A 54,557-nucleotide genomic window follows, 5' to 3' on the forward strand; every position below is an offset into this window, starting at 1 on the left:
CATGGGTGTCGAGGTTGGGGAGGGCGAACTTTTCGCGGAAAACATAGTCCAGCCCCCAGCGCGGCTTCATCGCATAGCCCAGCAGGTTGCGGGGCGTGAACTTGGGCGGCGAGGTAAAGCCGCTGCGCGCACAGCGTTCGCGCTTGCCCGAAACGATGGTGTCGACCGTCAGCGCGATGGCGTCGAACTTGGCCGCCTGGCAGCGTTCGATCATCGAGCGGTTGAGGCCCTTGTCCTTGTGGACATAGAGCTGGAACATCTTGGGCGTGGAGATCAGCGCCCCGATTTCCTCGATGGAAACGGTCGCCAGGCTGGAAATCCCGCACCACACGCCGAACTTTTCCGCCGCGCGCGCCACCGCGCGTTCGCCCTGCCAGTGGAACACGCGTTGCAGCGCGGTGGGGGAGAGGATCAGCGGCAGCGCGCTCTTGCGGCCAAGGATCGTGCAGCTGGTGTCGATGGACTCCACGCCGGCCAGCACGTCTGGCACAAGATCGGCGCTGTTGAACGCGGCGGTGTTGCGCGCCTTGGTCACCTCGTCATCGGCCGCGCCGTCGATATAGTCGAACACCGGCCAGGGCAGGCGCTGCTTTGCGAGGCTGCGGAAATCGTCGATGTTGTGGCAGTCGCTCAAACGCATCATCGTGCTCACTTGAGGGCGCGCAGGCTCTGGCGAACGAGCTCGAAGATTTCCTCGATGTCGGCCGGAGTGCTGGTGAGGATTGGTGCGATCGCAATGGTATCGCCATTAGCGCGGATCGCGATGCCCTTCTCGTAGGCCTTGGTGAACAGCTCGTAGCCGCGCAGGCCCGGTCCATCCGGGTGCGGGGTCAGCGTCATGCCCCCAGCCAGGCCAAGGTTGCGGATATCGGTCACAAAGGGTTCGCCGCGCAGGCCATGCATCGCAGCCTCGAACAATGGTGCGAGCTGAGCGACGTTTTCGTAGAGGCGCTCATCACGGATCGCCTGCTGGGCGGCGAGGCCGGCAGCGACAGCGAGCGGGTGCGCCGAATAGGTATAGCCGTGGAAAAACTCGACTCCGGTCGGCGTGGCGTTGATGATCGTATCGTGAATCTGACGGCTCGCAATGACCGCGCCCATCGGTACGGCCGCGTTGTTGATGCCCTTGGCCATGGTGCACAGATCAGGAGTGACGCCGAAGAACGTTGCCCCGTTGGCCGCGCCCAGTCGCCCGAAGCCGGTGATGACCTCGTCGAAAATCAGCAGGATCCCATGCCGCGCGGTGATCTCGCGCAGCTTTGCGAGGTATCCGGCAGGTGGTACAAACACGCCGGCCGAACCAATCATCGGCTCGACGATCACCGCCGCGATCGAGGACGGATCGTGGAGCGCGACGATCGCTTCGAGTTCCTTGAGGTAGACCATCGGATCGCGGTCAGGCTGGCCGCGCGTGAACGCGTCGAGCGCGGGATCGTAAGGGAAGGGCATGTGGTCCACGCCAGGAAGGCCAAGGCCGAAGAACTTGCGGTTGTTGGGCATCCCGCCCACCGAAATGCCCCCGAAACCGACGCCGTGATAGCCGTTGACGCGGCCGATGAAGCGGGTGCGCGTGCCTTCCCCGCGCGAGCGGTGGTAGACCAGAGCCATCTTCAGCGCGGTATCGACCGCTTCGGAGCCGGAATTGGTGAAGAACACGTGTTCGAGTCCGTCAGGGAACTGATCGGCCACCTGGCTGGCAAGCTCGAACGCCCCGGGCGTCGCGAAGTTGAAGGCGGGCGAGTAGTCGAGGCATTGCGCTTGCCTGATGATTGCCTCGGTGATGCCCTTGTGGCCGTGTCCCAGGATCGAGCACCACATGCCCGAGAACGCATCGCGGATTCTGCGTCCGTCGGCGGTGAAGTAGAACTGTCCTTCTGCCCCCGTGATGAGGCGCGGAGCAGCCTTGAACGCCTTGTTGGCCGTAAAGGGCAGCCAATAGGCGGAAAGATCGTTTGGAACGGGGCTGGCCGGCATGGTGTTATTCCTGTGCGCTGTGATGGTCAGGTCTGGTCGATGGTCTGGTTATCCGACGACACCTGTCGGGTTGCCGGCAAGCTGGCCCCCGTCGCAGGTCAGAATCGCGCCGCTGATGTAGGTGGCCGCATCCGAACACAGGAATGCGGCTAGGTTCGCCACTTCCGCCTTGGTACCGAAGCGCTGCAGGGGAATGGCACTGGCGATCCTTTCCGCCATTTCCGGTGTCGAGGACAGCCGGCGCATTCCTTCAGTATCGCCGATCGGACCGGGCAGGATGGCATTGACGCGTACGCCACTCGGCCCCCACTCGACCGCCAGCGCCTTGGTCAGCATGTCGATCCCGGCCTTTGCCGAGCAGACGTGTGACTGCAGCGGGATCGCTTGACTGGACTGCACGGCCGATATGTTGAGCAGCGAGGCACCGGGGCGGCGCAGATGTTCGAAGCTGGCGCGCATGACATGGTAGGTCCCCAGAAGGTCGATTTCGATCACGGTCCTGAAGGCATTGGGTGACATGCCGATCGCCGGGGCGACGAAGTTGCCTGCCGCACCGGAGACGACGAAGTCGATACCGTTACCGACCTTGGCGAACTGGCCGATCGCGCTTGCGACCGCGTCATAGTCGCGCACGTCGCCGGTGTAACCCGCCGCATCGACGCCGTTTTGGTGGAGCATGGCGAGTGCGGCATCGACCTTGTCCGGAGACCGACTGAAGATCCCCACTTGCGCGCCGAGCGAACCCAGACGCGCCGCGATCGCGAGATTGATCCCGCTTGATCCACCGGCGACGAACGCCCGCTTGCCGCGGAAGATTCCGGCTTCAAATACGTCGGTCATGGGCATTTCCTCTCAAATTCGGTTGGTCAGATCGCCTCTGCGATCCGGGAAAAGCGGGCGCGGCAATCATCCGGGCCTTCCATCAGCAGCAGGGTCAGCAGCACCCGGGCCTTGAGTGGCGATAGACTGCCGCCGTGCAGAAGGCCGCGCCCCAGAAGGTCGATTTCCGCGCCCGGATAGCCGTAAGTCGCCGTGCAGACCGGCCCCGCCCCGGTGCGCGAGCACAGCACCACCGGAGCCGTGCGCGCCAGCCGCTCAAGGTCGGGGACCAGGGTTTCGGGGACATGCCCGGCCCCCATGGCCGCGATCACCCAGCCTTCGACCGCTTCGTGTCCAGGTGCGCGCAGGGCCCATGGCGAATGCTCGAGCGCAATCGTGACCAGCTCGACCGCTGGCGCTGTCCGCCCGGTATCCGCTGCGATCTTGGGTAAGCCAGTGCGCGCCGGATTGAACGCAACAAACCGACCTTCGTGAATCCGCCCGCGCAGCCCGCATTCCCCTGAGGTGAAGGCTGCCAGCGCAGTGGTATGACCCTTGACGGCAAGGCGTGCCGCGTGGACGCAATCGTCCATTACGATGACGACTTCGCCCTGTCCGGAGGAGGCCTCAAGGAAGCGCAGCGCGCCCAGCAGATTGGTCGCCCCATCCGCGCCGACAGCACTGCTGCCGCGCATTGCACCAGTCAGGACGATGTCAATCGGCGCAGTCACCAGCAGGTCCAGCGCGAAAGCTGTTTCCTCGAGGCTGTCGGTGCCCTGCGCCACCACGACCCCGTGATAGCCTTCGCCATGGAGTTGCTCGATCACAGCCGCCAGCCGGACCAGATCGGCGAAAGTGATGTTCGCGCTGGGAACCCCGAGGAAGTCGGTCCAGTCGACTTCGAGTAGGAGGCCTTCCGGGCCCGTCATGGCCGCAAGGTCGGCAGCGCCCAGCGCTGGCGTCAGCGCTCCTGAGCTCGCCGCCATCGCGATCGTGCCGCCCAGCGCGATTACCCGCACTTTCCGTTGTCCTGCGGCCATGCTCCGTCTCAGCCGCCCCACAGTTGAGGCGTGAAGCAGTGCAGGTGACCGCCCGAGTAGTGCATCGCATCCGCGCGATCGTCGAGCAGCAAGGCCGGGCCATCGAGGTCGACGAAGTCGCACCGCGTCCCGAGCACGTATGCCGGTGCCGCGCCCAGCGAGGTCGGACCGCTGCACCCAAGCATGACCTTCATGCCGCGAGTATGGGCTGCCGCTTCAAGTTCCAGTCCCGGGGTCAGCCCGCCTACCTTGTCCAGCTTGATGTTGATCGCCTGATAGAGCTGTGACAGGCGGTCCAGATCCTTGATCGAGCTGCAGCTTTCATCGGCGCAGAGCGGGATCCCGCCGGTATAGCCGGCCAGCGGAGCGTCCGCCTGGTGATGCAGCGGCTGCTCGATAAGTGCGACACCCAGCGCATCCAGCGGCCCGGCCAGCCGGTTGAGCGTCGCAATGTCCCAGGCCTCGTTGGCATCGACGATCAGGGTGGCGCCGGCGCAAGCCGCAGCAATTGCTTCGACGCGTTCGAGCACGTCTTCCTGATTGGCTTTGAGCTTGAGGATGCGAAAGCCCCGCGCGAAAGCCGCGAGCGCATCGTCTCGCATCTTCAAGGTCGGGTTGATCCCGATGGTCAGGTCAACTTCGATCGCTTCCTTGCGTTCAACGCCCGCGCGCTGCCATACGCTCTGGCCCGAGCGCTTGCATTCCAGATCCCATAGCGCGCAATCGAGAGCGTTGCGCGCTGAGCTGTTGGCGACTTTCGCGGCGATGTCTGCGCGAGTGGCGCCGCCCGCGAGCAGGTCAGCTGCCCCCTCGAGCGCGGCAGCCACGTCCTCGCGGGTCTGGCCGTACTGGGGAAGCAGGCCGCATTCGCCGCGCCCAACGAGATCGCCGTCCCGGATATAGACCGTAAACAGCTCAGAATTGGTTTTGGCGCTGCGGGAAATGCGGAAGGTTTCGGCGTAAGGCCATTCCTGGAATGCGAACAGCAGGTCCATGTCAGGCAACCTCGAACAGACCGGCCGCGCCTTGGCCACCGCCGACGCACATCGAGATCACCACGTACTTCTCGCCGCGGCGCCGTGCCTCGATCAGCGCGTGGCCGACCATCCGCGCGCCGCTCATGCCATAGGGGTGGCCGATCGATATCGCCCCGCCATCGACGTTGAGCCTGTCATCCGGAATGCCGAGGTAGTGGCGGCAATAAAGCACCTGGCAGGCGAAGGCTTCGTTGATTTCCCAGAGCCCGATGTCGTCCATTTTCAGGCCGCTGCGTTCAAGTAGGCGCGGGATCGCGAAGATCGGGCCAATGCCCATTTCATCAGGCTCGCAGCCAACAACGGTCATGCCCCGGAAATAGCCCAGCGCCGCGATGCCGCGCTGCGCGGCGAGATCGGCGTCCATCACCACGCACGCGGAAGACCCGTCGGACAACTGGCTGGCATTGCCGGGGGTGATCGTTCCACCTTCGCGCACCGGCTTCAGCGACGCTAGGCCGTCCAGCGTGGTATCGGCGCGCGCTCCCTCGTCGCGGGAGATCGTCACTCGCCGGTGGCTGCGCTCGCCGCTTGCCTTGTCGGTCACCAGCATGTCGCAGGTGACTGGGATGATTTCCTCGTCGAAGCGGCCGGCGGCAATTGCGGCGGCGGTGCGCTGCTGGCTCGACAGCGCGTAAAGGTCCTGCGCCTCGCGGCTGATGCCGTAGCGCTCCGCGACGATTTCTGCGGTCTGCAGCATCGGCATGTGGATCGCCGGGTGGCGCGCGATCAGGCGCGGGTCGGGCACGCGCGAGGTGTTCATTGCCGGGGTCTGGGCAAGGCTGATCGATTCCACGCCGCCCGCGACGATCACTTTCATCCCGTCACAGCCGACTTGCCGCGATGCAGTGGCGATCGCCATCAGACCGGACGAACACTGGCGGTCGATGCTCATTCCCGCGACAGTCACTGGCAGGCCGCTTGCAAGCGCGGCGAGGCGGCCAATGTTGAAGGTCTGCGTGCCCTGCTGAATGCTGGCGCCAATGATGCAATCCTCGACCTCGTCAGCTTCGATGCCCGCACGGCGCACTGCTTCGGAGATCGCATGACCTGCCAGGGTCGGCGCCTCCAGATCGTTGAAGGCGCCGCGGTAGGCTTTCCCGATTGGCGTGCGGGCAGTCGAAACGATGGCAGCAAGCTTCATGACAGTTCCTTGAAAAGTGGTGATGGGGTGGCAGGAGGCTCAGTTGCCCTTGAACTCGGGCGGGCGCTTGGTCAGGAATGCAGAAACGCCTTCGCGGAAGTCTTCCGAGCGCGAGGCCAGCAGATACTGGTCGCGGTCCATGAAACTTACGGCCGCGGCATTGGCGAAGGCGGCTGCGTTGACGGCCTCCTTGGTCATTCGCGCCGGAAGCGGCGGCAATGCGGCGACCCGCGCCGCCCAGCGCTGCGCTTCGGCCAGCGCTCCGCCCTTGGGGCAGGCCATGTCGGCAAGGCCCCAGGCGACGCAGCGAGCGGTATCGACCGGGTCGCCGAACAGCGCGACCTGCTTGGCTCGGGCAGGCCCGGCCAGCGCGGTGAGGCGCGGCAGGGTTCGCCAGCTCATGTTCATGCCCAGTGGCACTTCGGGCAGGCGGGCAAAGGCACCCTCGGCCATGATCCGGAAATCGCAGGCGAGGGCAAGCGCGAAGCCGCCGCCGACGCAGAATCCCTCGATCGCGACGATCGTGATCACCTCGATCTCCTCCCAAGCCTGGCACATGTCCGGACCGGCCGCGACCGCGGAGCGCAGTTCCAGTAGGCTCGCCGAGCTGGCGTTGCGGCTGGAGGACAGCTGGAGGTCGACCCCTGCGGAGAAATAGTCCGTCTGACCGGTCAGGATCACCGCCTGGAACGCGCTGCTGCGCCGAATTCGGCGGGCAATTTCGGTCAGGCTCTCCATCGTGGCGGCATTGAGTGCATTGCGCGCGCCGGGACGGTCGATCGCCACGGTCAGGACTGCGTCGTCCAGGCTGAGCCGGACCCCGGGCCAGTCTCCATCGAGAGGCTGCATTGCGCTGCTCATTGGGTCACCATGCGTTGCGATGGGCGGAATTGGCGAATTGACTCGCCGGTTCAATGTGTGCAGTGATTACATAACGCGAAAGACATTGCAAGGGGATGACGGACCATGGCTGAACAGCAGGAGACCTGCACGCTCGAAGCGCCCGCGCGTTGGCCGTTGACCGCCCGAGCGGCGATTAGCGACCTGCCCGCTTCGAAGATTCGCGAGATTGCCAATGCCGGTTTTGGGCGGACCGACCTGGTCCGGTTCTGGTTCGGGGAAAGCAACCGACCGACGCCCGACTACATCAAGCGCGCCGCGGTGGAGGCGATCGACAAGGACGCGGTGTTCTACACCCACAACAATGGCCGGGAGGATCTGCGCGAGGTGCTCGCCGGCTATCTTGGCGGACTGCATGGCCGCGGATTTTCGACCCAGCGGACTTCGGTCACGTCCTCGGGCGTCTCGGCGCTGATGATCGCATTGCAGACGCTGATCGCCCCCGGCGACCGGGTCGTGCTGGTTACGCCGATCTGGCCGAACATCGCGCAGATTCCCGAAGTGCTGGGTGCCCATGTCGAGCGCGTCGCGGTATCGCCCGGCCCGGCGGGCTGGGAGCTGGACCTTGACCGGTTGCTCGATGCGGTGACGCCAGCTACGCGGGTGCTGATCATCAATTCGCCCGGCAACCCGACCGGCTGGACCATCACGCGCGCACAGCAACAGGCGATTCTCGATCACTGCCGCCGGCTTGGCGTGTGGATCCTGTCCGATGACGTCTACGAGCGTCTGGTCCTAGGCGAGGGTGCGGCGAATGCACCATCGTTCTTCGCACTCGCCGACGCGCGCGACCGACTGATCGGCGCGAACAGCTTTTCCAAGGCCTGGCTGATGACCGGATGGCGGCTTGGCTGGCTGGTCGCGCCGGAGGAACTATTCGGCGAACTTGGAAAAGTGATCGAATTCAATACCTCCTGCGTGCCGGGCTTCATCCAGTCGGCAGGCATTGCCGCACTGGCCGAGGGTGAGCCGCACGTTCGTGCGTTGCAGCATGAGCTGACCGCCAATCGCAACAAGGTGCTGGCGCACCTCTCGGCCATGGAGGGCGTGGAGGCCCCCTGCCCTGAGGGCGGGATGTACGCCTTCTTCCGGATCAGAGGGCATGGCGATTCCGTGGCACTTGCCCGCCGCCTCGTGGCCGAGGCGGGACTGGGGCTGGCCCCGGGCGCGGCTTTCGGCCCCGAGGGCGAAGGCTGGCTACGCTGGTGCTTCGCGGCAGGCGGGACCGAGCTCGACGAAGGGCTTGCGCGGCTGGCGCGCTGGGTCTCGGACAATCGGCGCAAGGAGCAGGAATAATGCCCAAGGGTTACGTCATTGCCCGGGTCAGCGTCGGCGATCCCCATGCCTATGCGCAATATGCCGCGCTCGCCCGCGTCGCGATGGACCGGTTTGGCGCGACAATCCTCGCGCGCGGCGGGCGCTATACCGCACTTGAGGGCGAGGCGCGGCCGCGCAACGTGATCCTCGAGTTCGCAAGCTACGATCGAGCACTCGAATATTGGAACTCGCCCGAATATCAGGAGGCGCGCGGCCACCGCCTCGGTGCGGCCGAGATCGAGCTTTGCGTGGTGGAAGGGATCGACTGAGCGCGATCCCCGTCGTTCCTATGGGTCAGCCCGCGCTCGCTGCGGCTGCTCGTTCCTTGAGCTGGCGGCGTAGTTCCTTCTTGTCGATCTTCCCCAGCGTCACGCGCGGAAATTCCTCCACCAGGATCACCTCGTCCGGTACCTTGAACGAAGCAAGCCGTGCGCGGCAGGCCTCAAGCGCCTGCCCCGCAGCATTGGTGCAGTCCGGGTGAGGGATGACGAAGGCCACCGGCACCTCGTCGAGCATGGGATGGGGCTTGCCGACCACCGCCACCTCGATCGCCGCGCCGCTGGCGAGGACCACCCGCTCGATCTCGGATTCCGCCACGTTTTCCGCCCCGACCCGCAACATGTCGCGGTCACGCCCCTCGAACATCACAGTGCCATCGGCCTGAGGTGTAACCCGATCGCCGGTCTTGAACCAGCCTCGCTCGTCGAAGGCATCGGCAGTCGCTTCGGGATTGTTGAGGTATTCATGGAACAAGGAAATGCCGCGCACGCCCTTGATCCACATAATGCCGCTTTCCCCGATCGCCACATGGCTGCCATCTTCGCGCCGTACTTCGGTCTCGTAGCCCGGGGTTACCCGGCCCATCGAGCCGATTCGACCCGGCATGTTCCCATTGGAGATCAGCGTTAGCGAGACCGTTTCGGTCATCCCGAACCAGCCGAGCAGGGGGATCCCGAACTTCTGCATTACCGCCGGCGGATCGATCGCGCCCAGGCCCCAGCGCTGGATGCGGTGCTCGGGGACGGGCATGCCCATCAGCGCCTTCAGCATGAAGGGGATCTGGACGCCCCAGGTGCAGCCGTGCTCGGTCACGCAGGGCCAGTAACGGCTGGCCGAGAAGCGCTGCTGGAAAACCAGCGTCGCCCCGACCCACAGCGTGGCGAGGTGCGAATAGGACAGTGCGTTGGTGTGATAGAGCGGCAGGCAGGTATGGCCCACATCATCAGGCACGACTTGGCTGCACAGCGCCCCGATTCGCGCGCCCCACAGGGCATTGGCATGGGTCCAGACCACGCCTTTGGGTCTCGAGGTCGTGCCCGAGGTATACTGGACGCTGTTGGGCAGGAGCGGCTCGGGGTCACGCAGCGGGGCACGGCTTGGATCGCCGGCGGCCAGGTCTTCAAAGGCCAGAGCTTCGGCCCCGCGCGGGGTTTCGGGCGGGCTGCCGCAATCCTCTTGCGTCACACAGATCCATTGCAGCTGTGGCCCTGCCGCGCGGACCAGCCTCGCCATTGCCGGTTGCGTGATCGCGAAGCGCGCACCGCAGTGGTCAATGTAATAGGCCAGCTCCTCTTCCGACGAGCGCGTGTTGGTCGTCACCGCCACCGCGCCCAGGCGCGAGCAGGCGTGCCAGGCGAGCAGGAATTCGATGCAGTTATCCATGTGGATCACGACGAAATCACCTTTGACCACGCCGCGCTCCGTCAGTCCGCCCGCCAGCCTGGCCACGGCATCGCGAAAGTCGCGATACGTCCACATCCTGGCCGGCAGATCGGGCGGCGCGAAGATCAGGAACGGGTGCTCGGCGCGATCCTTCGCGCGCGCTTCCAGTAGGTGCGGCAGGTCTTGACCGGTGAACATGTGGAATGGGCCCGGTAGATTTTCCTGCCTCATCATCCAATCTCCTCAATGCGACTGACGAATACATTGACAAGGCCAGTCGAACAAGGCGTAATGTGATCATCGATCATATCGTAGATGATGAAAGGAGGCGTGCGATGCCTGCCCTCGGTGCCGCTTTGCAAGAATTCGCTCACGGCCTGCTGCCAGTCAATCCGGTGGAGGGCGAAGACGTCCGCTGGACCGTCGAGGAGCGACTTGAGTACTATAATTGCCCAGGCGTCGCGATCTGTGCCTTCCGCGACAACGCGATTGTTGAGGCAGCGGGCTTCGGCGTGACGAGCCCCGGTGGTCCGGCGATTGGCGGCGAAACGATCTTCGCAGGCGCCTCGATCAGCAAGCCGGTGACCGCCGTGCTGGCGCTGCAGTTGGTCGATCAAGGACGCGTCGATCTCGACCGGCCGATCAACGACTATCTCGAAAGCTGGAAGGTGCCGGAGAACGACTTCACCCGCCGCGTGCCTGTCACGTTGCGCCATCTGCTAAGCCACCGCGCTGGTACAACGGTCCACGGCTTTGGTGCCTATGCGCACGACCGCCCCGCACCCTCGCTGCTTGATGTCCTGAACGGGACTGAACCCTCGCCGACGCCCGCAGTGGAAGTCGACAAGCTGCCGGGGGAATCAGTGCGTTATTCAGGCGGGGGCACTTCAGTCGTCCAAATGTTGCTCGAAGAGATGAGTGGCACCGACTTTGCAAGCCTGGCGCGCGAGAAGATCTTCGAGCCCCTCGGAATGAGCCGCACCACTTTCAAGCAGCCGCTGCCCGAGGCATTGCGCCCGCTCGCGGCCAAAGGGCATCACGTCGACGGACGGGTTGTTGACGGTGCCTACACCTTCACTCCGCAACTCGCGGCCGGCGGCATCTACACCTCCGCGCCGGACTATGCCCGCTTCATGATCGAATGCCGTAACGCTTGGCTTGGGCGCGGCAACGTCCTGCTTGCGCAGGAGACCGCCCGGCAGATGATGGAGAATCAGGGCGGCGGCCAGTTCGGCCTGGGCTGGGAGATTTTCGGTTCGGGCGCGGATAAGCGCTTTGCCCACGGCGGATCCAACGAGGGCTATCAGTGTAACACCACCTGCAACCTCGAACAGGGCTGGGGCGGCGTGGTGCTGACCAACTGTCTGAGCGGGCTGATGCTCTACTATGAGGTGATGAACGGGATGGCTGCCGCCTTCGACTGGCAGGGCTACATGCGCGCGCCGCGTCGAATCGTCCCAATTGTTGGCGAAGACATGCAGCGCTATGTCGGGCGCTACCGGATCGTCTCCGGGATCGACGCCCCCTATGTCGACATCTGGGTCGAGGACGGCAAGCTGCACAGCCACGTTGCGGGCCTGATCCTGCCGCCGCGCCCGATCTACATGGACGAGACCGGCCGGTTCTTCACCCAGCAGGTGCCGAGCGAAACCGCCGTCGAATATGGTTCGGACGGCCGCGCCCAGACCCTGATCTCCTACGCCGCTGGTGACATCGAATTCCTGCGCGCCGAGCGCGTGCCGGAAGACGTCTGATGGACAAGGCGCTGACGCGGCTGGCGGATTACCGGCCCTATCCCTTCGCAGTGCCCAGCATATCGCTCGACGTCGCGCTCGATCCCGAACGCACGGTGGTCCGCGCGGTGCTCGAAATCGCGGCGACGGACGGCGGCGATGCCGCGCCCGCGCTAGTCCTGGACGGCAAGCGCCTCGAGCTGAACTGGGTGCGGATCGATGGACGGGAGCTGGCGAGCGAAGAGTACTGCGCCACCCCCGAGCAACTGGTGATCCACCACCCGCCGCGCCGTTTCCGGCTGGAAACCGAAGTCGTCATCAACCCTTCCCGCAATCCGTCCAAGAAGGGGCTGTTCTGGCATTCAGGCGTGCTGGCGACCCAGTGCGAGGCGGAAGGCTTCCGCCAGATTACCTATTTCCCGGACCGTCCGGACGTGCTGACGCTCTACACCGTCCGGCTCGAGGCGGAACGCGCGCAGTTTCCAACGCTGCTTTCCAACGGCGAACAATGCGGCTCCGGCAGGGCGGGAAGCCGTCACTGGACGCTCTGGAGAGATCCCTACGCCAAGCCCAGCTACATCTTCGCCATGATCGCTGGCCGGTTCGATGCGCTACGCGATCGCTACGTGACTACCAGCGGGCGCGCGATTGATCTCGCGATCCTCGCCGAACCGGGCGAGGCGGGGCGTTGCCGCTTCGCGATGGAGAGCCTGAAGGCCGCACTTGCCTGGGATGAGCGGGTGTTCGGCCTGGAGTATGACCTGCCGATATACAACGTCGTCGCTCTGCCGGCCTATGCCGGCGCGCAGGAGAACAAGGGACTCAACCTGTTCGGGGCGGATGGCATCATCGCCGATCCCGAGATCACCACGGACGAGGAATTTTCGCTGATCAAGCGGATCATCGGCCACGAATACTTCCACAATTGGACCGGCAACCGTGTGACCTGCCGCGACTGGTTTCAGCTCAGCCTGAAGGAAGGCCTCACCCGCCTGCGCGACCAGCTGTTCATGGAAGACGAACTCGAGGCCGGGACTTACCGGATCGAGCAGGTCAAGGCGCTGCGTCGCAACCAGTTCCCGGAGGACGATGGTCCCGCCGCTCACCCGGTGCAGCCGACCGAATTCGTCGAGATCGAGAACTTCTACACCACGACGATCTACGAAAAGGGCGCCGAAGTGCTCCGCATGCTGCGGACGATGGTTGGCCCCGAGGCCTTCGCCAGCGCGCTCCGCGCCTACCTTGCCCGGTTCGACGGGCAGGCCGCAACCATCGAGGATCTGTTCGATACGTTCGCCGCCGAAACGGGACTGGACCTGGCGCAGTTCCGCAGGTGGCTGCGGCAGGCGGGCCGCCCGACGGTTGTGGCGCAATGGCGCTATGACGCGGACCAGCGCCAGGCTGTCCTGACCCTGACCCAGCGCATGCCGGACAAGCCGGGGCCGGGCGGACCGATGCACATCCCGGTGCGCATCGCCCTGCTCGACATCGGCGGCGCAATGATCGGCGAGCCGCAGCTCGTTCACCTGACTGACTGGACGCAAAGCCTGCGGTTCGATGGGCTGGACGCGCGCCCCGTGCCTTCGATCTTGCGGCAATGCTCCGCACCGGTGACGCTGGAATGCGAGTTGCCCGACGAGGATCTGGTCCTGCTGGCGCTGCACGATGACGACGCCTTCGTCGCCTGGAACAGTGTCCAGCAGCTTTTCACCCGCACGGTCCGCGCCCTGGCTGTCCATTCGGCGCAGGACATGGCGCGGCGCGTGCCGGCGTCGATCGTCACGCTGGCGCGCCAACTGATCGCGGAGAAGGCGGATGGGGCGCCGGGGCTGGTTGCGCAGATGCTGGCAATGCCCGACGAGCCCGCGCTGAGCGAGGGCTTGGACCGGGTTCCTCTCGATGGGCACATCGCAGCGCGTCACGCGGTGAAGCGCGCCATTGCCGAGGCCCTCGGGCAGGAGATGACCGCGCTCTACCGCGAGCTTGGTGCGACCGACCCGGCAGACTTGTCGCCCTTCGCGATCTCGCGCCGCAGCCTGCGTTCCGCGCTGCTCGACCTGCTCCTGGCGAGCGGGGATGAGGAGGCCGTTCAGCTATGCCTGGCGCAGGTTCGCCATGGTCCCTCGATGACCGAGAAGTTCGAGGCTCTCTGCCTGATCAGCCATGTCGATCACCCGGAGCGCAAGGCCGCCTTCGACGCGTTCTACACTGCCTATGCCGACCAGCCGCTCGTGGTCGACAAGTGGTTCAAGGCCTATGCCCTGTCCCGCGCGCCGGGCGTCATCGACGAGATCATCGCGCTGGAGGGGCATCCCGCCTTCGACATCCAGAACACCGCGCGCGCTGCCGCCTATTACGGCAGCCTGTTTCGGCAGAACCGGGTGACTTTCCACGATCCGTCGGGAAAGGGCTATCGCTTCCTTGCGGACCGGCTGCTGATGATGGACCAGATGGGACGCGGGCGTCCGGCCTATTTCATGCCGCAGCTCGACCAATGGAGCCGCTTTGACGAGCCACGCCAAGGCCTGATGCGGGCCGAATTGCAGCGCGTGGCGGAAACGCCGGGGATTTCGGCGACGCTGAAGGAAGTCGTGGCGCGCTCGCTCGCGTGACGGGTTAAGGAGCATCACGATGAGCGACGCTTTTGCGGAAGAACTGCGACGGAGTCTGCCGGAGGACATGGAGCGGCTGAATGTGCCGGGCTGCGCGGTCGCGCTGATCCGGGACTTCGCGCCCACGCAGATCCTCTGCTTCGGTACGGCGGACCGGGCAACTGGTGAGGCCGTGACGGCAGAAACTCGCTTCAGCCTCCAATCGGTGTCCAAGTCGATTGCCGCTTGGGCGGTGATGACGTTGGTGGAACAGGGACGCCTCGATCTCGATCAGCCAATCAGCGACTATCACCGGCGTTGGACCCTGCCGCCATCGAAGGAATTCGACCTTGCGCTCGTCACCCCGCGCCGCCTGCTGAGCCACCACGCGGGGGTCACCGTGGCGGGCTTCCGCGGCGTTGAGCTCGATCAGACCAGCTATACGCTGCTCGATGCGATGCAGGGGCGCCTGCCGCCGCCCAATGCCGAACAGACCGCGCACTATGACTACTGGGACCTGCCGCGCGATGACGACATCATCACCGTCACCCACCCGCCGGGGCTGGGCTGGAATTACTCGAACGCTGGCTTTGGCTTGCTCGAACTGGCGGTGGAGGACATCACCGGCGAAAGCTTTGCGGATTATGTCGCGTGCGCGGTGTTCGCGCCGCTGGGCATGGATAGCGCCTGCTTCGCTCGCCGCGAAGGGCTGCCCTATGCACGTCCGCACAACCGGCAGGGCCAGCCGATCCAGGACTATCGCTGGCTATGCGGCGCGGCGGGCGGGGTTTATGCCTCGATTGCCGATCTCGCCCGGTTCGCCTGTGCCGGTATGGCGGGGGCGGACCGAAGCAAGGGCGGCGGAGCATTGAGCCCGGCTTCAGTCGAGACGATGCATTCCGACCACGGCTCCGCCTTCAACATCGCCGAGCGTCAATTCCGCGCCGGCCTTGGTCATGTGCTCCTTGATCTGGACGGGCTGCTTAATGTCCATCATTCGGGTGGCTCGATCGGCTGGCGCAGCATCTATTCAATCTTCCCTGAAACCGGGACGGGGATCTGCATGCTGATGAATGGAGAAGGTGCCAACGAGCTGTGGCAGCCGGTGGTGTTCCGCTGGAACCAGCAGCACAGCCAAGGGTGAGGTCCGGGGTCAGGCCTGGGCCGCCCCCGGACCGACGCGGTCAGTCGACCTCGACCAGTCGGTTGTACCGGCGCAGGATGTCCTGGACCTTGTCGATCGGCAGGGCGCGGACAGTAAAGCCGTTAATGCCGGTCATGGTCTGGTTGGCGAACATGGAGTTCATGATTGCTTCCTCGACTGCCTGGATGGTGGCTTCGTAGAACCGGCTCATCGCCGCTTCGCCGAGAAATTCAGTTGTCACCAGTCCTTCGTGCTGCAGCACGGCGGCTTCGTTGGCGGTGGAGAAGGCGAGGAACAGGTCGCCGGATTCGTTGGAGGCGATCCCGCCCGTCGCCGAAATGCCATAGGCCGCGCGGCGCGCGATCCGACGCAGTTGGTGCGGGGCCATCGGCGCGTCGGTTGCTACGACGCCAATGATCGAGCCATATTCGGGCGGCGAAAAATCGACGATCGGCAGCTCCAGTCCCACCGGCACCCCAGCGATCTTGAGCAGGTGGCGTTTGCCGAAGTTCGACTGGACGAAGGCTCCGACGGTGTAGTCGCACCCGTCATAATCGACCACGCGAGAGGCCGTGCCCGACCCCCCCTTGAACTCGAAGCAGCGCATCCCTGTACCGCCGCCGACGCTGCCTTCCTCGATCCAGCCGCTGCGGGCGTCGTCGAAGGAGGCGATTACGTCGTCCGGCTTCACGTGATGCCCGTTGATGTCGTTGAGCGGTCCGTCATGGGTCTCGGCGGACACCGGCAGGTAGAATGGCTGGTCGGTCTTGGCCGAATCCTGATGCTGCTCGAATAGCCAGCGCGCCGTGACATCGCGGGCCAGGCCGCAGGAATGGGTGTTTGTGATGGTGATCGGCCCGTCGAACCGCCCACGCTCTTCGATAAAGGCCGCGCCGCTCATCTCGCCGTTGCCGCTCATGCTGAAGTAGCCAGCATAGGCCCCGCCTTCGGGATTGCCGCGCCCGCGCGGGAAGATCGCCGTCACCCCGGTGCGCACCGGACCTTGCCCCACGACGAGCGGACCATCGCCGCGGATCAGGGTCTGGTAGCCTACCTGGACCCCGGCGACATCAGTGATCGCATTGTAGGGACCCGGCGTGCCGACGAAGGGTACGCCGGCGCCGCGGGCGCGGATCTTCCCGGAAGGTGTCTGGCGATATTCCTGCCTCATGCTGCCTGCTTCCCGATCAGCTTGAATGCCTCGTAGGCTTGGTTGACGACATGGTCGATGTCCGCCTCGGTCAGGGCAGTCGACAGCACGAAGAAGCCGGGCGCGCCCATCAGTACACCGTTGTTGAGCATGTGGTGGAAGAACAGTTCCGCGCGCTGGCCCATGTCCGGATTGGCCATGCGCACGCGGCCGAGTTCGCGATAGGTCTCGCCCATACCCTCGGCGTGGAACAGCCCGGTGATCGATGCAGTGCCCCGCACCTGTGCCTGTGCCCCGGTGGCGGCAATTACCTTGTTGAGACCGGCGCGCAGTCGGTCGCCAAGCGCGCTCAGCCGGTCAAAGGCTTCGCGATCAAACAGCCGCATGGCTACCGCACCTGCGGCCATGGTCAGCGGATTGGCGTTGTAAGTGCCGCCGTGGGTCATACGGGCCTTGCCCTTGCGGGAATCGAACACCGCGGTCATCACTTCAGCCGAACCGCCAACTGCGCCCACCGGCAGGCCACCGCCGATAATCTTGCCCATTGCGGTGATGTCGGCGCGGATTCCCAGAGTATCCTGTGCGCCGCCGTAGCCCAGGCGCAGGCTGTAGACCTCGTCGAAGATCAGCATGGCGTCCAGCGCGCGCGTCTCTTCGCGCAGCATGGTCAGGAATTCAATGCTGGCCGGCTGGTAGGCCAGGTTCTTGACCAGCGGATCGATCAGCACACCCGCCAGTTCCGCGCCGTGTTTGCGCAGCAGCATGCGCCCGCCTTCTACGTCGTTCATCTGCAGGGTGATGACGTCTGCCGCGGTGCCCGGGCCGGTGCCGGTTTCGGGAATGCCCTTGCCCTCGGCCGGATCGGCTAGCAGCTGCGGGGGCGGATAGGTGCTGACGGCAGCGGTGTCGTCGCTGCCGTGATAGGCGCCCTCGATCTTGGCGATGATCCGCCGGCCGGTATAGGCGCGGGCGGTCTTGATCGCCATCATTACGCCTTCAGTACCGGAATTGGCAAAGCGGATCTGCTCCACCGAGGGCATGCGCTCGCAGATAATCTCGGCGAGTTCGATCTCCGCCTCGGTGGGCAGCGAGATGGCGGTAAGCTTGCTCGCCTGGCTGGCGATCGCAGCGGTCACTTCCGGATGGCAGTGGCCGTGGATCAGCGAGGAATAGTTGTTGATGAAGTCAAGCCGGGTGACACCATCGACATCGGTCACCCGCGCACCTTCGGCCCGGGCAGCGTAGACCGGGTAGGGCGGGAAATAGACAGTGTGTCGCGAGTTTCCGCCCGGCATGACCTTGCACGCGCGTTCGAACAACTTGCTCGATTTGGAAGCCTGATCGGGAAACATCCTGTCCTCTCCTCTACCAGCACACGCCGGGACAATCACGTCGGATAATGTGATCACTGTACATATCGAGTCGGTCAGGTCAATCCCGCAAAGTCCCTGCCGCGCCGGCAGGCGCAGACAGGCGCGGCCGAGCGCGTTCAGACGGTCGGCGCAGGGGGGGCAGGTTGAGCTCGACGATTACCCGAAGGACGAGGCCACTCAGCGCGAGACCTTAAGATAGGCCCTTGAGGTAGGTGCGGGTCAGGTCCTCGACCAGTTCCAGCATGGCCTTGCGCGTACCGAACGGGTTGGAAATCATGTTGTTGGAGATCGAAACGGCCAAGCCATAGATAAACGCGAGGATGGCATAGGCCTTCTGGCAGTTCTCATGCGACCAGACGATATCATCCGGGCGATAGATGTCTTCGCCATAGACGATGTGCGTCAGGATCGCGAGCGATCGGTCTGCCTGCTGCTCGTAGTTTTCGTTCTGGTTGCGGTTCTTGATGTAGCCGTACATCAGGCGGAACAGTTGCGGGTGCTTGAGGCTGAGGTCGACTGTCCGGACCGCGCATTTCACGATCTTGTCCTCAAGTGGCAGATCGCTTTTCAGGATTTTCTTCATCACCCCGGCGCGCGTTGCGAAGCCCTTGGCTGCAATTTCGAGCAGCAGGTAATCGAGGCTGGGGTAGTGATTGTAGAAATTCGCGGATGTCACACCGACCTCGCGGCACAGGCGCCGGGCGGTAATATCTTCGACCGTTTCCGTCTCAAGGATGCGCTCAGCAGCCTGCATCAGTCGTTCGGGCACGTTGCCCTTGTGATAGGGCTCGTGCGGCGCGCTCGGCGTGCCCGCGTTCGCGGATTTGGCGGCCTTCATGATTTCGAGCTTACCTGCCGTGCTGCTAAAGACATGCCTCTTAGGGCATCCGACTCGCGCCGAACCGGAAAATCCCCTCCCTCATGCCTCAAGCATGCCAACCATGGCCGTGCAAGCCCGGATTAACCGCACGTGCGCACGCCTGCGCGCAGCGGACGTCCGCGCCTCGCCTGCTCCTTTGCCGACGGGCAGAATGCAGCCCGCCCGATGATGTCGCGACTGCAGGCTGAACTGGCTTATTCCAGTGCGGGTTCTGCCAGGGGTACGCGGCGCGATTGCAGCCGTCGGCTGATGATGCCGTGCCGCTTGCGCCCCAGCGGGAAGTTCCAAGCGAGCAACGCCATGGCCCCGTGGAACACCAGTGGAATGCCAATGAACACTGCAAGCAGTCCGTTGTTGGCGAAATCGGTGTTCGGGTGGCCGACCTTGTAACCTACCAATTGCAGCAGATTGAACGCGACCGCTCCGCCCAGCGCCATGGTCACCTTGATCAGCACCATCTGCACAGCGAACAGGTTGCCGGCCTTGTTGGTGCCGCTTTTCAACGTGTCATAGTCAATCACGTCGCCCAGCACCGCACCGGGCAGAAAGTTCGGCGGTGCCATCAGGAACGCCTGAACCACCACCAGCGGTAGCAAATAGGGCAGGGCGGCCTCGCCGCGTGGCAGCAGCAGCAGCAGCGGGGCAAGCATCGCGCTGCTGCCGATGCAAAAAGCCCAGACGCGGTGCCGGTCGAACCGAGGAAGGATCCGAGACCAGACCGGCAGGGCCAGGACCTGGATCAGGAACAGCAGACCCATGATCATGGCGAAGGATTTGCCAAGCCCCATGTAGCCGCTGTAGAAAATGAACGCGCAACCGACAAATGCGCCCTGGCCGACGCCCCACAGCGAGACGATGGCAAACAACCGCCGCGCGGGCAGGGATCGCAGGATTGTCTTGCCGACATCGCGCAGAGTGGTCTGCTTGTGATCCACCTTGCGTCCCTGCGGCACGATCTTCAGGCAGGCGAGGATGCCGATCGGCATGACTATGGCATAGATCCAGGCGATGAGGCGCAGCGTTTCGCCGGTGATTTCCGAGCTGCCGCCGAGCATCCCCATGGCAATCGGGACTAGATAGAAGGAGAGCGCGCCGGCGATGTTGAAGCCGCCGACGTACATGCCGATTTTCGCGCGTTCGTTGTAGTCTCGGCTGATCTCCGCGCCCCAGGCAGAGCGTGGTACCTCGAACATAGTGAAGCCGGTGTAGAGCACCTGCGACCAGATGAGGAAATAGACCCAGGTTGCAGTCTTGGGCGGCGAAAAAAGCTGAAACACGGCCGCCACGCAGAACAGGATCGCTGCAGCGATCCATGGCTTGCGGCTGCCGAAGCGGCTGCGCGTCCGGTCGGACAGGAAGCCCATCAGCGGGTCATTCAGCGCGTCGATGATTCGGCTGAGACCGGCAACCGTGCCGATCTGCGCGAGCGTAATCGCGGTGTTGGCGGCATAATGGGTCGGCAGCACGGTATAGACCGCCCCGGCGACCAGCGCGTGGCTCATCGCTGGGAAGCCGAAGGCGAGCAGTTCTGTTCCGGAAAGCGGCCGCTGGGTGCTATTGTCCGGACTGGTCAAGTTTCGCTCCCTGGGATCCGTCCGTCCATTGCTGCGCTGCCTCAAGCCGCGGCGACGACAAGCTGGCGCTGGGTGCCGAGGCCCTCGATCCCCAGTTCGATCCGATCGCCCACCTCGAGGAACACCGGCGGCTTCTGACCCAGGCCAACGCCCGGGGGGGTGCCGGTGGAAATCACGTCTCCGGGCAGTAGGGTCATGAACTGCGAGACATAGCTGATCAAGAAAGCCGGCTTGTAAACCATGGTTGCGGTCGAACCGTTCTGGAACCGCTTGCCGTTGACCTCCAGCCACATGTGGAGCTGGCACGGGTCGGCCACCTCGTCGCGGGTCACCAGCCAGGGGCCGATCGGGCCGAAGGTGTCGCAGCCTTTGCCCTTGTCCCAGGTGCCATAGCGCTCATTCTGGAATTGGCGCTCCGAAACGTCGTTGATCACGCAGTAACCAAACAGGTGGTCCATCGCCTCGGCTTCGCTGACGTACTTCGCGCGCTTGCCGATGACGAGGCCGAGTTCGACCTCCCAGTCGAGCTTGGTCGAGCCGCGCGGCTTTTCGACATTGTCGTCGGGCCCGCAGATCGCGCTGGTGGCTTTCAGGAACACCACGGGCTCCGGCGGAACCTCCTGGCCCGTTTCCGCCGCATGGTCGTAATAGTTCAATCCGATACAGACGAACTTGCTGATCCCGCCGACACAGGGGCCGATGCGCGCACCCGCCGCAACTTCGGGCAGGGACTGCAGGTCGAGCAGGCCGAGGCCGAGGTCGGGCCCGCGCGCCAGGCGCGCGGCGTCGATATCGGCAATATGACCGGACAGGTCGCGCATGGCCCCCTGGCCATCCAGCACACCGGGCTTTTCCGACCCTGCCGGGCCATGACGAAAGAACTTCACTCGAGGTATCCTTCCTTGGGGCCGGCGTAGCTCAGTTCGCCCAGCCGCCATCGATTATGTAAGTCTGCCCCGTGGTAAAGGCGGCCTCGTCGCTGGCAAGATAGCGGGCCATCGCCGCGATCTCTTCCGGGCGCCCCAACCGGCCCATCGGCTGGCGGGCGCGGAAATCAGCCAGCGCCTGTTCGTAATTGCCGGTCGCGCGTAGCCGGTCCTGAAGCGAAGGAGATTCGACCGTGCCTGGGCAGATCGCGTTGCAGCGGATGCCCCGGCTGACAAAATCGGCCGCGATCGACTTGGTCAGGCCATTCACCGCCGCCTTGGTGGCGGAATAGGCGAACCGGTTGGGCACTCCCTTGATCGAGCTGGCGACCGAGGAAATGTTAAGGATCACGCCCGTACCCCTGTCCAGCATGGCGGGCAGAAAGGCGCGCACCGTGTGGTACATCGAGGTGACGTTGATCCGGATCGAGGCGTCCCAGTCCGCAATTTCGCAATCGAGAATCGTACCGGCGTGGACGAAGCCCACTGCGTTAACCAGGATGCCGATATCGCCATGGGCACGGGCAGCGGCGGCAATCGCCTGCGGATCGGTCGCATCGAGCCGCAGACGTTCCACCCCCTCGAGGCTGTCCAGTGCATCGGCATTGATGTCGGCCGCGATGACCTGTGCCCCGGCCGCGGCGAAGGTTTCAGCGATGGCTCGCCCGATCCCCTGTCCCGCCGCCGTCACTAGCGCCACCTTGCCATCAAGAGCCAACATCAATGCTTCTCCGAACTTGTCTGCCGAGCCGCCGGTTAGAACCGATGGCTCAGGTCAATGCTAAAGGTCCGCCCGGGGGTGACCGTCTGCGCGCCGTTGTAGAAGTAGAACTGCGGCACATGCTCATCGAGCAGGTTCTTCACACCTACCGTCAGGCGGGTCTTATTCTGCAGCTGCAGCCCGGCCTGCAGGTCGATCTTGTTGTAGGCCGGATAGGGCTCGCTGACGCCAACATAGTCGCCCAGCACGCCACCCCATTCAAACCGGAACACGCCGCTGGCGACGAAGTCCAGACTGTCCGTCATTGGTGCATCGACATTGAACATTGCGTTGATCGAGCCGCGCCGAGTGTAGGGCAGGAGCTTGTCGTCAAGCACGAAGGCATTGGGTCGCCCGGCATTGACAGTCGCCTTGTCGAAGCGCGCGTTGAGCAGACCCAGCGAGACGCCGCCACTCAGCCACGAGGTCGGCCGCGCCAGGATTTCAAGTTCCAGACCCTTGGTCTTGCTGGAGCCGACATTGGCGTAATACGACTGGGCTAGCGGGGTCGACTGGGTAACCAGCACGTTGTTCTGCGGCATGTAGAACAAAGCGCCGTTGATCGCCAGCTTGCCGTCCATCAGATTGGCGCGGAAGCCGACCTCGAAGTTCTTGGCGGTTTCCTCATCATATGGGATCGTTTCGGCCGACACCGGCGTCAGGTTGAACGCGCCGGGTCGGAACCCGGTGCCATAGGTGAAGTAGAAGTTCAGGTCCTTGCTGGGCATGTAGCGCAGCGTCACTGTGGGCGAGGTGAAGTTGAACGTCTTTTCCGAGTTCAGATTATAGGTCGGGAAAGTGGACGAGAATGCCGCGTTGGCGACATACGCCAGGGTCGGGTTGGCGATCGGCTCGATGCCAGACAGGAAGGTCAGCTGCTTGCGGTCCGAGTTGTAGCGCAGGCCGCCGCTGAGCGTGAGCTGATCGGTGATGTCATAGGCTGCCGTGGCAAATACCGAGCGCGAATCTGTGCGGATTGTCGTCCCGGGCTTGGGGCTTCCGACCGGCACCGTCTGGACGCCCAGACCCAGCGGCAAGCCGGTGACTGCATCGACGTTCAAGATGTAGTCGCTGTGCACGTCATAGGCGTAGTCCTCCTTGAAGTAGGAAGCGCCCAGCATCCAGGTGAACGCACCGTCCTGGTTCGAGGTGATCAGCGCCTCGACATAAGTGTCCTCCACCTTGTCGCGCGGCGAGGCCACGCCCTTGACATTGTACGGTGGACCAAGGTCTGTCTGGTCAAGGTCATAGGTCGCGTTGAAGCGGTATTCGCGGTAGCTGCCGTTGAGCGCGAAGGTTGCAAAGCCCGGATCGTATTCCGCCTTGAGAAAGAAGTAGGCGTTCGACTTGGCCGAAACCGAGGTCGTGTCGCGGAACACCGAGGAATAGGTTTCGTGTTTGGAGGGCTGGAAGGTCAAGCCGTTCCCAGTGATCCCGTTCGGTGCGAAGGAAATCAGCGAGGGCCCGTCGTATTCCTGGTACTCGGCCAAGGCCTGGATGGTGAAATCTGGCGTCAGGTTTGCCTTCAGCGTGCCGCGGATGCCCTTGTCGGTCATCCTGCCGATGTATTCCTCCAGCGTCTCGTTTTTCATCTCGGCGCGGGTCTGGTTGAAGTGCCAGCCGGTCAGGCGCACGGCGACGTTGTCAGACAGCGGAACGTTGATCGCGCCTTCAAACTCGCTGCGGTGATAGCTGCCATAAGAGGCGCGGACATAGCCGCCGAATTCAGCCTTGGGCATGGTGGCGATCAGGTCTACCGTGCCGCCCAGCGAGCTGCGGCCATAGAAGCCGCCCTGCGGGCCGCGCAGCACTTCGATCCGTTCGATATCGACCTGGGCCCCGAGGCTCTGCCGGTGACCGCCGGCGTAAAGGCCGTTGCGGTAGACGCCGACATTGGGCTCGGCCTGAGTGTTAACCAGCTGCATGCCGCGGATGTTGATGAAGGTGTTGAGACCGTTGGCCGAATCCTGGATAACCGCGTTGGGCACCAGTCCGACGATTTCGCGGATGTTCGAGATGCCCTGATCGCGCAGCATGGCGCCATCGACCACGCTGACGGTGGCCGGCACCTCGGTCAGCACCTCCGCACGGCGGCGGGCGGTGACGACGATCGCGGCGGAATTGCCATTGCTGGCACCTTCTGCCGGAGCGGCGTCCTGCGCCAGAGCAGGCGCGCAATCCACATATGCCATCACAGCCACTGCCATGAGCAGCGACGACCGGATTTTACGCTTCGACCTCATCCATTCCTCCTTGCCTAGACCAGTTCCAGTCCTGCGTGTCAGCAATTCGTTTAATGTGATCGCTGATCATTTTGGATGTTGAACGGCGAATCGATTGATGTCAACAATGCTCACACTGGTTTCGCAAGTTTCGTCGCGGTGCCGGGTTCGCTCGAGCCGATGGGCTTGTCAGGCCCGCGCCGCCCTGAAATGTATAAATCTGGCAAGGTGACGAATATGCAGACTGTCGTGGAATCCGCGGATCTGATCCGCAATGGGCAGCTCAAGGCGGCGCGGCGCGTGCGCGCTTCGCTCGATGCGATCGAGCGTATGAACCCCGCGGTAAACGCCTTCGTGATGCTGGATGCCGAAGGAGCAATGCAGGCCGCCGAGGCAATCGACCGACAAGTCGCCGCAGGGCAGGATCCTGGCCCGCTCGCAGGGGTGCCAATCGGGGTCAAGGACATGGAGGCCTGCAAGGGCTTCAGGATGACCCAGGGCAGCTGGTTCTTGCGAGATGCTCCTCCGGAAAAGGAGGATTCGCGTCATGTCGCCCGACTTCGCGCAGCCGGCGCGGTGATCGTCGGCACGACCGCATGCTCCGAATTCGGCATGGATTCGGCCACCACTTCGAGGCTGTGGGGCATTACCCGCAATCCATGGAACCTCGACACGACGCCCGGCGGCAGCAGCGGGGGCTCTTCTGCAGCCGTGGCGGCGGGCATGGTCCCGCTGGCGACCGGCACCGACGCCGGCGGCTCGATCCGAGAGCCCGCTGCCTTCACCGGGATTATCGGGTTGAAGCCTAGCCACGGCCGCATTCCCAAGATGAACGGGTTCGCCAACTGGTCGGTCCACGGCGCGCTGGTCCGCACGGCTGCCGACGCGGCGCGGCATCTCGATGTCGCGGGTGGACCGCACGACGGCGACCGGCAATCGCTGCCCGCTTTCCCTGGCTTGTTCGAGGAGAGCATCGAGACGCTGGACGTATCCGGTCTACGTGCCGTCTGGACACCGGACTACGGCTATGCCCCGGTCGAGCCGGAAATAATCGAAATATGCCGCGAGGCCGCCAATCGCCTGATCCGCGCCGCCCAGCTGGAGGAGCGGAAGGTGCCCTTCCGTCCGGTCAACATCTACCGCCACTTCGGCGCGATCATGGGCAGCAACCTGGAGGCGGACTTCGTGCGCGATGGTATCCTGCCGGACGGCTTCGACATGCTGTCCGCCCCGGTGCAGAGCCTGCTGACCAAGATCCGCGCCCGGCGCGATGAGATCGACGTCAAGCAATCGTGGGAGCAGGTCTATCTGTTGGAGCGTCAGGTGGCGGAATTGTTCACGCAGACCGACCTGCTGCTCTCTCCCGCCACCTCGTGTGCTCCCTACGGCGCGAATGAGCTGGTCCCCAGCGTGGTCGATGGGCGCGACGCATCGGAGACGGGAGCCGAGCCATTTGGGATGCTGGCCAATGCCTGCTGGAATCCGTCGATATCGATTCCCGCAGGCTTCACTTCTGCTGGCCTGCCGGTCGGCCTGCAGGTGACCGCGCGGCGTCACCGCGACGATGTGCTGCTGCGGCTGGCGCGGATCGCCGAACTTGATTCGCCATGGCCATTCCCCGACGGTTTGATCGGGTAAGCCGGTCAAGGCAGTCAGCGCGCTGCGCCGTAGTAACCATTTAGGGATCCCGGTGGGCCGATCTTCTGATTCAGCACTTGCTTTTGGAGGTTGGTGTCTCGGGCGAGGGTCCTCGGGACGATCGAGGTGAGCGGCTGTAAGAACTTGTGCCTGACGGCCGAAATGGCAGGCGTGTTCCGCGCAGCACCGAGCGGCGGTTTCTCGGATACCTCGCTGCGGATGGCGCGTTCGGGTGGAGGCTGGCGCGATCTGCCCGAGAGCCTCGGATCCTGTCGGGCGGTTCATCGGCGTTACGACTGCTGGGGCGAGCAAGGGGTGATCGACCGCATTTTTGCGCCAGTAACTGACGATCCCGGCATGGAATGGCTGGCGATCGATGCCGCCATGATCCGCGCCCCGACCTTGGCCGCACGGACGAGAGTAAAGAGCAGCAAGCGGCATTCAAGCCCAGGTTCTTGGTCGCTCGCGCAGCGGGTTCGTCACCAGGGTACACGCGGTAGTCGATGCGCTCGGGCTGCCGGTCGACATTGTGCTTGGTTCTGCCTGGCAGAGCGAAATGGTGCCTGCAAGTGGACTGATTGAGCGCCTGCGCGCGCTGATCCGCAGGCAGGGCTAAAAATGCGTTCACCCCGCGAGTTCATCGCGGATCAGCCTGCAACCGTCTGTGGGTGTCCAGCTCAAATGGGGCCGGATCATTGGCTGTATTGCAATCTCTTTCCTGAGCGAGAGTCGCACACGCTTCCATTGCTCCTCTTTCAAAGCGCCAAGAAACGAGTGGCCAAGCCAGCAATTGCAGCGCGTTTTTCGGCTGTTGCTGCAATCCAGTAACCGGGGTGCAGTCTGGATTGCGGTAACTACCAGCCAGCACGTCGAATATGGGGAGCAACGAGGCAAAGTTACAGTTAAAGTGCTCTGGCAGGCGTGAATGGTGGATCCGGTGATAGGCGGGACCGTTAAGCAGCCAGGTCCATCTGCCAAAATCCAACTTGAGGTTGGAGTGGACAAGAAAATGCCAGAGGCTCAATCCGAAATAGGTCGCAAGCGCAGCCGTTGTCGGAGAGATCACCAGATAGGCTAGCGGCCAAACGGTGAATGACTTTATAAGTCGATCGCCCCAAAAATGTCGCGTTGAAGTCAGGGCTGACATGTTCGGGTCCGAGTGATGCAGGGAATGCATCGCCCAAAGGAACGGGACTGCGTGTTGTGCACGGTGAAAAAGGTATTCACCGAGATCCTGAGCCACAATATATATGGGTACAGCTAGCCAGATCGGGAGTGCGCTTCCATCAATTAGGGACGGCCCATTCCAGACCGGGAACAATCGGTATACTGTTACGCCAGCTGCAAGATTGATCGCCCAGTTTTGAAGGTTAATCTTCCAGTCGCCGCCATCCTTTCCGGCCCGAATTTCGACCAGCGTCAGTGCAATGACAACGAAAATTGACGGAACAAGAGTGGCAAGCCAAGTCATGCCATTGGCGTAGAGCCTATCAGTAAATTTCAGCTGAAGAGATTAAACGACCGAGGCTGAAGTGCAAATTCGGGTGGGCAATTATTGAGAGATCTGGCCGGTATTGCTCGACACGTTGGCAAAGTTAGCGGTAAGGGCGCGAACGCTTAGTTTGTCCGTATCGGGCTGGCGCGACGACGGAATTAAACTGTGGGGTGTGAGTGAGACCTACCGGACGCGATTGTCGCAGCTGCATGTACTGGGATGTCCAGCCTGATGATGAACGCGTTGGGATCTGCCGGCGCTTTCCGCCTGAATACAACGGCTGGTCTATAACTGACAGGAATTGTTGGTGCGGTGAACATCGCTTCCGCTCCAGCAGTCGCTTTGCGAGAGAAGAAGCCATCAAAGTAGGCCTGTCCGGCCTGATTCTGTTTGTGATAATCACAATTGCAATTTGGCGGCTATCGGTAGGTTGAGAGCTCCGATCGGCGCGAGCGACAAGGGCGAATTTGTTGCTGTGAAGCGTTTGGGCGGCTCGCGCGACTATGGCCGCAGTGCCACCGCCATTTTGCCCAGTGGGCCCTCGCAGCGAAGCCCCGGTAAGGGGTGCTGCCGTGACTAATATTCAAGAATGGCTCGTCATATTGCCATTGCTGGCAGGCTGGGCTCCTGCGAACCCGACCCGCTGGAGCGCTTCGACGGCAATACGTACACGAAGGGCGGCAAGGCGCGCGGACAGGCATCCCTTAGTTCCCTTGCGCCACCTGACGTGGATGCACTCGACCGAGGTCACCAATGCCGAATGTTCTTGCGCCGCGGAGGTTGTCCACGACATCACGTCACACCCGATTGAACGCCATTTCGCGCCTTTCAGCATTATGTGTGCGGCCCGCCACTTGACGTCCGGCACGAGCCGGACTTGCGGTCGCCGACCAGCTTTGAGCGCAGGGCGAAGTCCTCAGCATTGGTCAGAGCCAGGCGATCAGGCAGTTTGGTTACACGTTATCGATATCGATGAATTCGTCCCGTTTGTGCGGCTGGCCGGGTGCCCGATTGATCGACTGCACCATGACCGGCCACTCTGAATTCACCGAGATTCTGATTTTAGAAGCAGTGCAGGTAAAGGACGGGACGCTCCCTGCTTCAATAAACCCGATGCGGGTATCGGCCCCAGCCTGAGCAGTTTTTGGAGATACGGGACGAACTACGGATTGGTCCTGATTTCCGGCGGAAGGCTGCGGTGCACCCAATGCGTCGGCGACCCCTGCCTCTCGTGCGATTCTTATAATCTCGTCCTCCCAAAGTTTGAACCAGGCGCGCTTTTGGTCCTCCATTTCGTAGAGGTCATAAGTGCGCTCCAATCCCTTCTTGACGTGATTGAGCATCGCTTCTGCAGTGTCGAAGCCCACGTTCAGTCGCCTCGTATTTGAACGGGCCGTTCTGCGAAAATCGTGCGGCGTAAATCGCTCGATTTGCTGGCCCGAAGCGTCGACCATCCGGGCGTGGACCCGGTCTCTGGCCTTGTACCAGACCGAACGATTGCGCGGTCCCTGGATCTTATCGCCTGGGAAGACCCATTCGGACTCACTTGCCATCAGCGAGAGCCCCCATGGCCCGAGCGCGATCCGATGAGCGGTGGAGTTCTTGGAGCGCTCGCTGGGAATAGTCCAGATTCCGTCATCAATTTCGTCGGTGCGCGCATTGGCTACTTCCGAGATCCGGGCAGCTGTGAGCAGCCATAGCAGCATGCCCCTCTGAAAGTGCTTAGGTTCCTCGACCAGTGCCACGAGGAACCATTCGATCTCCTGCAGGCTGAGCATCCTCGATCGCGGACTTTCCGGAAAACGCAGATCACCAAGTCGGCGCGATGGATCAGACTCCAATCCAACAGCAAGTCCGCGTAGCGAAGCGGCCCAGCCGAAGAATACCTTGAGTTCAGCAGCGAGGCGATTTGCCCGGATCTTGGCCGTCTTACCCTTCCTTTCGACCAGGTTGATCAGGTCGCGCTCGGTAACATCGTAAACGCACCGCATGCCAAGCACTGGCTTGATATCGAGTTCAAAAATATCGCCCTTGTCTTTGATGGTTCTGGGCTTGTTGGGCCGCTTAGCGCGAGAGGATCTGCCTTCTCTCACTGCCACCATATAGAGCTCGTGGGCTTTGGACACGGTCATGATGTCGCGGCGCTTTTCCTCGCGCAGGGCCACTCGAGGATCGATGCCGGCGTCAATCAGTTCATTGATTTTTTCCGCCCACTCGCGGGCATCGGCGATTGTGACGTTGGGGTAGAATCCGCTCCGCATCGTCACGATCACAGACGTTTTTGGTATTCTTCTCCGTAACTTCCAGCGTTTTCTTCCCTTTCGCGGCATGACTTCGACGACCAGTCCGGGTGACACAGGATCGGCCAACGATCCCTTCCGAAGGGAATCAATATTTGCAGGTGAAAACAATGGCTTCTTCGGCATGTGTCTTGCTCCGGACGGTCTCCGGAGCAGTGAAATCACGACACAAATCGTGGCACAATACAGGTCAAACTCGGCCCAACGCGGGCAAACCGAGTCTAACTGATTTTTGCCAGGAGTTGCCCGTAAATCACTGTACCATAACCGAATCATGAGAATTCGGTTGGCTGGGGCGGCAGGATTCGAACCTGCGAATGCCGGTACCAAAAACCGGTGCCTTACCACTTGGCGACGCCCCAGCAGACGGGCGGCTCATAGCAGGACTTGAGGGGAAGGGAAGGGGGCGGATAGCCCGCCCCCGACCTAAATTGTGCAATCAGAGCAGCGCGGGATCGACCTTGTCGAAATCGCTGGCGTCGTGGCGTTCGGGCAGGCCCTTGCCGGTGTTGACCAGCCGCCCGCGCTTCACCGCCGGACGCGCGCCGATTTCTTCCACCCAGCGGCCAACCGCTTCATATTCCTGCATCTGCAGGAATTCGCGGGTGCTCCCATAGGCTTCGCCGGTATAGAGATTGCCGAGCCAGGTGAAGGCGGCGATGTCGGCGATGGTATATTCGTCGCCCGCCAGGAAGCGCGTCGTTTTCAGCTGGTTGTCGGCCACGCTGAACAGGCGCTTGGTTTCCATCGCATAGCGGTTGATCGCATATTCGATCTTGACCGGGGCATAGTGGTAGAAGTGGCCATAGCCGCCGCCGATGAACGGGGCGCTGCCCATCTGCCACATCAGCCAGCAGATCGTCTCGGTCCGCCCGGCCAGGTCCTGCGGGATGAAGGCCTTGAACTTGTCGGCCAGGTGCAGAAGCATCGCGCCGCTTTCGAACAGGCGCATCGGCTTGTCACCCGAACGGTCGCACATCGCGGGAATCTTGCTGTTGGGGTTAAGCTCGACAAAGCCCGAACCGAACTGATCGCCCTGGCCGATGTTGATCAGCCACGCGTCGTATTCGGCGCCGGTATGGCCCGCGGCGAGCAGCTCTTCGAGCATGATCGTTACCTTCTGGCCGTTGGGCGTGCCCAGCGAATAGAGCTGGAAGGGATGCTTGCCGACGGGCAGCTCCTTTTCCTGCTGCGCGCCGGCGGTGGGGCGGTTGATGCTGGCAAAAGGGCCGCCGTTGGTGGTGTCCCAAACCCAGACTGCGGGCGGGGTGTATTCAGCATCGGCCATCGGTGTATCCTCTCGTCGAGATTTTGTATGCAACATATACTAATTGCGCCGCTTGCGAGCGCTTCGCAAGGGGCAAGTTTGGCGAAACAAATTCTGTCCGGCAACAGCGTTGCGATGGACGGTCAACCTGTTAGGAACGCCCCCATGGTTCGCAAGATTTCGTTGTTCGCCGCGCTGACCGCGCTGTTTTCCGTTGCCGCCACGGCTTCGACCGCCCCGTTTCCGATCGATCCGGCGCGGATCACCTCGACGGTTCGCGTAATGACGCAGGATTGGTTCGAAGGCCGCGCGCCAGGAACCGTTGGGGAAGACCGCACGGTCAGTTACCTGATCGGCCGGTTCCAGGAAATGGGGCTCCAGCCGGGCGGGCCGAACGGCCGCTGGGTGCAGGAAGTGCCGCTGCTCCACACGCGGCTGGGTGCGCCGGAGCGGCTGGCGCTGACCACGCCGCAGGGCGAAATTCCGCTGAAGCCGGGGACCGACGTCTACCTCTCTACCCTGCGCAATTACGATGTGGTGCGCGTTGCCGACGCGCCGCTGGTCTTCGTCGGCTATGGCGTTACCGCGCCCGAGCGGCAGTGGGACGATTTCAAGGGGCAGGACCTTAAAGGCAAGGTCGCCGTGTTCCTGATCAACGACCCCGATTTCGCCGCCGCACCCAAGGAAAAGGTCGCGGGCAAGTTCGGCGGCAAGGCGATGACCTATTACGGGCGCTGGACCTACAAGTTCGAGGAAGCCGCACGGCGCGGGGCGGTGGCGGCGCTGATCGTCCACGATACCGACGGCGCGGGCTATGGCTGGAACGTGGTCATCAGCCCGGGCGGCGAGAATTACGGCCTGGTCGCCAAGGACGGTTCGCAGACCAGCCTCGCGCTGCAGGGCTGGCTGTCGCACGACATGTCTGACCACCTGTTCAGCGCCGCAGGGCTGGACCTTGGCAAGCTGCGCGTGGCGGCCCGATCGGCGAAGTTCAAACCGGTGGCGCTGAAGGGCGTCACCCTTGCGGTGGCGATTCCGTCCGCGCACCAGGTCGTCACCAGCCACAACGTGCTGGGCAAGGTGCCCGGCACCGAGCGGCCGGATGAAGTGGTGATGTTCGGCGCGCACTGGGATGCCTATGGCCAGGGCGCGCCCGATGCGCAGGGCCGGATCTACCGCGCCGGGGCCAACGACGATGCGCTGGGCGTGGCTGGCGTGTTCGAAGTGGCGCGGCGCTTTGTGGCGCAGCCGCCAAAGCGCAGCGTGGTCTTCGCGTTCTGGACGGCCGAGGAACGCGGGCTGCTCGGCTCGGAATACTATGCGCAGAACCCGGTCTATCCGATGGACAAGACCGTCGCCAACCTTACCATCGATGTGCTGCAAACTGCAGGCCGCGCGCGCGACGTGGTGCTGATCGGCAAGGGCCAATCGACCATGGAAGACGAACTTGCCGCCTTCGCGGGCCAGCAGGGCCGCTACGTCACGCAGGAAAACCTGCCCGAACGCGGCCTGTTCTTCCGCGCCGACCATTTCCCCTTCGCACGGCGCGGCGTGCCGGTGCTGCTGATGATGAGCCTTGCGGGCGCATCGGACCTTGAAGTGGGTGGGCGGCCTGCGGGGCAGGCGTGGATCGATGACTATACCGGGCGCTGCTATCACCAGGCCTGCGATGCCTGGGATGCGGGCTGGAACCTGGACGGCGCGGTGCAAGATATCGAACTGGTCGCGGGGATCGGGCAAGACCTCGCCAATTCGAACCGCTGGCCGCTGTGGAAGCCGGGCAGCGAATTTGCAGCGGCGCGGGGGAATGTGGGGCGCTAGGGAGCGTTAAGCTCATAGCGACTGTCCCGCGCAATTCACCGGGGCGCTGTCAGTATCAGAAGCGATTCACACTTATGCCCGATGGAAAATCTGAAGCGGAAAGACTCTTGAACGAGGCAATGCCATTCGCGGAGCAATTGCTTGTGCAGTATGGTGAGTTTTTCCCGTTTGCCCGTGCATTTGATCGTGAGGGACAGGTATTGTCGATCGCAGCTTATGTTGAATCTGAGCGACCACCGTCGAATGAGTTGATTGAACTACTTGCAAGTGGCCTGCGACAGGGTGCTGCAGAGGGCAAATACTGCACTACAGCCCTTATTTATGATGTTCGTGTCACGCCACCATCCACCAGTGCAATGACTGATGCTGTTGCTGCCGAGCTGGAGGACCATAGCGGCTATGCAGTAACCGTGTATTTCCCCTACACACTGGAGGATGGGGAGCCTTCATTTGGAGCCGTGTTTGCCACGCCCAATTCTCGTGCAATCTTCTCCCGCTAGCCCAACAACCGGGCGCGCGAGCCTCAGGCCAGCCGCATCACCCAGCCGTGCGGGTCGGGGGCTTCGCCGCGCTGGATGTCGACCAGGCGGGCTTTCAGCTTTTGCGTGAGTTGGCCCGGGCCGCCCGAACCGATCACGAATTCGCCGCCGTGGTCGGCAACCTTGCCGACCGGGGTGACGACCGCCGCCGTGCCGCAAGCGAAGGCTTCGACCAGCTTGCCCGAGGCCGCATCCTCGCGCCAGGCGTCGAGGCTGTAGCGTTCTTCGCGCACGTTGAGGCCTTCTTCCTGCGCCAGCGCCAGCAGGCTGTCGCGCGTGATGCCGGGCAGGATCGTGCCGGTCAGCGGCGGGGTGATCAGGCTGCCGTCATTGAATACGAAGAACAGGTTCATGCCGCCCAGTTCCTCGATCCAGCGGTGCTCGGCCGCATCGAGGAACAGCACCTGGTCGTGCCCCTTTGCAAAGGCTTCGGCGGTGGGGACGAGGCTGGCGGCATAGTTGCCGCCGCACTTGGCCGCGCCCGTGCCGCCCGGGGCCGCGCGGGTATAGTCCGACACCCAGATCGACACCGCCGGAGCGCCCGACTTGAAATAGTTGCCCGCCGGGCTGGCGATGACGATGAACTTGTAGCTCTTGGCCGGGCGCACGCCGAGGAACGCCTCGGTCGCGATCATGAACGGGCGCAGGTAGAGCGAGCCGCCCTCGACGGTCGGGAACCAGTCGGCATCGGCGGCGACCAGCTCTTTGATCGCGGCGACGAACAGGTCTTCCGGGATTTCCGGCATGGCGAGGCGGCGGGCCGAGGCGTTGAAGCGCTGGGCGTTCGCCTCGGGCCGGAACAGGGCGATGCCGCCGTCCTTGAGGCGGTAGGCCTTCAGCCCTTCGAAGATTTCCTGCGCATAGTGCAGCACCGCCGCCGCCGGATCGAGCGGGATCGGGCCATAGGGGGCCAGCGTGGCATCGTGCCAGCCGGCCTCTTCCGACCATTCGATCACGACCATGTAATCGGAGAACGCCTTGCCGAACCCGGGATCGGCCAGCACCGCCGCGCGTACATCGGCCGCCGTCGGGGCGGGATGGGGCAGGCGCGTAAACTGGAGATCGGCGGACATGGCAGATTGGTCCCTTTGCATGGCGAAACGCGGCGATTGAACGAAAATTACGTCAATGGCAAGCGAAATGAAATAAACGAACGGGCGTTCGCTCACTCGTTTCTTTAGGGCCAAACACGCCAAAGGCCAAGAGGGCCATGTTCGGCAGGAGCGGAAATCGCCGCCTTCAATCGCATCGTCTGTTAGGGAAGGCTCCAAATGAGAAGGGCTGCCCCGGCCTAACCGGAAGCAGCCCTTCGCATGGTCAGCGGCCGGAAAGCGCCGCTCACGAGGCCTCTATCGCGTGATCAATCAGCGATAATGCCTCGCGCTGCGGATTACCGACCTCCCTGCTGAACCATGAGACATCGGTCACCTCCTTTCGCGCTGTTTGAGCCAAAGACACCTTCTCTCGAAGGCTAGGCCGGAACCGGCTTTGTGCCGCTCCGTCCTTGCACACAGGAATACCGATTCCGCACTGCACAACAAGACTTGCACTTATTTATTTTGGCGTCAGTATCAGGACTTCCGGCCTGTAATGGCGGCACGGAAAATCCCCGATCAGCGGCAATCCTGGACTACCCGACCGACCTCCGGCCAGCTTGGCAGGTACAGCGTTGGCTGGCCGGCAACTTCAAGCGCAAACCGGCCGCGCGAAAAGGCGATGGCATCCAGCACCGGGTCGCCGGCCTTGAGCGCCGCAACCTGCCAGCTTTCGCTGTTGGGCCCGCCCTGGCTCAGCAGGGCGCGCGTCCCGGTGGTTGAGGTCAGCGCCATCGGCACTTGCCCGCCGCCCAGCGCCGCGCGGGCAATCAGCACTTCGCCGCGCACGCGGTCGCAGGTGAAGGTGACGAGCGCAGCCGCGGGGCTGCTGCCATATGTCGCAACCGACTTGCCCCCGGCATTGCTCCAGCTCCAATTGCCCGGCGTGCGCGGCGCATCGCGCCAGTCCGCCGGGGGTGGAGGCAAGGGGGCGGGCTGCGGCTTGGGCATGAGCGAGGGAGCGGGGGCAGGCGCGGGCAGCGGCGCCGGAGCCTGCTGGGGCGCGGCGCAGCTGGTCAGGAAGCCGAGCACGCCAAGCGCATGGGCAATGGGCAGGGGGCGATGATTGGGACGAATTGCTTTCACGCTGTTCCTATGGAATGAGGCGGCCCGCGCAGCAAGAGCCTGTTACCCATGAGCAAACCCGCCAAAATCCGCGTCGATCAGCTGCTGGTCGAGCGCGGCCACGCCGAAAGCCGCACCCGCGCGCAGGCGCTGGTGCTGGCGGGCGTGGTCTTTTCGGGCGAAACCAGGATCGCCAAGCCGGGGCAGACGCTGCCCGCCGATGCGCCGCTGGACGTGCGCGGACGCGACCACCCGTGGGTTTCGCGCGGCGGGATCAAGCTGGCCCACGCGATCGAACATTTCGGGCTCGATCCCAGTGGCGTTACCGCGATGGACATCGGCAGTTCGACCGGCGGGTTCACCGATGTGCTGCTCACCAAGGGCGCAGCGCATGTCTTCGCGGTCGATTCAGGGACCAACCAGCTTGCCTGGAAATTGCGGCAGGACCCGCGTGTGACCGTGCTGGAGCAGACCAGCGCCCGCATCCTCACCCCCCAGCATATCACCGCGCCGTGCAGCTGGGTGGTTTGCGACGCCAGTTTCATTTCGCTCTCCAAGGTGTTGGAAGTACCGCTGAAACTGGCTGCGCCGCAGTGCCGGCTGCTGGCCCTGATCAAGCCCCAGTTCGAAGTCGGGCGCGAGGAAGTGGGCAAGGGCGGGGTGGTGCGCGATCCTGCACTGCACGAACGGGTCTGCGCCGAAGTGCGCAGCTGGCTTGAGGCAAGCGGCTGGACGGTCGAGGGAATCGTCGAATCCCCGATCAAGGGGCCGGAAGGAAATGTCGAATTTCTGATTTCGGCTCAAAGGGGTTAGACGTTGGTGGGGGGTAGCGCCTCGGGCATTGCCTCGCGGCCTGCCTCTCGCCAATATCCGGCAGTTCGCAAATCCGAATCGAGGCTTCCTGATGAGTGAGCTTGCATCGCCGGGCCAGTTGCGCGCGGCATTGCTGCGCTGGACCTTGCTGTTTTCGCCCCTGCTGCTCTTGCTGGGGTTCCTGTCGGGCGCGGTTTCCGGCAGCGGGGCGGGCAACCCATGGTTCATGGACCTGACCAAGCCGTCGCTCTATCCGCCGCCGGCAACCTTCGGGATCGTCTGGTCGATCCTCTATCTGCTGATGGGCCTTGCCCTGGCCATGATCGTGACCGCACGCGGCGCTGCGGGACGCGGGCTTGCCGTGGCAGTATTCGCGGCGCAGTTCCTGCTCAACCTCGCCTGGTCGCCGCTCTTCTTCGCAATGCATCAGATCAGCCTTGCGCTGTATCTGCTGGCTGCGCTCGATGTTGTGGTGATCGTGACCGTAATCCTGTTCTTCCGGGTGCGTCCATTGGCAGCCTGGTTGATGCTGCCCTATCTCGCCTGGTGCCTGTTCGCGACCACGCTCAACTGGCAGTTCCTTGAGGCGAACCCCGGCGCAGACGGCACCGACGGCGGTGAACCGGTTGCCACTGTCGAATTCAAGTGAACTCTTGAATCGCGTCGCGAACGGGGCCATCTGGTCGCCATGCAAAGCGAAAACCCTCTGCTCGCCGATATCGCCAAACTGCTGAACAGCGCTGCCGGAACCGTGGCCGGGATGGGCCGCGAAGCCCGCGATGCCGCGCGCGAACGGATGCGTGAGGGGCTTGGCGGCCTCGATTTTGTCAGCCGCGATGAATTCGACGTGGTCAAGGACATGGCCGCCAAGGCGCTGGACGAGGTTGATGCCCTGAAGGAGCGGATCGCCGCCCTTGAGGCCGCTCTTGCCGCCAAGGCGAAGAAGTAAGCCCGCTACCCCCCGCTTGAGTTGCACGCGCTTTGCGGCCACACCGCCGCGATGAACCTGCGCGCCCCCGCCATCGTCTGCGCCTCGCGTCCGCACGGCGAAACCGCTGCAATCGTTCGGCTGCTGACCGCCGAGGACGGACTTGTGGCAGGTTATGTCGCGGGCGGGCGAGGGCGCCAGCTGCGCCCGGTGCTGATCCCGGGCAATTTGGTTGAGGCCGAACTGCGCAGCCGCTCCGATAGTCAGCTGCCCTTTGCGCGGCTTGAACTGGTCGCCAGTCGCGGCCCTTGGTTGACCGAGCCCCTGCCCGCCGCCGCGATCGGCTGGGCCTGCGCGCTGACCGCTGCCGCGCTGCCCGAACGCCACCCGTATCCGGCGCTGTTCGCGGCGCTTTGCGCGCTGCTCGAAGCGGTTTGCCACGCCCCTTCCGCGCGCGGCTGGGTGCCGGGCTTGTTGCGATACGAGGCGCTGGTGCTGCGCGAGCTTGGCTATGGAAACATGCCGATCCCGCCGGAAGACGCAGGAATGACCGCTTTGCTGGCGCAATTCGACGCCCAGGCAGGCGTGCTATCACGCTATCCGCTTGCCGAAAGGCGCGGCGATGTTATGGGGGCCCGCGCCATGCTGCGCGAGCGGCTGGCCCGAATAGACTAGAAGCGGGTATTCCATGAAGATTGCGGTTTTCGCCGGTGACGGCATCGGTCCCGAAGTGACGCGCGAAGCGGTCCGCGTGCTTGAAGCGCTGGCGCTGCCAGGGCTCGAGCTCATTGAAGGCGACGTCGGCGGTGCGGCATACAAGCGCCATGGCCACCCTCTGCCGCAAGCCACGCTGGACATTGCCCGCGAGTGCGATGCGATCCTGTTCGGTGCGGTGGGCGATCCCGATTGCGACAATCTTGAGCGTTCGCTGCGCCCCGAACAGGCGATCCTGGGCCTGCGCAAGGCGATGGGCTTTTTCGCCAACTTGCGCCCCGCGCGAGTCTTTGCTGGGCTGGAGGACTTCTCCGCACTGCGCCCCGAAGTGGCCGGCGCCATCGATCTCCTCATCGTGCGCGAGCTTAACGGCGATGTCTATTTCGGCGAAAAGGGCATCCGCAAGCTGGAAGATGGCCGCCGCCAGGGCTGGGACATGATGTCCTATGCCGAAGACGAAGTGCGCCGCATCGCCCACGTCGGCTTCAAGGCGGCGCAGGGCCGCGCCAAGCCGGGCGAGAAGGGCAAGCTCTGCTCGGTCGACAAGGCCAATGTGCTCGAAACCTCGCAGCTCTGGCGCGACGTGATGATCGAAGTGTCGGCGGACTATCCCGATGTCGAACTCAGCCACATGTATGTCGACAACGCGGCGATGCAGCTGGTGCGCAACCCCGGCCAGTTCGACGTGATCGTTACCGGCAACCTGTTCGGCGATATTCTTTCGGATCAGGCCTCGATGTGCGTGGGCTCGATCGGCCTGCTTGCTTCGGCCTCGCTGTCCGAAGGCACCAGCGGCCTTTACGAGCCGATCCACGGTTCGGCCCCCGACATTGCGGGCAAGGGGTTGGCCAATCCAATGGCGACGATCCTGTCCGCCGCGATGCTGCTGCGCCACAGTCTGGGCTTCGAAGCGCAGGCAGCCCGGATCGAGGCAGCGGTTGCCAAGACGCTGGCGGATGGTATCCGTGGCGGAGACCTCGGCGGTAGCTTCGGCACGGCTGCCATCGGCGACGCGGTCCTCGAAAGGCTCTGACATGACTCTTCGCCTGGGCGTCGTCCTGCCCACCTATAACGAACGCGGCAACCTGCGCGGCATGGTCCAGCGGCTCGATGCGGCGCTCACGGGCATCGCCTGGGAAGTCATTGTTGTCGATGACAACAGCCCCGATGGGACGGCCGACGAAGCGCGCGCACTGGCCCAAGAAGACACGCGGGTGCGGGTGATCCAGCGCATTGGCCGACGCGGCCTGTCCTCGGCCGCGATCGAGGGGATGTGCGCGACCGCCGCCCCGGTCGTCGCGGTGATGGACGCCGATCACCAGCACGATCCCAATCTGCTGCCCGGCATGCTGGCCGCAATCGAAGGCGGGGAATACGACGTTTCCTACGCCTCGCGCTTTGCTGAAGGCGCAAGCACCGAAGCCTGGGGCCGGCCTGACCGGGTCAAGGCTTCGAACCTTGCCAACCGCATTGCGAACAAGGTCACCGGAGTCGAACTGTCCGACCCGATGAGCGGCTATTTCATGCTGCGCAGCGAAGTGCTGCGTGCCGACGCGCACCGCCTGTCGGGCGTAGGCTTCAAGATCCTGCTCGATATTCTCGCCACGGTCGAAGCGCCGCTGCGGATCAAGGAATTCCCGATGAATTTCGCCGCCCGTGCCGATGGCGAAAGCAAGCTCGACCGCACGGTCGTGTTCGAATTCCTGGTCGGGCTGTACGACAAGTGGCTGGGCCGGATCATCCCGACGCGCTTCGCCCTGTTCGGCACGATCGGCGCGATGGGCGTCGTGGTGCACATGGCGGTCCTGGCCGCAGTGCTCAACCTGTTCGGCGCGGAATTCGCGGTCAGCCACTATCCCAAGGAAGCGGCCTTTATCGTCGGCCAGACCCTCGCGGCAGTCGTGGCGATGACCTTCAACTTCGTACTCAACAACGAACTGACCTATTCGGACAAGCGCCTGCGCGGCGTCGGTCCGCTGATGATGGGCTGGGCGCGGTTTGCGCTGACCTGCTCGTTCGGCCTGCTCGCCAATATCGGCGCGGCGACCGCGCTGGTGCGGATCGGGTTCAACCCCTATCCGGCGGCGATCGTCGGGATCGTACTGGGTTCGGTGTGGAACTTCGCGTTGTCCTCGAAGTTCGTCTGGGGCAAGTATTGAGCGAGGCAGCCCGACTGCCTGCCAGTCAATTGGCGCTGCTGAGTGTTACGGCGCTGCTTGCACTTGCAAGTTTGATCGACACGCCTTTTCCTGACCTGGCGCCGCTGCAAAATCTGCCAACCCTCGCAATTGTGGCCGCGCTTGGCTGGGTACTGCGACGGCACCCCATGCCGGATACTGTGGTCTGGTGTTTGTGCCTGTTCTTGTGGCTACACACGCTGGGTGGGCGCTATGCCTATTCTTACGTCCCCTATGATGCCTGGTTCACTTCGCTCGGCCTGCCGGAACCTGGCGAGTTTTTCGGCCTGACGCGCAACAGCTATGATCGGCTGGTCCACTTCAGTTTCGGACTGTTGATGGTCTACCCGATTGCTCAATTTCTGAGCCGCAGTGGCGCCGTTAGTAACGGCGTGGCGCTCTACATCGCGGTTGAATTCGTGTTTGCTGGCTCGGCGCTTTACGAAATCTTTGAGTGGGTGCTGACCTTGGTTATGGCTGGCCCCAACGCCGATGCCTACAATGGACAACAAGGCGACATTTGGGACGCCCAAAAGGACATGGCTTGCGCCGTCAGTGGTGCTCTGATCGCGGTCGGCTGGCTGGTGCTGCGCAGACGCACACCAGCCTAAGCCTAATCACCCTTCCACGAAACCCTTCCACGTCGCCATATAATCCACGAACGCATCGCCCAGCCCCTCGGCCTTGAGGTGGGCGCGGGTAACTGGGACGCTCGTGCTGGCAAAGCTGACGTCGGCGAGCGCCTGCCTCGCGAAATCGTGGTGCAGGATCGCGCCGCGTCCGATCAGCACGAAGTCGGCCCCCGCATCGAGGCAGGCCTGCGCCTTGGCTGCGTCCATGATCTTGCCCGCGACCCCCAGCTTGGTGGTGCCGCGTTCGAGCGCGGTAAAGTGTTCGATCAGTGGCTTGCCGGCGAATTCGGCTTCCTCGGGCGCCTTGAAGCAGTCCCACAGCGACATGTCGAGATAGTCGAGCTTGCCGCCGGTCATTACTTCCTCGGCGAGCGCCAATGCCTCGGCCATGCGGATGTTGAAGCGTTCGGGCGAGAGGCGCAGGCCGAGCTGGAACTGCGGCCCGGTGGCGGCGCGGATGCCGTCGATGATTTCGAGGATGATGCGCTTGCGGGCCGCGAAGCTGCCGCCCCAGCCGTCGCTGCGCTGATTGTTCTCGGCATCCAGGAACTGGGCGAGGACATAGCCATGCGCACCGTGGATTTCGGCCCCGTTGAACCCGGCCTGTTCGGCGCGGACGGCTGCGGCGATGAAATCGTCGCGCAGGATCTCGACCTCGGCAGTGGTCAGTGCGCGGGTGCCGGTCTCCGCGTCGGCGAAGGGGCCTTGCGGAGCCTCGCCGATCAGGTCCTTGGGGCTGCGCATGCCGGCATGGTGCAGCTGGACCGAAGACAGCGCCCCGGTTGCGCGCAGCTTGTCGGCAAGGGCGGTGAGGCCCGGAAGGTGATCGTCGGACCAGATGCCGAGTTGCCCCGGAAAACCTTGCCCGCCGCGCTGGACGTGAGCGGCAGCGGTCATCACCAGGCCGAAGCCGCCCTGACCACGCATTTCGAGCCAGCGCACCTCGTCGTCGGAGAGCGTCCCGTCGGGATGACTTTGCATGTTGGTCAGCGGAGCCAGCATCATGCGGTTGTGCATGGTCGGGCCGTGGACGAAATTCAGCGGAGCGGAAAGCTTGGTCATTTGTTGCGAATCCTGTCTGTTTGATTCGCAATATGCAGATGTGCGAGGTCAGCGCCAGCTAGCAAGCCACATCCATTGCTCGAAACTGGCCTTGCCATTGTGGAGCGGCGCGGCCGAGATGATCGGATAGAACCACACGAAGACGGCGATATTCGCCGCCAGCAGGCCGCGCGGCAGCCAGCGCCAGCGATCCTTGCGCTGCCACAATTCGTCCAGCGCCAGCGCCAGCAGGGCCATCAGGAAGGCGCCCGGCAGCAGGTAGTGGTAATAGAACTGCACCGGCTTGCCCGAGACCGCCCACATGCCCAGCGAGGCGGCATAGAGCGCGGCAAAGGCGAGAGCATCGCCGCGCCCCCGCCGGATCCCGGCCCACAACCCCCAGGCCAGCGCGGGAAGGCCCGCCAGCATGGTCAGCGGATTGCCGACCATCACGATCCCGCGCCAGGCGCCGTCGGTTTCGCGGTAGAGGTACCAGATCGCGCGGATATTCCCGATCCACTGGTACCAGACCGAGCGGTAGGGGTGCGGCTTCATCACGCTGTCCTGCAGTCTCAGCATGTACTGATGCCAGCCGATCGGGTCGAACGGGTCGATCGCCTGCTTCGCATAGAAGAACGCTGGCCAGTAGGTCAGCCAATAGACCAGCATGGGCAGAGCGCCGAGCCACAGCCCGGCCTCGAGCAGGCTGACGCCCGGCACCGGGCCGCCGCTCGTCGCGGTGACGAAGTTCGGCCCATGCATGCGCAGTCTGACCGCCAGGAACAACAGCCCAGGCAGCATTGCGGCGGGCACGATTGACCATTTCGCCGCGACTGCGAGACCAAGCGCAGTCCCGGCCAGCGCGAGCCTCCAGTGTCCTTGCCCGGGCTTGCGCATGGCGGCGGCGAATTGCCACAGGCCGACCATGCCGAGCCCGGCCATGACCATGTCGAGCATCGCGATCCGGCTTTGCACGAACCACATGAAATTGGTCGCGAGCAGGAGAGTGGCCAGGATTGTCGCCAGGCGCCGTCCGCTGGTGAACCAGACCAGGCGCGAAAAAGCGAACAGGCCGATCGTCCCGGCAAAGGCGGATGGCAGCCGCCAATAAAGCGGCTTGTCGCCCAGCCAGCGGATCGAGGCGGCGATCACTTCCTTGGCCAGCAGCGGATGTTCGGGATTGGCGCGCACCCCTTCGATCAGCTTGCGCGCGGCGTTCACGTAGTGAACCTCGTCGAAGTAGATGTCCGACGGGATGCCCAGCCGCCACCAGGCCAGCGCCAGGAAGAATACCGCGATCACGCCGCACCAGTCGGCTGGATCCTGCTGCGTGGTAAAGCGGCCCTGCATCGCTGGCGATTTACGGGCGGGTGCGCCCCAGTGCAACGGTCTTGCGCGCTTGCGGGCAGGCTCCTAGAGCCGCTGGTACTATGAAACGCACCACCGGAACCGACCGTTCGATCACCCGCACCTGGCGCCCTGCAACCCAGGCCGTCCGCGCGGGCACCTGGCGCAGCGAACACGGCGAGACGAGCGAGGCCATCTTCATGACCTCGGGCTATTCGTTCGACGATGCCGAAACCGTCGCCGCACGGTTTGCCGGTCAGGCTCAGGGGATGACCTATTCCCGCCTCCAGAACCCGACCGTGGCGATGCTGGAAGAACGCATTGCGCTGATGGACGGGGCCGAGGCGTGCCGTGTCCAGTCGACCGGCATGGCGGCGATGACGGCGGCGCTGCTGTGCCAGCTTTCGATGGGCGATCACATCGTCGCGGCGCGTGCCGCGTTCGGTTCGTGCCGCTGGCTGGTCGATCAGCTGTTCCCGCGCTTCGGGATCGAATCGACCACGATCGACGCGCGCGACAATGCCCAGTGGGAAGCCGCGATCCGGCCCAACACCAAGGTGTTCTTCTTCGAAACGCCCGCTAATCCGACGATGGACATCGTCGACCTCAAGTTCGTCTGCGATCTTGCCAGGTCGCGCGGGATCACCACCGTGGTCGACAACGCGTTCTGCACGTCCGCTTTGCAGCGCCCGATCGAATGGGGCGCCGATGTGGTGGCCTATTCGGCGACCAAGCTGATGGACGGGCAGGGCCGCGTGCTGGCCGGGGCCGTGTCCGGCTCAGCCGATTTCATCAACAACAAGCTGCTGCCGTTCCAGCGCAACACCGGCCCGAACCTCTCGCCGTTCAACGCCTGGGTGGTGCTGAAGGGCCTTGAAACGCTTGACCTGCGGGTGAAGAAGCAAAGCGAGAACGCGCTGAAGGTCGGCAAGTTCCTCGAAGGCCGGGTGCCCAAGATCAACCACCCCGGCCTTGCCAGCCATCCCCAGCACAGCCTGGCGATGCAGCAGATGGACGCCTGCGGTTCGATCTTCTCGTTCGAAGTCGAAGACCGCGAACAAGCCTTTGGCCTGCTCAATGCGCTGACCCTGATCGACATTTCGAACAACATCGGGGATTCGCGTTCGTTGATGTGCCACAATGCTTCGACCACGCACTATTCGGTGAGCCCGGATGCGCGCGCCGAAATGGGCGTGACCGACGGCATGCTGCGGCTCAACGTCGGGTTGGAAGATCCCGATGACCTGATCGAGGATCTCGACCAGGCGCTGGTCAAGGTCGGCCTCTAGGCCGACTTGCGCTTTACTTCGTCGAGCAGCCTGAGCGCCGGCGTTACAGCCGGGATTGTCAGCATCGTGCTGCCCACGGCGGCCAGCAGGAGCGCGGTGAAGGCGCCGCTGGAGATGAGTTGCTTGTCGAACAGGATGTTGACGAAGATGATCATGATCAGCGCCTTGGTCTGAAGCAGCCAGCCGATCACCCAGGCCTCGCCCTTGCCCCAGCCAAGCAGCTTTCCGGCAAGGCCTACGCCCAGCAGTTTCCCCGCGACCGAGCTTAACAGCAGCAGCGCCGCCCCCAGAAATACGGCGCCGGAGCCGACTTCCCAGCTGGTTTTGAGCCCGGTCGAAAGAAAGAACACCGGCATCAGAGCAAGCAGGACCGTATCGCGGAAGGCATCGACGCGTTCGATCCCGAACCATTCCGCCTCAAGCACGGCCCCTGCCAGGAATGCGCCAACCATGAAGTGCAGGCCCGACCAGTCGGCCCAGTATCCGATCGCGGCAAGCCAGATCAGGGCCACGTACCAGCGATCGCGCAAGGCAAGCGCGCGCATCAGTTTGCGCATGGCCCAGGCGACGGCAAGGTAGGACAAGAAGAACACGATCTGTCGGCCCGCGCGCTCCCAGTCGGCAAGGACCAGCGCCAGGACGCCCCAGACAAAGATGTCCTCCAGGCTGGCATAGCGCAGGATCCGTTGCCCGAATGGCAGGCGGAGAATCCCGAGGCGCTCCAGAAACAGCACCAGGATGGGAAGGGCCGTGACCGCACAGGCCATTCCGATCCCGAGCACGAATTGCAGCGGCGTGCCGTTCCTGCCGACCCAGCCCGGAAACAAGGCATGGATCGCGAGTGCCGCCAGGCTTGAAAGGGCGAAGGGCACAATGAACGCGAGGCTGGCCGTCATGCCGGTTTCGCGGCGCTGTTCCCACGCGTGGCTGAGGTCGAGTTCCAGCCCGGCCACGAAGACGAACAGCATCACCGCCCACCACGCGATCCCGTTCAGCGCGCCAATCACACCCGGTGTGAACAATGAGGTGTAAAACCCTGGAAATGCTGCACCGAGCACGCCGGGGCCAAGGAGGATTCCGGTGACGATCTGGACAACCACCAGGGGCGCAAAATAGTCGGTCCGACCAAGCCGCCAGACCAGGTAAGGCAGTGCAAAGATCACTATCAGGGCGAGCAGGAACAATTCGCTGATCGGTGGTGCGGAGGTCATGCCGGGAGCGTTACCAGCGCGGACCGGCAGCGCCAAGAGCAACCGCTGCCGTTGCATTGCCGCGTTCGGTTGCGCGAAGCGCCACGCCCCATTGTCGCGGGGCATCCTAGTCGCTACCTTGGTGCCATGAAGGAGTTGTTCCAGCACTGTGCCATGACCGATGGCATTACCGTGCGCGTCGCGGTGAACTTCCTGCCCGAGCAATCTCGGATCGAGGCGGGCAAGTGGTTCTGGGTCTATCACATCCGGATCGAGAACGACACGCAGCATTCCGTTCAGCTGCTGACGCGCCATTGGCGGATCACCGACGGGCGCGGGATGGTCAACCTGGTTGAGGGTGAGGGCGTGGTTGGCGAACAGCCGATCCTCGCGCCGGGCCAGAGCCACGATTACGTTTCGGGCTGCCCGCTGACGACGCCGCACGGATCGATGGAGGGATACTACGTGTTCCGCCGCGATGATGGTGCGCAGTTCGAGGTGGCAATTCCCTTCTTCCCGCTGGCGGCTCCCGCCACGGCGGGCTAGGCGCGGCTTTCCATGAAGCGCACACACCTGCCTCTAAACGCCCTGCGCGTGTTCGACGCTGCGGCGCGGCACCTTTCGTTTACCCGTGCGGCCGACGAACTGGCCGTGACTCCGGCGGCTGTCGGTCAGCAAATCCGGGCGCTTGAAGATGTGCTGGGCGTAGTCCTGTTCCGCCGCACGCCCAAGGGCCTGGAACTGACCGATGAGGCGAACGCCGGGCTTGAGGCGCTGCGAACCGGGTTCCTGCATTTCGAAGATGCGGTGCAGGCGATGCAGGCCGGCCAATCGAGTCACGTCTACACCATCGCTGCCCCGCGCGAATTCTTTGCGGCCTGGCTCGCCCCGCGGCTGTCCGAATTCCGCCGCCTCAATCCCGAAGTGCGCTTCTCGTTGGTCGATGGCGAACATGCCGATTTCACCGAGGCCAATCTCGACCTCGCGGTGCGCTGGGCCGAAGGGCCAGGCGAGCTTGAGGGCGTGCCGCTGGGCGAAAGCGGACGCGTATTCGTGGGCGAGGGCAGCTGGATCGCCTGGCCGGGCGATCCCAATCCGGGCGGTGACGGACCGGACGATGCCGCGCCGCTGACCGTAGGCGACGCCGGTCTGGCGCTGGCTGCTGCCGCTGCCGGCATGGGCCGCACCCGCGTTCCCGCGACGCTCGCGCAGAGCTGGATCGCGCTTGGCCGGCTCAAGGAATTCGGCGAGGTTGAGCCCTGCCGCCACGGTTACTGGCTGGTCGCGCCCGCGCCGCAATGGCGGCAGAAGAAGGTCAGGGCGCTGGTCGCCTTCCTGACCTCGCAAGACTGAACCTCAGCGCGCCGGAACCTCGCACCAGGTGCCGGGTGCGATCCCGTCTAGGTTCCAGTCCCCCACGCTCCATCGCACCAGCCGCAAGGTTGGCAGGCCGACGGCCGCCGTCATGCGCCGGACCTGCCGGTTGCGGCCTTCGCGGATGGTCAGGCGCAGCCAGTGGTCGGGTACGGACTTGCGGAAGCGAACCGGCGGATCGCGCGGCCAAAGGTCGGGCGGCGTGATCGCTTCGACCTGTGCGGGGCGGGTCATCCCATCGTTTAGCAGCACACCCCTTCGCAGTTGCTCCAGCGCGGCTTCGTCGGGCGCGCCCTCCACTTGCACCAGGTAGGTCTTGGGCAGCTTGAAGCGGGGATCGGCGATCCGTGCCTGCAATCGGCCATCGTCAGTCAGCAGCAGTAAACCCTCGCTGTCGCGATCGAGCCGACCGGCGGGATAGATCCCCGGCACGGCGATGAAATCCGAGAGCGTCCGGCGCGGCGATGGCGAGCGGCTGTCGGTGAACTGCGAGAGCACGTCATAGGGTTTGTTGAACAGGATCAGCCGCGCCATCGTGGCCCTGCCTTACAGGCGGCCGTGCAAACGTTCCAGCGCGATTCCGGCGAGGTTCTGCGCGCGGGCGATCCGGCGGATGCGGATCTTGCCGAGGTGTGCTGCCGCTTCGTTGTAAGCGGCAAGATAGTGGCGAAAGCGCTCGTCCCGGCACGGCGCGGTGCCGCTGGCCTGCGATATGACCAGAGCCGAGTCGCCCAGCAGGGTAGCCTCGCGCAGGCCAAGTTGGCGGGCGATGCTCAGCGCATGGAGCAGGGCGCGCCATTCGGCATCGTTGTTGTCGCCCGCTTCCCAGTCGTTGCGAATATGGGTTTGTCCGTGCACGACCACGGCCGTGACAACCGCTCCCGGATTGGGCCGCGCCGAACCATCGAACCAGAGTTTCATGGACTCAGCGCACCACTGTGCCGCCCTTCATCACGTGGTCGACGGTTTCCAGCACGGTGATATCGGCCAGGGGGTCGCGGCTGACAGCGATCATGTCGGCCCAGTGACCGGGCGAAAGCGCACCCACGTCCTTGCTCATGCCCAGGAACTCCGCCGCCACCGTGGTGGCCGACTGGATCGCCTGCATCGGGGTCATGCCATAGCGCACCATGTACTTGAATTGACGGGCGTTGAGGCCGTGGGGATAGACTCCGGCATCGGTGCCGAAGGGCAGCTTGACCCCGGCCTTCACCGCCTTGGCAAACCCGCGCCGCTGGGCCTCGGTCGTCTCGTCGTTCTTGCGGAGCATCGCTTCGGGCCAGCCATCGCGGCGGCCGACTTCGGCGATGTAGTCCCCATCGTAGATGTCCATGTCGAGGTAGACGCCCTTCGCCTTGGCCATCGCGATGCCCTCATCGTCGATCAGCGAGGCGTGTTCGATCCCGCGCACGCCGGCGCGCATCGCCGACTTGATTCCGGCAGCGCCATGGGCATGGGCAGTAACCCAAGATCCGCGCGACTGTGCCGTCCGGACCGCAGCCACCATCATCTCTTCCGACATTTCCTGCTGTCCAGGTTCGGTCCCTTCGGCCAGGACCGCGCCGGTTGCGATCAACTTGATCGAATCCGCGCCGTGCTGGAACAGGTAGTTGACCTTCAGTTCCACTTCGGCCGGTGTTGCGGCAACACCCATGCGCATGTCGGCGGGCAAGGTCACGTCGGGCGCAAGGCCGGTCACTTCGCCGCCACCACCGGGGATGGTGATATAGGCGCCAATCGCGCTGATCCGCGGGCCTGGCACGTCGCCCCGATTGATTGCATTGCGCAGTTCGACATCCGCGAGCCCGCGGAAGCTGCCGACGTCATGGACGGTTGTGAAACCCGCAAGCAGCGTCACGCGGGCGTTCCGCGCGCCGATATAGGCGATCTCTTCAGGCGAATGCAGCAGTGGCTCCGCGACATTGCTGGATTGCTCGACATCGGCAAGGTGGACATGAGCGTCAATCAATCCGGGCAAAACCCAGAATGCGGACCAGTCAATCACCGGCGCGCTGTCGGCGGGCGGTGACCAGGGGGTAACGGCGGCCACTCGACCATCCGTGATCCGGATCAGGCGATCATCGAGCACCTTGCCCGCCTCGGGATCGACCAGATGGCCAGCGCGGACATAGACCGTTTCGGCGAGTGCCGGCGTGGTCAGGGCTGAGCAAAGAACGAGAGCGAGGATCGCGGTTCGGCATGTCATGCCAGCAACTTGCCCGGCCAGCACCGCAAGAGCAATCCCGCGCTAGTCGGGGGGATTATACTTCGCCAGAAACGCGGCAAGCCTCTCCAGCCACTGGGCCTCGTCTTCGGCCCTGGCAAAGCCATGGCCTTCATCAGGGAAGACCAGTACTTCTAGTGGCACTCCGGCCTTGCTCGCCGCGCCCTGCATGATCTTGAACTGGCTGAACGGCACGATCGGATCGCGTTCGCCATGGGCCAGCAGCACCGGGCGCCGCAACCGCGCGATCTGCGTGGCCGGAGAGATCAGCCCGAAATCGAACGTTTCGTCCTCCCCGCTTAGCCGAGCGGTGATTGCGCCGCTCGCCCCCCGGTTGAAGAAGTTCCGGTCATTTCTGAGCAATTCACGCCAGTCGGTCACCCCGGCATAGCTGGCGGCACAGCGATAGCGTTCGGGATTGCGGATCACACCCCACAAGGCGGCATAGCCGCCATAACTGGCGCCGACGATGCAGGCCCGCGCCGGATCGGCGATGCCCTGGGCCACCAGCCAATCCATTCCGTCGTCGAGATCATCCTGCATCGCCCGGCCGATCGTCCCCCGGCCGAGCCTGTCAAACGCTTCGCCATAGCCGCCCGATCCGCGAAAATTGGGCTGCAGCACGGCATAACCCCGGCTGGCCAGAAACTGTGCCTCGGTATCGAACTCCAACCGGTCGCGGATCCAGAACGGGCCGCCATGGGGCAGAATGATCAGCGGGAAGGGTTTGGCCCCGTGGGTTCGGGGCAGGGTCAGGATCGCCGGGATCAAGATGCCGTCGCGCGCTGGATAGGCAACGGCCGTTGGCCGCGCGAGCCTGGCAGGATCAAGCCTGGGCCTGGCCGTATCGAACAGGGCAAGCGATCCGGTCTTGCTGTCATAGGTGTAGTAGGCCCCCGGATCGTCGCCCGCGCCGGCCCAGATGACCATGGCGGACTGGTCGTCGGACCACGACACGATCCTTACGTCCTTGCCCCCCAGCGCGCGCGACAGCTGTTCCTGCAATGCGTTCCAGGTCCGATCGATCCAGACCACATGGCGGCGATCGTCGGTATATTCCATGCCCAGCAGCGCGCCGGTGCGAGAATCCACGACGGCCTTGTCCACGTCCCACCCTTGCGCTGACAAGACTGTCTTCCCGGTGGCCTGCGTCGCGAAGTTGAAACTTTGGATCGCGTTCCTTCCGCTTGCGTCCGGCTTAAGCACGAAGCCTGTGTCGCTTTCGCCGACAATCGCGACCGCGCTCCAGAAGTCGCCTTCCCGATTGTTGGCGTCGAGCCGGGCGACGATCCGGTATTCCTGGCCCGGACCGCCGCGGTACCAGACCGTGATGGCGCTGGTTCCGCCGTATTCGAAGCCCAGTCGGATCACGCCGGACGTGTCCGCCGCCCATCGCATGACGCCGGGCTTGGCTCCCTGGATCACGCCGCCCTTGCGCGCGTCCGCGGTCCCGCTCAGGGGGAATTTCCAGACCGCGGGATAGGTACGGAAATCGCGCGCGACCATCGCGAGCACATAGTCGCCACGGGGATCCGTATAGAGGACATTGTCGCCGATCGTGGCACTGCCGCGCCCCACCGGCTCCATCCGGCGCGTATCAAGATCGTAGACGAACAGCCGCGACAACCGCACCTGTCGATCGAAGACCGTGTCCATGTGCGAAATCGAGACCAGCAGGCGGCGACTGCCGGCCCAATTGTACCATTCCAGCCGGCCCTTGGCGGGAAGTGCAATCTCGTGGTCAAGCTTGCGCTCGACCACGGTCATCACGGCGATGGTCACGCGTTTGCCAGCCTGTTTGCTGAAGGCGATATGGCTGCCGTCGGGTGCCATGCGCACCGCTCCGAGCGCGCTGCGTTCGGCGAAGTCCGCGGCAGTATAGGCCGGATCGGGGGACTGGGCGAAGGCTGGCGCGAGCAGCGTACCGAGTGCTGCAGCGAACCATGCCACGACCCATAACCAGCGCATGACTTTTCCCGCTTTGCTCCGCCTCGTCCTCGCACTGCAACCTATTGGACGCGCGTTACTTCGCAAACGATATTACCCGGCCAGCGCCCGCCGCAGCATTGCGTTGAGGTCGCGGCGCAGGGCGAGGGGATCGGCATCGCCTTCAACCCGGTAATCAATCGCGGTTTCGATCGAAATTCCGGCAAGCAAGCAGCCGACCATGAAGGCGCAGTGCTGCGCGGGGATTGTGCGCGGGACCGAGCCGGTGGCCTGGGCTTCGCTGATCAGCGCGGCAATACGATCGCCGAACCTCTGCTGGACCTCGTCAAAGACCGTACGCGTATCGAGCCGGTTGGCGATCATCGCGCTGAACAGCACGAAGTAGGCGCGCACCGACGTGTCGGACAGCACCAGTTCGACGAAGGTGTCGAACAGCCGCAGCAGTTGGTCGAGCGGATCGGAGATGCCATCGATGGCAAGATCCACCTGCTCGTGGACATGGGCCGAGACGCGCCAGATCACCGCCTCGATCAGCCCGTCCTTGGAACCGTATTTGCGGCTCGCAAGCCCGCGGCTGAAGCCGGCTCGTTCGCCAACCCGTTCCAGCGTCGCGGCCATGTAACCTTCGGACGCGATGATTTCTGCCGCTGCGGCCAGCAGGCGGTTTTCGGATTCGGCGCGGCGCTCCGCCTGGGTGCGGCGGGGCAGCTGGCTATTGGCCGGCGCGTTCATCTGGACTGTTCTCCCGCCCGGACTGTTGGCGTCCTGTAGCTGTAACTTAGTTGTTGACCGTATACCAACCATTTTATACTCATCCAGCGACTCCGGCAAGTCCGGAACCGTGAGAGGAGAGGACAAGCACAATGGCACTGCCCAAGGAACTCGCGCAGGCGGTTATCGATCCCAAGTCGTATTCGGTCCGCGAGATTGTGGACGAAGCCTTCAAGACGATCCGCGCCACCGCGCCGCTCGACAAGGCCGAACTGGACGGGATGGATCCGTTCTGGGTGGTCAGCCGCCATGCCGACATCAAGGAAATCGAGCGCCAGCCCGATATCTTCCATAATGGCGACAAGTCGACCTTTCTCTCCGACCGCGAAAATGAAGCCAAGGTCAAGATGCTGACCGGGGGTGAGCCGAACCTCATCCGCAGCCTCGTCTCGCTTGACGGCAAGGAGCACAAGGACGTGCGCGGCATCGTCTTCCCGCACGTAACTCCGCGCGCGATCAAGCCGCTGGAAGACGCGATCCGCGGCATCGCCCGGGAATTCGTCGACCACATGCTGAGCTTCGACGGCGAAGTCGATTTCGCGCAGGACGTCGCCTTCCTCTATCCGCTGCGCGTGATCATGACCGTGCTGGGCGTGCCGCAGGAAGATGAACCGTTCATGCTCAAGCTGACGCAGGAACTGTTCAACAACGCTGACCCCGAACTCAATCGTGCCCGCGCCGAACTGAGCCCCGAAGAGGCGCTGAAGTCGCTCTGGGAAACGACGATGGAGCTGGAGAACTATTTCAAGGCCGTGACCGAGAAGTTCCGCGCCAACCCCACGACGCAAATCAACAGCCTGATCGCGAACGCCAAGATCGACGGGGAATACCTCAATCACCGGCAGCTGATGGGTTACTACATCATTGCCGCAACGGCCGGTCACGACACCACTTCCAACACCACGGCGGGCGCAATGTGGGCGCTGGCCGAGCGGCCGCACCTGCTGGCCGAAATGAAGGCCGATCCGAGCAAGATCAACGCCTTTGTCGAGGAATCGATCCGTTGGGAAGCGCCGGTGAAGCATTTCATGCGCTCGGCGGTCAGCGATGTCGAAATCGGCGGTCAGCAGATCAAGGCCGGCGATTGGCTGATGTTGTCATACCAGTCGGGCAACCGCGACGAGAGCGTGTGGTCAGATCCCTTCGAATTCCGCATCGACCGCGAATCGAACCCGCAGATCGCATTCGGCTATGGGGTCCACGTGTGCCTGGGGCAGCACCTGGCGCGCATGGAAATGCGGATCCTGTGGGAAGAACTGTTCAAGCGCCTCGAATCGGTCGAGATGAACGGCAAGGGCGAACGCACGATCTCGAACTTCGTGTGCGGCCCCAAGCACGTGCCGATCAAGTTCACCGCGAACTGAGGGGAGGGCGGCCATGTCCCAGCCGGGCACGCGCAAATGGCGCTGCAGGAATTGCGGCTACATCCTCGACGAGGCCCTGGGCATCCCCGACGAAGGGATCGCCCCGGGCACGGCCTTCGAAGACATCCCGGATGACTGGTATTGTCCCGATTGCGGAAGCGAAAAGGACGACTTCGAACTGCTGGAAGATTAATCGCGCGATTAAGATTGCGATTGACCCATGCGTGGCGGGCAGGCAACCTGCCCGCCACGATGCATAAACAGACCATAAGAATTCCGGTTGCACCGGGAGTGGAAATTGCCGCCGACGTCGCAGGGACCAAGGGCGCACCGACTGTCATCCTCGGCCACGGGGGCGGCCAGACCCGTCACAGCTGGGACAAGTGCGAGGAACAGCTGGCGGCAGCCGGCTATTACGCGATCAATTACGACCTGCGCGGCCATAGCGACAGCGACTGGGCGCCTGATGGCGACTATTCGATTGTCACCCGGGCGAACGACCTTGCCGCCGTTGCCGAATACGGCACGCGCCCGCTGGCGCTGGTTGGTGCGTCGCTTGGCGGGATCACGGCGATGGTCGCGGCTTCGCGCGGGCTTGAGCCGTCTGCGATCGTGCTGGTCGATATCGTGCCCAAGATGTCGCAGGTCGGCGTAAGCAAGATTCGCGGCTTCATGACCGCCAATCCGCGCGGCTTTGCCAGCCTTGAGGAAGCCGCCGACGCTATTTCCGCCTATTACCCCGAACGGCCCCGGCCAAAGGATCTGTCCGGCCTCAACAAGAACCTGCGCAGGGGCGATGACGGACGTTACCACTGGCACTGGGACCCGCGCATGATGCAGGACGAACGCGGCGATCCCAGGCACCTGCTGGAAATGATGGATGCGGCCGACTGGACCGACCGGGTGCCGACCTTGCTGGTGCGGGGGATGAAGTCCGACATTGTCGACGATGAAGGTGTCGAAGACCTCAGGCGGCGTGTTCCCAAGCTTGAGATTGCCGACATTCGGGGCGCCGGCCACATGGTCGCGGGCGACAAGAACGACGAGTTTAACGCCGCCGTTATCGAATTCCTGAGCCGGGTGATGCCGCCGCCGCAGAGCTGACTCCACTCGACAGAGCGGAAAAATTGCCGCATTTCATATCGGTAATCGCGGAGATACCTGGGGGCATGATGCGCTTTTCGCGCTTGATACTGGCTTTGGCCGCGTGGCCGATGATGGCGCTTGCCGCGCCGGGCGGTCAGACGCCGCTGGCCCGGCCGGCGATCGCTCCCCCGCCAGCCT

Annotated in this window: 50 protein-coding genes and 1 tRNA gene; 22 read left to right on the forward strand and 29 right to left on the reverse strand. The window is 63.7% G+C overall.

What is annotated here, in order from left to right:
- The 7 genes from ACE3SN_RS02890 to ACE3SN_RS02920 all read right to left on the reverse strand — a co-directional run.
- On the reverse strand, positions 1-640 hold a 640-nt coding region (locus ACE3SN_RS02890), incomplete at its 3' end, for an alpha-hydroxy-acid oxidizing protein (RefSeq protein WP_374527288.1).
- Between the two features lie 8 nt (positions 641-648).
- Positions 649-1,974 carry an aminotransferase class III-fold pyridoxal phosphate-dependent enzyme gene (locus tag ACE3SN_RS02895; RefSeq protein ID WP_374527290.1) on the reverse strand — a complete coding sequence of 442 codons (1,326 nt, stop codon included), beginning with the start codon at positions 1,972-1,974 and terminating at the stop codon, positions 649-651.
- Between the two features lie 48 nt (positions 1,975-2,022).
- Entirely contained in the window at positions 2,023-2,814 is a 792-nt protein-coding gene (locus tag ACE3SN_RS02900; protein ID WP_374527292.1) for an SDR family oxidoreductase, read from the reverse strand.
- Between the two features lie 26 nt (positions 2,815-2,840).
- Entirely contained in the window at positions 2,841-3,833 is a 993-nt protein-coding gene (locus tag ACE3SN_RS02905) for an asparaginase (RefSeq protein WP_374527294.1), read from the reverse strand.
- Between the two features lie 8 nt (positions 3,834-3,841).
- Complete coding sequence (locus ACE3SN_RS02910) at positions 3,842-4,828, reverse strand: dipeptide epimerase (RefSeq protein WP_374527296.1); 987 nt, start codon at positions 4,826-4,828, stop codon at positions 3,842-3,844.
- A 1-nt stretch (position 4,829) separates the two neighbouring features.
- Positions 4,830-6,011, reverse strand: a complete 1,182-nt coding sequence (locus tag ACE3SN_RS02915) for an acetyl-CoA C-acyltransferase (protein WP_374527298.1) — start codon at positions 6,009-6,011, stop codon at positions 4,830-4,832.
- 39 nt (positions 6,012-6,050) lie between these two features.
- Positions 6,051-6,872 carry an enoyl-CoA hydratase/isomerase family protein gene (locus ACE3SN_RS02920; RefSeq protein ID WP_374527300.1) on the reverse strand — a complete coding sequence of 274 codons (822 nt, stop codon included), beginning with the start codon at positions 6,870-6,872 and terminating at the stop codon, positions 6,051-6,053.
- Positions 6,873-6,977: 105 nt separating this feature from the next.
- Here ACE3SN_RS02920 and ACE3SN_RS02925 point away from each other — a divergent pair, with 105 nt between their 5' ends.
- Positions 6,978-8,207, forward strand: a complete 1,230-nt coding sequence (locus ACE3SN_RS02925; RefSeq protein ID WP_374527302.1) for a pyridoxal phosphate-dependent aminotransferase — start codon at positions 6,978-6,980, stop codon at positions 8,205-8,207.
- Positions 8,207-8,497 carry a DUF1330 domain-containing protein gene (locus ACE3SN_RS02930; protein ID WP_374527304.1) on the forward strand — a complete coding sequence of 97 codons (291 nt, stop codon included), beginning with the start codon at positions 8,207-8,209 and terminating at the stop codon, positions 8,495-8,497. Before ACE3SN_RS02925 ends, ACE3SN_RS02930 begins: the two co-directional genes overlap by 1 nt.
- Positions 8,498-8,522: 25 nt before the next feature.
- Here ACE3SN_RS02930 and ACE3SN_RS02935 read toward each other — a convergent pair whose 3' ends face one another.
- Positions 8,523-10,088 carry a class I adenylate-forming enzyme family protein gene (locus tag ACE3SN_RS02935; RefSeq protein ID WP_374527306.1) on the reverse strand — a complete coding sequence of 522 codons (1,566 nt, stop codon included), beginning with the start codon at positions 10,086-10,088 and terminating at the stop codon, positions 8,523-8,525.
- A gap of 137 nt (positions 10,089-10,225) precedes the next feature.
- Here ACE3SN_RS02935 and ACE3SN_RS02940 point away from each other — a divergent pair, with 137 nt between their 5' ends.
- Genes ACE3SN_RS02940 through ACE3SN_RS02950 form a run of 3 tightly spaced genes read left to right on the forward strand, consistent with a single transcriptional unit; the run spans position 10,226 to position 15,358 of the window.
- On the forward strand, positions 10,226-11,644 hold the full coding sequence (locus tag ACE3SN_RS02940; RefSeq protein WP_374527308.1) for a serine hydrolase domain-containing protein: 1,419 nt from the start codon (positions 10,226-10,228) through the stop codon (positions 11,642-11,644).
- On the forward strand, positions 11,644-14,235 hold the full coding sequence (gene pepN, locus ACE3SN_RS02945) for an aminopeptidase N (protein WP_374527310.1): 2,592 nt from the start codon (positions 11,644-11,646) through the stop codon (positions 14,233-14,235). Before ACE3SN_RS02940 ends, pepN begins: the two co-directional genes overlap by 1 nt.
- A gap of 19 nt (positions 14,236-14,254) precedes the next feature.
- Entirely contained in the window at positions 14,255-15,358 is a 1,104-nt protein-coding gene (locus ACE3SN_RS02950) for a serine hydrolase domain-containing protein (protein WP_374527312.1), read from the forward strand.
- 40 nt (positions 15,359-15,398) lie between these two features.
- Here ACE3SN_RS02950 and ACE3SN_RS02955 read toward each other — a convergent pair whose 3' ends face one another.
- From ACE3SN_RS02955 to ACE3SN_RS02985, 7 genes are all read right to left on the reverse strand, one after another.
- Positions 15,399-16,529 carry a P1 family peptidase gene (locus ACE3SN_RS02955; RefSeq protein ID WP_374527314.1) on the reverse strand — a complete coding sequence of 377 codons (1,131 nt, stop codon included), beginning with the start codon at positions 16,527-16,529 and terminating at the stop codon, positions 15,399-15,401.
- Positions 16,526-17,860: an aspartate aminotransferase family protein gene (locus ACE3SN_RS02960; RefSeq protein WP_374527316.1), complete on the reverse strand. Its 1,335-nt coding sequence runs from the start codon at positions 17,858-17,860 to the stop codon at positions 16,526-16,528. Before ACE3SN_RS02960 ends, ACE3SN_RS02955 begins: the two co-directional genes overlap by 4 nt.
- A gap of 211 nt (positions 17,861-18,071) precedes the next feature.
- Complete coding sequence (locus ACE3SN_RS02965; protein WP_374527318.1) at positions 18,072-18,719, reverse strand: TetR/AcrR family transcriptional regulator; 648 nt, start codon at positions 18,717-18,719, stop codon at positions 18,072-18,074.
- Positions 18,720-18,955: 236 nt separating this feature from the next.
- Positions 18,956-20,335, reverse strand: a complete 1,380-nt coding sequence (locus ACE3SN_RS02970; protein WP_374527320.1) for an MFS transporter — start codon at positions 20,333-20,335, stop codon at positions 18,956-18,958.
- A gap of 41 nt (positions 20,336-20,376) precedes the next feature.
- A complete protein-coding gene (locus ACE3SN_RS02975) occupies positions 20,377-21,222 on the reverse strand; it encodes a fumarylacetoacetate hydrolase family protein (protein WP_374527322.1) in 846 nt (281 codons plus the stop codon).
- A 31-nt stretch (positions 21,223-21,253) separates the two neighbouring features.
- Positions 21,254-21,982 carry an SDR family oxidoreductase gene (locus ACE3SN_RS02980; RefSeq protein ID WP_374527324.1) on the reverse strand — a complete coding sequence of 243 codons (729 nt, stop codon included), beginning with the start codon at positions 21,980-21,982 and terminating at the stop codon, positions 21,254-21,256.
- A 35-nt stretch (positions 21,983-22,017) separates the two neighbouring features.
- Positions 22,018-24,213 carry a TonB-dependent receptor gene (locus tag ACE3SN_RS02985; protein WP_374527326.1) on the reverse strand — a complete coding sequence of 732 codons (2,196 nt, stop codon included), beginning with the start codon at positions 24,211-24,213 and terminating at the stop codon, positions 22,018-22,020.
- Positions 24,214-24,480: 267 nt separating this feature from the next.
- Here ACE3SN_RS02985 and ACE3SN_RS02990 point away from each other — a divergent pair, with 267 nt between their 5' ends.
- Together ACE3SN_RS02990 and ACE3SN_RS02995 are read left to right on the forward strand one after the other, a co-directional pair.
- Positions 24,481-25,881, forward strand: coding sequence for an amidase (locus ACE3SN_RS02990; protein WP_374527328.1), 1,401 nt, complete (start codon positions 24,481-24,483; stop codon positions 25,879-25,881).
- A 219-nt stretch (positions 25,882-26,100) separates the two neighbouring features.
- A complete protein-coding gene (locus ACE3SN_RS02995; RefSeq protein ID WP_374527383.1) occupies positions 26,101-26,463 on the forward strand; it encodes a transposase in 363 nt (120 codons plus the stop codon).
- A 55-nt stretch (positions 26,464-26,518) separates the two neighbouring features.
- Here the strand turns inward: ACE3SN_RS02995 and ACE3SN_RS03000 are convergent, their stop codons facing one another.
- From ACE3SN_RS03000 to yghU, 4 genes are all read right to left on the reverse strand, one after another.
- On the reverse strand, positions 26,519-27,352 hold the full coding sequence (locus ACE3SN_RS03000; protein WP_374527330.1) for a sterol desaturase family protein: 834 nt from the start codon (positions 27,350-27,352) through the stop codon (positions 26,519-26,521).
- Positions 27,353-28,329: 977 nt separating this feature from the next.
- Positions 28,330-29,802 (reverse strand): tyrosine-type recombinase/integrase, encoded by a 1,473-nt coding sequence (locus ACE3SN_RS03005; RefSeq protein WP_374527333.1) that lies wholly within the window; start codon positions 29,800-29,802, stop codon positions 28,330-28,332.
- A gap of 161 nt (positions 29,803-29,963) precedes the next feature.
- Positions 29,964-30,038 (reverse strand) — tRNA-Gln (locus tag ACE3SN_RS03010).
- A gap of 77 nt (positions 30,039-30,115) precedes the next feature.
- Entirely contained in the window at positions 30,116-30,964 is an 849-nt protein-coding gene (gene yghU, locus ACE3SN_RS03015; protein ID WP_374527334.1) for a glutathione-dependent disulfide-bond oxidoreductase, read from the reverse strand.
- A gap of 144 nt (positions 30,965-31,108) precedes the next feature.
- On the opposite strand from yghU, the gene ACE3SN_RS03020 reads away from it, so the two are divergent.
- Together ACE3SN_RS03020 and ACE3SN_RS03025 are read left to right on the forward strand one after the other, a co-directional pair.
- A complete protein-coding gene (locus ACE3SN_RS03020; protein WP_374527336.1) occupies positions 31,109-32,764 on the forward strand; it encodes a M28 family metallopeptidase in 1,656 nt (551 codons plus the stop codon).
- Positions 32,765-32,871: 107 nt separating this feature from the next.
- Positions 32,872-33,264 (forward strand): hypothetical protein, encoded by a 393-nt coding sequence (locus ACE3SN_RS03025; RefSeq protein ID WP_374527338.1) that lies wholly within the window; start codon positions 32,872-32,874, stop codon positions 33,262-33,264.
- 23 nt (positions 33,265-33,287) lie between these two features.
- Here ACE3SN_RS03025 and ACE3SN_RS03030 read toward each other — a convergent pair whose 3' ends face one another.
- Entirely contained in the window at positions 33,288-34,376 is a 1,089-nt protein-coding gene (locus ACE3SN_RS03030; RefSeq protein ID WP_374527340.1) for a branched-chain amino acid aminotransferase, read from the reverse strand.
- A gap of 540 nt (positions 34,377-34,916) precedes the next feature.
- On the reverse strand, positions 34,917-35,483 hold the full coding sequence (locus ACE3SN_RS03035) for a hypothetical protein (RefSeq protein ID WP_374527342.1): 567 nt from the start codon (positions 35,481-35,483) through the stop codon (positions 34,917-34,919).
- 48 nt (positions 35,484-35,531) lie between these two features.
- Here ACE3SN_RS03035 and ACE3SN_RS03040 point away from each other — a divergent pair, with 48 nt between their 5' ends.
- The 7 genes from ACE3SN_RS03040 (at position 35,532) to ACE3SN_RS03070 (ending at position 40,705) form a co-directional block, all read left to right on the forward strand.
- On the forward strand, positions 35,532-36,275 hold the full coding sequence (locus tag ACE3SN_RS03040) for a TlyA family RNA methyltransferase (protein WP_374527344.1): 744 nt from the start codon (positions 35,532-35,534) through the stop codon (positions 36,273-36,275).
- Between the two features lie 91 nt (positions 36,276-36,366).
- The gene (locus ACE3SN_RS03045) at positions 36,367-36,924 is read left to right on the forward strand and encodes a TspO/MBR family protein (protein ID WP_374527346.1); all 558 of its coding nucleotides are present in this window, start codon (positions 36,367-36,369) and stop codon (positions 36,922-36,924) included.
- Between the two features lie 39 nt (positions 36,925-36,963).
- The gene (locus tag ACE3SN_RS03050) at positions 36,964-37,224 is read left to right on the forward strand and encodes an accessory factor UbiK family protein (protein ID WP_374527348.1); all 261 of its coding nucleotides are present in this window, start codon (positions 36,964-36,966) and stop codon (positions 37,222-37,224) included.
- Positions 37,225-37,275: 51 nt separating this feature from the next.
- Entirely contained in the window at positions 37,276-37,878 is a 603-nt protein-coding gene (locus ACE3SN_RS03055; RefSeq protein ID WP_374527350.1) for a DNA repair protein RecO, read from the forward strand.
- A gap of 13 nt (positions 37,879-37,891) precedes the next feature.
- Positions 37,892-38,950, forward strand: a complete 1,059-nt coding sequence (leuB, locus tag ACE3SN_RS03060; protein ID WP_374527351.1) for a 3-isopropylmalate dehydrogenase — start codon at positions 37,892-37,894, stop codon at positions 38,948-38,950.
- Between the two features lies 1 nt (position 38,951).
- Positions 38,952-40,076 (forward strand): glycosyltransferase, encoded by a 1,125-nt coding sequence (locus tag ACE3SN_RS03065; protein WP_374527353.1) that lies wholly within the window; start codon positions 38,952-38,954, stop codon positions 40,074-40,076.
- Positions 40,073-40,705 carry a DUF2238 domain-containing protein gene (locus ACE3SN_RS03070; protein ID WP_374527355.1) on the forward strand — a complete coding sequence of 211 codons (633 nt, stop codon included), beginning with the start codon at positions 40,073-40,075 and terminating at the stop codon, positions 40,703-40,705. The genes ACE3SN_RS03065 and ACE3SN_RS03070 overlap by 4 nt, the downstream gene beginning before the upstream one ends.
- A 6-nt stretch (positions 40,706-40,711) precedes the next feature.
- Here ACE3SN_RS03070 and ACE3SN_RS03075 read toward each other — a convergent pair whose 3' ends face one another.
- Positions 40,712-41,788 carry an NADH:flavin oxidoreductase gene (locus ACE3SN_RS03075; protein WP_374527356.1) on the reverse strand — a complete coding sequence of 359 codons (1,077 nt, stop codon included), beginning with the start codon at positions 41,786-41,788 and terminating at the stop codon, positions 40,712-40,714.
- Between the two features lie 48 nt (positions 41,789-41,836).
- Positions 41,837-43,117, reverse strand: coding sequence for a phospholipid carrier-dependent glycosyltransferase (locus tag ACE3SN_RS03080; protein ID WP_374527358.1), 1,281 nt, complete (start codon positions 43,115-43,117; stop codon positions 41,837-41,839).
- Between the two features lie 80 nt (positions 43,118-43,197).
- Between ACE3SN_RS03080 and ACE3SN_RS03085 the strand changes: the two genes are divergently transcribed.
- Positions 43,198-44,403 carry a PLP-dependent aspartate aminotransferase family protein gene (locus ACE3SN_RS03085; protein WP_374527360.1) on the forward strand — a complete coding sequence of 402 codons (1,206 nt, stop codon included), beginning with the start codon at positions 43,198-43,200 and terminating at the stop codon, positions 44,401-44,403.
- Here the strand turns inward: ACE3SN_RS03085 and ACE3SN_RS03090 are convergent.
- Positions 44,400-45,614 (reverse strand): cation:proton antiporter, encoded by a 1,215-nt coding sequence (locus tag ACE3SN_RS03090; RefSeq protein WP_374527362.1) that lies wholly within the window; start codon positions 45,612-45,614, stop codon positions 44,400-44,402. The two genes, ACE3SN_RS03085 and ACE3SN_RS03090, sit on opposite strands and share 4 nt — an antisense overlap.
- A 126-nt stretch (positions 45,615-45,740) precedes the next feature.
- Between ACE3SN_RS03090 and apaG the strand changes: the two genes are divergently transcribed.
- Both apaG and ACE3SN_RS03100 read left to right on the forward strand, forming a co-directional pair.
- The gene (gene apaG / locus ACE3SN_RS03095) at positions 45,741-46,139 is read left to right on the forward strand and encodes a Co2+/Mg2+ efflux protein ApaG (RefSeq protein WP_374527364.1); all 399 of its coding nucleotides are present in this window, start codon (positions 45,741-45,743) and stop codon (positions 46,137-46,139) included.
- 12 nt (positions 46,140-46,151) lie between these two features.
- The gene (locus ACE3SN_RS03100; protein ID WP_374527366.1) at positions 46,152-46,946 is read left to right on the forward strand and encodes a LysR family transcriptional regulator; all 795 of its coding nucleotides are present in this window, start codon (positions 46,152-46,154) and stop codon (positions 46,944-46,946) included.
- Positions 46,947-46,949: 3 nt separating this feature from the next.
- Here ACE3SN_RS03100 and ACE3SN_RS03105 read toward each other — a convergent pair whose 3' ends face one another.
- From ACE3SN_RS03105 to ACE3SN_RS03125, 5 genes are all read right to left on the reverse strand, one after another.
- Positions 46,950-47,501, reverse strand: a complete 552-nt coding sequence (locus ACE3SN_RS03105) for a pseudouridine synthase (RefSeq protein WP_374527368.1) — start codon at positions 47,499-47,501, stop codon at positions 46,950-46,952.
- A 12-nt stretch (positions 47,502-47,513) separates the two neighbouring features.
- Positions 47,514-47,888, reverse strand: a complete 375-nt coding sequence (locus ACE3SN_RS03110) for a reverse transcriptase-like protein (RefSeq protein WP_374527370.1) — start codon at positions 47,886-47,888, stop codon at positions 47,514-47,516.
- Positions 47,889-47,892: 4 nt separating this feature from the next.
- Positions 47,893-49,173 (reverse strand): amidohydrolase family protein, encoded by a 1,281-nt coding sequence (locus tag ACE3SN_RS03115; RefSeq protein WP_374527372.1) that lies wholly within the window; start codon positions 49,171-49,173, stop codon positions 47,893-47,895.
- A 42-nt stretch (positions 49,174-49,215) separates the two neighbouring features.
- Entirely contained in the window at positions 49,216-51,159 is a 1,944-nt protein-coding gene (locus ACE3SN_RS03120; protein ID WP_374527374.1) for an alpha/beta hydrolase family protein, read from the reverse strand.
- A gap of 72 nt (positions 51,160-51,231) precedes the next feature.
- Positions 51,232-51,870 (reverse strand): TetR/AcrR family transcriptional regulator, encoded by a 639-nt coding sequence (locus ACE3SN_RS03125; protein ID WP_374527376.1) that lies wholly within the window; start codon positions 51,868-51,870, stop codon positions 51,232-51,234.
- 131 nt (positions 51,871-52,001) lie between these two features.
- Here ACE3SN_RS03125 and ACE3SN_RS03130 point away from each other — a divergent pair, with 131 nt between their 5' ends.
- Genes ACE3SN_RS03130 through ACE3SN_RS03140 form a run of 3 tightly spaced genes read left to right on the forward strand, consistent with a single transcriptional unit; the run spans position 52,002 to position 54,377 of the window.
- Positions 52,002-53,273, forward strand: coding sequence for a cytochrome P450 (locus tag ACE3SN_RS03130; RefSeq protein ID WP_374527378.1), 1,272 nt, complete (start codon positions 52,002-52,004; stop codon positions 53,271-53,273).
- A 13-nt stretch (positions 53,274-53,286) separates the two neighbouring features.
- Positions 53,287-53,466: a rubredoxin gene (locus ACE3SN_RS03135; protein ID WP_374527380.1), complete on the forward strand. Its 180-nt coding sequence runs from the start codon at positions 53,287-53,289 to the stop codon at positions 53,464-53,466.
- Positions 53,467-53,525: 59 nt separating this feature from the next.
- Positions 53,526-54,377, forward strand: coding sequence for an alpha/beta fold hydrolase (locus tag ACE3SN_RS03140; protein ID WP_374527382.1), 852 nt, complete (start codon positions 53,526-53,528; stop codon positions 54,375-54,377).
- The last annotated feature ends 180 nt before the right edge of the window (positions 54,378-54,557 follow it).

The organism is Novosphingobium sp. (genome assembly GCF_041915465.1).
Lineage (GTDB): Bacteria > Pseudomonadota > Alphaproteobacteria > Sphingomonadales > Sphingomonadaceae > Novosphingobium.

What these genes read in the sequence shown, in the direction of transcription:
- ACE3SN_RS03005 (WP_374527333.1), bottom strand. Translation starts at nt 29,802, where the DNA reads ATGCCGAAGAAGCCATTGTTTTCACCTGCAAATATTGATTCCCTTCGG.
- pepN (WP_374527310.1), top strand. Translation starts at nt 11,644, where the DNA reads ATGGACAAGGCGCTGACGCGGCTGGCGGATTACCGGCCCTATCCCTTC.
- ACE3SN_RS02920 (WP_374527300.1), bottom strand. Translation starts at nt 6,872, where the DNA reads ATGAGCAGCGCAATGCAGCCTCTCGATGGAGACTGGCCCGGGGTCCGG.
- ACE3SN_RS02980 (WP_374527324.1), bottom strand. Translation starts at nt 21,982, where the DNA reads ATGTTGGCTCTTGATGGCAAGGTGGCGCTAGTGACGGCGGCGGGACAG.
- ACE3SN_RS03050 (WP_374527348.1), top strand. Translation starts at nt 36,964, where the DNA reads ATGCAAAGCGAAAACCCTCTGCTCGCCGATATCGCCAAACTGCTGAAC.
- ACE3SN_RS03110 (WP_374527370.1), bottom strand. Translation starts at nt 47,888, where the DNA reads ATGAAACTCTGGTTCGATGGTTCGGCGCGGCCCAATCCGGGAGCGGTT.
- ACE3SN_RS02900 (WP_374527292.1), bottom strand. Translation starts at nt 2,814, where the DNA reads ATGACCGACGTATTTGAAGCCGGAATCTTCCGCGGCAAGCGGGCGTTC.
- yghU (WP_374527334.1), bottom strand. Translation starts at nt 30,964, where the DNA reads ATGGCCGATGCTGAATACACCCCGCCCGCAGTCTGGGTTTGGGACACC.
- ACE3SN_RS03045 (WP_374527346.1), top strand. Translation starts at nt 36,367, where the DNA reads ATGAGTGAGCTTGCATCGCCGGGCCAGTTGCGCGCGGCATTGCTGCGC.
- ACE3SN_RS03125 (WP_374527376.1), bottom strand. Translation starts at nt 51,870, where the DNA reads ATGAACGCGCCGGCCAATAGCCAGCTGCCCCGCCGCACCCAGGCGGAG.
- ACE3SN_RS03080 (WP_374527358.1), bottom strand. Translation starts at nt 43,117, where the DNA reads ATGCAGGGCCGCTTTACCACGCAGCAGGATCCAGCCGACTGGTGCGGC.
- ACE3SN_RS02905 (WP_374527294.1), bottom strand. Translation starts at nt 3,833, where the DNA reads ATGGCCGCAGGACAACGGAAAGTGCGGGTAATCGCGCTGGGCGGCACG.
- ACE3SN_RS03055 (WP_374527350.1), top strand. Translation starts at nt 37,276, where the DNA reads ATGAACCTGCGCGCCCCCGCCATCGTCTGCGCCTCGCGTCCGCACGGC.
- ACE3SN_RS03135 (WP_374527380.1), top strand. Translation starts at nt 53,287, where the DNA reads ATGTCCCAGCCGGGCACGCGCAAATGGCGCTGCAGGAATTGCGGCTAC.
- ACE3SN_RS03020 (WP_374527336.1), top strand. Translation starts at nt 31,109, where the DNA reads ATGGTTCGCAAGATTTCGTTGTTCGCCGCGCTGACCGCGCTGTTTTCC.
- ACE3SN_RS03030 (WP_374527340.1), bottom strand. Translation starts at nt 34,376, where the DNA reads ATGTCCGCCGATCTCCAGTTTACGCGCCTGCCCCATCCCGCCCCGACG.
- ACE3SN_RS02965 (WP_374527318.1), bottom strand. Translation starts at nt 18,719, where the DNA reads ATGAAGGCCGCCAAATCCGCGAACGCGGGCACGCCGAGCGCGCCGCAC.
- ACE3SN_RS02995 (WP_374527383.1), top strand. Translation starts at nt 26,101, where the DNA reads ATGGCGCGTTCGGGTGGAGGCTGGCGCGATCTGCCCGAGAGCCTCGGA.
- ACE3SN_RS02935 (WP_374527306.1), bottom strand. Translation starts at nt 10,088, where the DNA reads ATGTTCACCGGTCAAGACCTGCCGCACCTACTGGAAGCGCGCGCGAAG.
- ACE3SN_RS03105 (WP_374527368.1), bottom strand. Translation starts at nt 47,501, where the DNA reads ATGGCGCGGCTGATCCTGTTCAACAAACCCTATGACGTGCTCTCGCAG.
- ACE3SN_RS03100 (WP_374527366.1), top strand. Translation starts at nt 46,152, where the DNA reads ATGAAGCGCACACACCTGCCTCTAAACGCCCTGCGCGTGTTCGACGCT.
- ACE3SN_RS03075 (WP_374527356.1), bottom strand. Translation starts at nt 41,788, where the DNA reads ATGACCAAGCTTTCCGCTCCGCTGAATTTCGTCCACGGCCCGACCATG.
- ACE3SN_RS02895 (WP_374527290.1), bottom strand. Translation starts at nt 1,974, where the DNA reads ATGCCGGCCAGCCCCGTTCCAAACGATCTTTCCGCCTATTGGCTGCCC.
- ACE3SN_RS03120 (WP_374527374.1), bottom strand. Translation starts at nt 51,159, where the DNA reads ATGCGCTGGTTATGGGTCGTGGCATGGTTCGCTGCAGCACTCGGTACG.
- ACE3SN_RS03115 (WP_374527372.1), bottom strand. Translation starts at nt 49,173, where the DNA reads ATGACATGCCGAACCGCGATCCTCGCTCTCGTTCTTTGCTCAGCCCTG.
- ACE3SN_RS03085 (WP_374527360.1), top strand. Translation starts at nt 43,198, where the DNA reads ATGAAACGCACCACCGGAACCGACCGTTCGATCACCCGCACCTGGCGC.
- ACE3SN_RS02985 (WP_374527326.1), bottom strand. Translation starts at nt 24,213, where the DNA reads ATGGCATATGTGGATTGCGCGCCTGCTCTGGCGCAGGACGCCGCTCCG.
- ACE3SN_RS02940 (WP_374527308.1), top strand. Translation starts at nt 10,226, where the DNA reads ATGCCTGCCCTCGGTGCCGCTTTGCAAGAATTCGCTCACGGCCTGCTG.
- leuB (WP_374527351.1), top strand. Translation starts at nt 37,892, where the DNA reads ATGAAGATTGCGGTTTTCGCCGGTGACGGCATCGGTCCCGAAGTGACG.
- ACE3SN_RS03090 (WP_374527362.1), bottom strand. Translation starts at nt 45,614, where the DNA reads ATGACCTCCGCACCACCGATCAGCGAATTGTTCCTGCTCGCCCTGATA.
- apaG (WP_374527364.1), top strand. Translation starts at nt 45,741, where the DNA reads ATGAAGGAGTTGTTCCAGCACTGTGCCATGACCGATGGCATTACCGTG.
- ACE3SN_RS03065 (WP_374527353.1), top strand. Translation starts at nt 38,952, where the DNA reads ATGACTCTTCGCCTGGGCGTCGTCCTGCCCACCTATAACGAACGCGGC.
- ACE3SN_RS02960 (WP_374527316.1), bottom strand. Translation starts at nt 17,860, where the DNA reads ATGTTTCCCGATCAGGCTTCCAAATCGAGCAAGTTGTTCGAACGCGCG.
- ACE3SN_RS03130 (WP_374527378.1), top strand. Translation starts at nt 52,002, where the DNA reads ATGGCACTGCCCAAGGAACTCGCGCAGGCGGTTATCGATCCCAAGTCG.
- ACE3SN_RS02915 (WP_374527298.1), bottom strand. Translation starts at nt 6,011, where the DNA reads ATGAAGCTTGCTGCCATCGTTTCGACTGCCCGCACGCCAATCGGGAAA.
- ACE3SN_RS02910 (WP_374527296.1), bottom strand. Translation starts at nt 4,828, where the DNA reads ATGGACCTGCTGTTCGCATTCCAGGAATGGCCTTACGCCGAAACCTTC.
- ACE3SN_RS02955 (WP_374527314.1), bottom strand. Translation starts at nt 16,529, where the DNA reads ATGAGGCAGGAATATCGCCAGACACCTTCCGGGAAGATCCGCGCCCGC.
- ACE3SN_RS03140 (WP_374527382.1), top strand. Translation starts at nt 53,526, where the DNA reads ATGCATAAACAGACCATAAGAATTCCGGTTGCACCGGGAGTGGAAATT.
- ACE3SN_RS02950 (WP_374527312.1), top strand. Translation starts at nt 14,255, where the DNA reads ATGAGCGACGCTTTTGCGGAAGAACTGCGACGGAGTCTGCCGGAGGAC.
- ACE3SN_RS02930 (WP_374527304.1), top strand. Translation starts at nt 8,207, where the DNA reads ATGCCCAAGGGTTACGTCATTGCCCGGGTCAGCGTCGGCGATCCCCAT.
- ACE3SN_RS02925 (WP_374527302.1), top strand. Translation starts at nt 6,978, where the DNA reads ATGGCTGAACAGCAGGAGACCTGCACGCTCGAAGCGCCCGCGCGTTGG.
- ACE3SN_RS02990 (WP_374527328.1), top strand. Translation starts at nt 24,481, where the DNA reads ATGCAGACTGTCGTGGAATCCGCGGATCTGATCCGCAATGGGCAGCTC.
- ACE3SN_RS03000 (WP_374527330.1), bottom strand. Translation starts at nt 27,352, where the DNA reads ATGACTTGGCTTGCCACTCTTGTTCCGTCAATTTTCGTTGTCATTGCA.
- ACE3SN_RS03040 (WP_374527344.1), top strand. Translation starts at nt 35,532, where the DNA reads ATGAGCAAACCCGCCAAAATCCGCGTCGATCAGCTGCTGGTCGAGCGC.